This window comes from Xenorhabdus hominickii (assembly GCF_002632725.1).
Classification (GTDB): Bacteria; Pseudomonadota; Gammaproteobacteria; order Enterobacterales; family Enterobacteriaceae; genus Xenorhabdus; species Xenorhabdus hominickii.
In genome coordinates, this window is sequence record NZ_NJAI01000001.1 from 1,410,415 (window position 1) to 1,468,085 (window position 57,671).

Below are 57,671 nucleotides of genomic sequence, written 5' to 3' on the forward strand. Positions count from 1 at the left end.
TTTATGAGTGAAGATCTTGCCTCACTGGGTAGTTTTACTAAACACGGTACTTTTACAAAACAAGATGTTGAAGTGATCTCCCAAAAAACGCTCTATCGGGGTTTTTTCAAAATGACGGAGTATCAGTTCAGGCACCGCTTATTCCGGGGTGGCTGGAGTGAAATCATTAGACGTGAAGTGTTTGAACGGGGTCATGCGGGTGTTTTGTTGCCTTACGATCCAGTGCGCGATGAAGTGGTTTTGATTGAACAAATCCGTATTCCGGCACTTGAAACCAGTGAAACACCGTGGTTACTGGAAGTGATTGCCGGCATGATCGAAGAAGGTGAGGAAGTTGAACAGGTGGTTCGCCGCGAGGCAACGGAAGAGGCAGGTATTGAGATTAAACGCTGCCAGCCGGCATTGAGTTACCTTTCCAGTCCGGGCGGAACAACAGAACGCATGAATATTTTTATCGGTGAAGTTGATGCTTCCAGCGCGTCAGGTGTTCATGGCTTGGAAACTGAACATGAAGATATTCGCGTTCTTACGGTTAGCCGCGCACAGGCTTACCAGTGGGTAGAAGAAGGGATCATCGATAATGCGGCTTCAGTGATAGCAATACAGTGGCTGGAGTTGCACCATGAAAAAATAAAGAAAGATTGGCTGTAATATTACGCTGGAAAACGGGAAGTGTGCCCCAGTCAGCAGATCTTTTGTCTCAAGACACGTTAGAATAATTCTCATGATTGACAGTAAAAGGAAACCATTTGGAAAGCCTGCTCGAAATCGCTGTGGCAGAAGGAGCCACAGCCAGAATATTGCAAATTACTGATACGCACCTGTTTGCGAATAAAGGTGACTCACTGCTGGGCATTAATACTTACAGCAGTTATCATGCCGTACTGGATATGATCCTTGAACAGAATCTTGATATTGATTTGATTGTCGCAACGGGTGATTTGGTACAGGATCAGACAATCGTGGCCTATCAGAATTTTGCTGAGGGAATTGCCCGTTTATCTGGGCCTTGTGTTTGGTTGCCCGGCAACCATGATTATCAGCCAGCGATGGTTGACACATTGGCAGCAGCAGGGATTTCACCTTCCAAGCAAATATTCATCGGGCAGCATTGGCAATTGATTATGCTGGATAGTCAGGTGCAGGGCGTTCCTCATGGTGAATTGACAGAATACCAGCTCGAGTGGATGACAAAATGTTTAGATGAGCACAGCGATCGCCATACGATTATCATGCTCCACCATCATCCTTTACCATCGGGTTGTACTTGGCTGGATCAACACAGTTTGCGTAATGCTCCCGAATTGTCAGAAATCCTGAAAGGCAAAACACAGGTAAAAGCGATTCTGTGTGGGCATATTCACCAAGTCATTGATGAAATGTGGAATGGTATCCGTGTTATGGCAACGCCATCAACATGCGTGCAATTTAAACCACATTGTACTAATTTTATGCTTGATGCAGTGGCTCCGGGATGGCGTTATCTCGAACTGTCTGTGGCTGGCAATGAAGAAGCGAGACTGCAAACGCAGGTTCACAGGCTTAAGAGTAGCGAATTTTGCCCGGATTTAGATTCGGACGGGTATTAATGCCAACGTTACTTTATTTACATGGCTTCAATAGTTCACCTCAATCAGCAAAAGCAAATGAGCTGAAAACGTGGTTGCACCAGCAGCATCCTGAAATTGACATGCTGGCGCCCCAGTTACCCTCTTATCCTGAAGATGCGGCAGCTTTACTGGAAGATTTGGTGATGGAACTCGCTGGTGAAGACATCGGATTGGTAGGCTCTTCACTTGGCGGTTATCTGGCCATCTGGCTCTCCCAATGCTTTGGCCTGCCTGCCGTGGTGGTCAATCCGGCAGTTCGTCCATTCGATCTTCTTCAGAATTATCTTGGGGAAAACGTGAATCCCTACACCGAAGAGCGCTATACTCTCGAACAAAGCCACATTCATGATCTCAAAATCATGCACATTGACCCACTGGAATCACCTGATCTTATCTGGTTATTGCAGCAATCGGGTGATGAAGTGCTCGATTATCGTCAAGCCGTTGCTTACCTGATGCAGTGTCGGCAGACGGTCGAATCTGGTGGGAATCATGCCTTTATTGGTTTCGAATACTATTTTCCTCAAATTATTAACTTCTTGGGGCTAACCAGTGGCAATAGTAAAAAAGTTGCCAAAAATAGGTAAGCGACTGGTATTATAAACAGTATATCAGTATTAATTGGCCCTCTAATAACGAAGCAACCGACAGAATTACAACATGACTCAATCTAGTTACAACGCAGAGGCCATTGAAGTCCTCAGTGGCCTGGAGCCGGTTCGTCGTCGTCCAGGAATGTATACCGATACAACCCGCCCGAACCATTTGGCACAGGAAGTGATCGATAATAGTGTGGACGAAGCTCTGGCTGGTCACGCGAAGCATATTGAAGTGATCCTTCACAGCGATCAGTCTCTGGAAGTGATAGATGATGGCCGTGGTATGCCGGTTGATATCCATCCTGAAGAAAAAGTTTCTGCTGTTGAATTGATCCTCACTCGCTTACATGCGGGAGGAAAATTTTCCAATAAAAATTACCAATTTTCTGGTGGCTTACATGGTGTTGGTATCTCCGTGGTAAACGCCCTGTCCAAACGTGTGGAAGTGACGGTTCGTCGTCACAGCCAAGTCCACCAAATTGCCTTTGAAAATGGCGAAAAAGTCCAAGAATTGGACATTATCGGTAGTTGTGGCAAGCGCAACACCGGAACGAGTGTTCATTTTTGGCCAGATGAAAGTTATTTCGATATCCCTCGTTTTGCAGTCACTCGTCTGACTCATTTGCTGAAAGCCAAGGCTGTATTGTGTCCCGGCGTTGAAATTGTCTTTAAAGACAAACTGAGCGATACCGTACAGAAATGGTGTTATGCCGATGGGCTGACAGATTATTTGCTGGAAGCCGTCAATGGGCTGGTAACCTTGCCGCAATCGCCATTTGTCGGCACATTCAGCGGGGATACTGAAGCCGTTGATTGGGCATTGTTCTGGTTGCCTGAAGGCGGCGAATTACTGGCAGAAAGTTATGTTAACCTGATCCCGACCGTACAGGGAGGAACCCATGTTAACGGCCTGCGCCAAGGTCTTTTGGATGCCATGCGTGAATTCTGTGAGTTCCGCAACATTCTGCCGCGTGGCGTCAAACTCTCTGCGGATGATATCTGGGATCGCTGTGCTTATGTGTTATCCCTCAAAATGCAAGATCCGCAATTTGCCGGGCAGACTAAAGAACGCCTCTCTTCACGCCAATCTGCGGCTTTTGTTTCCGGTGTAGTGAAAGACGCCTTTAGCCTATGGTTAAACCAGCACATTCAGGATGCGGAACAACTCGCTGAAATGGCGATTGCCAGCGCACAGCGCAGAATGCGCGCCGCCAAGAAAGTCGTGCGTAAAAAGCTGACCAACGGCCCAGCGTTGCCGGGCAAACTGGCAGACTGTACTTCACAGGATCTTAATTTCACAGAACTGTTTCTGGTGGAAGGGGACTCCGCAGGCGGCTCCGCAAAACAAGCCCGTGACCGCGAATTTCAGGCTATTATGCCGCTGCGAGGAAAAATCCTGAACACTTGGGAAGTCTCATCGGATGAAGTACTGGCTTCGCAGGAAGTGCATGATATCTCTGTTGCGATTGGTATCGATCCGGACAGTGACGATCTCAGCCAGCTCCGTTACGGTAAAGTTTGCATCCTGGCGGACGCCGATTCTGATGGTTTGCACATTGCAACGTTACTGTGCGCCCTGTTTGTCCGTCATTTCCCGACCTTGGTAAAACGTGGGCATGTCTATATGGCAATGCCACCACTGTATCGCATCGACCTCGGCAAAGAGGTGCATTACGCGCTGGATGAAGGCGAAAAGAGCGCGATATTGGATCGCTTGAGCCGCAAACGGGGTAAACCGAACGTGCAGCGCTTTAAAGGATTGGGTGAAATGAACCCGCTCCAGTTGCGCGAAACCACATTAGACCCCAACACTCGCCGTCTGGTGCAATTGACTATCGACGATGAGAATTATCAGGAAACCCTTGCAGTCATGGATATGCTTCTGGCGAAAAAACGCTCGGAAGATCGCCGTAACTGGTTGCAGGAGAAGGGTGATTCCATCGAAATTGAAGTATAGCGCTCAAATTGAAACATAGAACTTGAAACATAGCGCACAGGTAGTCGAGACAGATTCTGAGGAAATTAATACATGAGTGAGATAACTCACGATGGTGTAGAGCGCCAGCCGCTTCACATGTTCACTGAAAACGCCTATTTGAATTACTCCATGTACGTCATCATGGACAGGGCGCTGCCTTTTATCGGTGATGGTTTAAAACCCGTTCAGCGCCGCATTGTCTATGCGATGTCGGAACTGGGTCTGAGCAACAATGCCAAATTTAAAAAATCCGCTCGTACCGTAGGTGACGTGCTCGGTAAATACCATCCGCATGGTGATGGTGCTTGTTATGAAGCGATGGTCTTGATGGCCCAACCTTTCTCATATCGCTATCCGCTGGTGGATGGTCAAGGGAACTGGGGGGCGCCGGATGATCCGAAATCCTTTGCGGCAATGCGTTATACCGAATCTCGCTTGTCTAAGTATGCTGAATTATTGCTGAGTGAGTTGGGGCAAGGTACTGTGGATTGGGTACCAAACTTTGATGGTACTTTGCAGGAGCCCAAAATGCTGCCTGCACGCCTGCCCAATATCTTGCTGAATGGGACGACGGGCATTGCTGTGGGGATGGCGACTGACATACCGCCTCACAATGCTCGTGAAGTGGCGAATGCGCTGATTGCTATGCTGGATAAGCCTGACCTGTCCCTTGATGAGGCAATGGAGTATGTCAAAGGTCCGGATTATCCAACAGAAGCAGAGATCATCACTTCAAAAGAAGATATCCGCAAGATTTACAAAAATGGCCGTGGTTCGGTTCGTATGCGGGCAGTGTGGTCGAAAGAAGAGGGCAACGTCATTATTACGGCTCTGCCACACCAAGTCTCCGGTGCGAAGATCCTGGAACAAATTGCCAGCCAGATGCGAGCCAAAAAGCTGCCAATGGTGGATGATCTGCGTGATGAGTCTGATCACGAAAATCCAACGCGCTTGGTGATTGTTCCACGCAACAACCGCGTGGATGTTGAGCAAGTGATGAATCACTTGTTTGCCACCACCGATCTGGAAAAAAGTTATCGCGTTAACCTTAATATGATCGGGTTGGATAACCGTCCTACGGTTAAAGGTCTGGTTGAGATCCTCAGTGAGTGGTTGGTATTCCGTCGTGAAACGGTGCGTAACCGTTTGAATTACCGTCTGGAGAAAGTGCTTAAGCGTCTGCACATTCTGGAAGGTTTGCTGGTGGCCTATCTTAACATTGACGAGGTGATCCATATCATCCGCAATGAAGATGAGCCGAAGTCAGTTCTGATGCAGCGTTTTGAGTTAACCGAAACACAAGCTGAAGCCATTTTGGAACTGAAATTGCGCCATTTGGCTAAGCTGGAAGAAGTTAAAATCCGTGGTGAGCAGGATGAACTGGCAAAAGAGCGCGACAAACTCCAAGCGATTTTGGGGTCTGAGCGTAAACTGAACACCTTGCTGAAAAAAGAAATTATTGCCGATGCGCAAAGCTATGGTGATGATCGCCGCTCTCCGTTAAAAGAGCGTACAGAAGCTAAGGCCATGAGTGATCATGACATTTTGCCATCTGAACCAATCACCGTTGTTATGTCCGAAATGGGCTGGGTACGCAGTGCGAAAGGGCATGAAATTGATCCATCGGGATTGAATTACAAGTCAGGTGATAGTTTCCGCAGTGCAGTACGTGGCAAGAGCAATCAACCTGTCGTATTTATTGATACAACAGGGCGCAGTTATTCAGTCGATCCATTGGATTTGCCGTCTGCCAGAGGGCAGGGTGAACCGCTGACAGGTAAACTGGCATTACCGGCAGGTGCATCGGTTGAGCATCTTCTTATGGCAAAAGAAGAGCAAAAACTCTTGATGGCTTCAGATGCGGGTTATGGCTTTATCTGTACTTTCAGCGATTTGATCGCCAAGAATCGTGCGGGTAAGGCGTTAATTACGTTGCCTCAAAACGCCAAGGTGATGCCGCCATTGGAGATCAACAATGAACAGGATGATATGCTACTGGCGATTACTAAAGCGGGTCGCATGTTGATGTTTCCAGTGGCTGATCTTCCACAGCTTTCTAAAGGAAAGGGCAACAAAATTGTTTCTATCCCAGCAGCACAGGCCTCATCAGGGGAAGATATGCTGAGTTGGTTACTGGTACTGGCCCCACAATCCTCAATCACGCTCTATTTTGGTAAGCGCAAGTTACTGCTTCGTCCAGAAGAGTTACAGAAATTCAGGGCCGAGAGAGGGCGCAAGGGAACCGCATTGCCTCGTGGCTTACAGCGTGTTGAACGAGTCGAAGTGGATACGCCATAGGCGTAAATCAATCATCACTGTGGGTCAGTGTCACGCTGGCCTACTTAACAAGAGGTAGCTATGCTAGCAATTATTCGCGGAATTATTGTTATCCTGTATACAATTCTGCTCTGTTTTTTCGGTTGTATCTATTGTTTATTCAGCCCGCGTGATCCTCGCCATGTGATGACCTTCGGTCACGCATTTGGCAGATTGCACAAAGTGTTTGGTATTAAGTTTGTTGAACGCATCCCGGCAGAAGCCCGGCAATATGGGCCAAGTATTTATATCGGTAACCATCAAAATAATTACGATATGATTACAATGTCGAATGCAGTGCAGCCACGTACCGTTACCGTGGGCAAAAAAAATCTGGTTTTTATCCCTTTGTTTGGTCAGCTTTATTGGTTGACGGGGAACATTTTGATCGACAGGGAAAATAGGTCAAAAGCACACGGCACAATTTCACAGGTCGTTAGTCAGATCAAAAAGAATTGCATTTCAGTCTGGATGTTTCCAGAAGGGACTCGCAGCCGTGGCCGTGGGTTGTTGCCCTTTAAAACAGGTGCCTTCCATGCAGCCATTGCGGCAGGTGTACCGATTGTGCCAGTTTGTGCTTCTTCAACACATAAAATAAAGCCGAATCGCTGGAATAATGGCACTGTGATTGTTGAAATGTTGCCTCCGATTGATACCTCGAAATACAGCAAAGAGCAGGTTCGTAAATTGGCTGAACATTGTCAGCAAATGATGCAGGCTAAAATTGAAGAACTGAATAAAGAAGTCGAAGAACTCAATAAGCTATCCTAATTGAATTATGGTACGCTTTTAATCTTTCCAGTTGCCGTTTTGTAGGCGGCAACGCTAAATCAATTGGGTATAATCCCGTCGAAATCACCAAATATCATCTTCCTTATTTTGAATAAATTCTAGGCTTGAATTTAAGATAGTTTTAGAATTTATCCTTTATTCGCGATATGATTGCATTTCATAAATTAACGTTTTTATTAAACGCAATCGATAGAATAATATACCCAATATATTTTGAGTTGTTTCGGGGCGGCAGGGAAATATCTCCCAATAATAATGTTGTGCTTTACATTTAGATAAACGAGCATTGGGGATGGCTATTCCTATCGTAGAGACTATTCTGTCCTAGATATTATTCCTGCTGTGGAGAAAGTATGTCACTGAGTCGGCGCCAATTTATTCAGGCATCTGGTTTGGCTATGTGTTTAGGGGCGCTTCCTTTTGCGGTTCGAGCGAATAAAGGTCAACAAACGAAATTGCCACTCCCTCCCTTACTGGAATCTCGAGGTGGACAACCTTTATTTCTATCCATACAAAAAACCAGTTGGTCATTTAATGGTCAGAATAAAACTCAGGTCTGGGGTATCAATGGACATTATTTAGGGCCAACTATTCGGGTTCGCCGGGGTGATGATGTCAAACTGGTATATAGCAATCGCTTGTCTGAATCTGTTTCAATGACCGTGAGTGGATTGCTTGTGCCGGGGACTCTGATGGGAGGCTCGAGACGTTTGCTGGCTCCGGGTGAAACTTGGTCGCCGGTTATTCCGATAGATCAACCCGAAACGACCTGTTGGTATCATGCCAATACACCGCGCAAAATGGCGAGCCATGTTTATGCTGGGCTGGCGGGTATGTGGCTGGTGGAAGATGAAAGTAGTCGCAGCTTACCCTTGCCCAAACATTATGGTGTTGATGATTTTCCGGTTATTTTGCAGGATAAGCGGCTGGATAATTTTGGTGTACCACAATATAACCCTCCCGCTAATCAAGGTTTCCTTGGTAATATTTTGGTCGTTAACGGTGTCGAAAATCCCTTTGTTGAAGTTGCCAGAGGTTGGATCAGACTGCGTTTACTGAATGCCTCTAATGCACGGCGATATCAATTACAGCTCAGTGATGGGCGTCCTTTCTACATGATCGGTACAGATCAAGGATTGCTACCCGCCCCTGTGGCTGTGCAGCAATTGCCACTTGCGCCCGGAGAACGCCGCGAAGTTTTGGTGGATATGTCGAAAGTGGAAAGTGTGGCCATTACTGCGGGAGAATCCGCGGGTATGATGGATCGCCTAAAAGGGTTATTTGAGCCTTCAAACAAATTGCTGTCAACGACGGTATTGACGCTTAAAGCCAGTGGACTACTTCCTTTGATAACAGATCAATTACCCGCTCAGCTCGTGGTTGATAATCCAAATGTTAACTCCCCCATTCCAAGCCGCCATCTTGTTTTAGGTGATCCGACACAAGGGATTAATGGCACATTGATGAATGACCATATTACTAGCCAGCAAGGGGCATGGGAGCGCTGGATAGTCACAACGTCAATTCCCCAACCTTTCCATATTGAAGGGGCAAGGTTCAAAGTCATCAGCCTGAATGGCAATCGCCCAGAGCCGCAGGATTATGGTTGGAAAGATACAGTCTGGATTGATGATCGAGCAGAACTATTGGTGAATATGATGCAGCCATCTTATGACTCTTTTCCTTTCATGTATTACAGTCAGATATTGGAAATGGCGGATCTTGGTGTCTCTGGGCAGTTGATTGTTAATTCTAGTGGTTTCTAATAGATTTCAATTTGTAGCGTATGCCCCGACAGTTCAGATGGGGCTGTTATTTTGTAGCTAACTTGTAACTAACTGACTGTTTAGCAATTAGTATGCAAACAAACTATTTGTTCTGAATATATTGCTAATCTTATCGACTGTGAGTAGCCCTTTCCGTATAGTGTCCGAACTTTTCATACTACTTGCCTGTAAGGTGGCTTAATGAATATCAGCTTGATTGCTGCAATGGCTATGGATCGAGTTATTGGTATGGAAAACGCCATGCCATGGACTCTGCCAGGTGATTTAGCCTGGTTCAAACGTAATACACTAGGAAAGCCGGTTGTGATGGGGCGGGTTACTTATGAATCAATCGGCCGCCCACTGCCGGGACGCCTGAATATTGTAATCAGCAGTCAACCAGCGAGTGATGATCAGGTCACTTGGGTCAATTCCATTGAAGCTGCTTTGGCTGCCGCTGGTGATGTCGAGGAAATCATGGTGATGGGGGGAGGAAAGATTTATGAACAATTTATCCCTTTAGCCAATCGCATGTATCTGACTCACATTGATGCAGAAGTTATAGGGGACACACATTTCCCTGATTATGAGCCTGACGAGTGGAATTCCGTCTTCACCGAATATTATGATGCAGACGAAAATAACTCACACAGCTACTGCTTTGAAATCTTGGAACGCCGAGAGTAATTGAACTTTCGTTCTGAGTGTCGCATGGAGTGTCCTTTGCGGTGGACGGCTGAAAGGCACTCCGGCGTCGCTGATTCAGGCTTTCGATTTTGTGGTCAATGATGCTTGACTGAAATACTGTTTATCTTCCCAACGTAGCATCGTCAATTTACCTCCCCAACAACAGCCCGTATCTAGTGCATAGATGCCCGCAGGCGCTCCTTGACCGTCCAATGCAGCCCAATGACCAAATGCAATTGAATAATCATCAGGGATCTTGCGTGGTAATGCGAACCAGGGTTTAAGTGAGGCAGGGGCATTTTCGGGTTTGGACTTACAGATCATGTCTAACTGCCCATTTGGGAAACAGTAGCGCATTCGCGTCAGCACATTTGTACTGTAACGCAACCGGGCAAGGCCACTTAATTCGGGACTCCAGTTATTCGGCATATCCCCATACATTTCATTGATAAATAAAGGATAACTGTCACTGCGGAGAATGGCTTCTACTTCACGGGCACATATTCTGGCTGTTTCCAAATCCCACTGTGGCGTAAGCCCGGCATGTGCCATAACCAGTTTCAATTCGTCATCGATCAGTAACATTGGCTGTTTTCTCAGCCAATTAACTAATTCATCAATATCCGGTGCTGTGAGCAATTCATCCAACAAGTCTTTGGGTTTATTACGACTGATTTTGGCGTAAATAGCTAACAGATGCAGATCGTGATTACCCAACACCAATTTAACCGCAGAGCCGAGTTGCTTAAGATAACGAAGCACGGCTAACGAATCAGGGCCACGGGCGACCAGATCGCCCGTCAGCCACAATGTATCTTTGCTGTGATGAAAATTGACTTGTTCTAATAAAGTGTGTAACTCACGATAACAGCCATGAATATCGCCGATAAGGTATGTAGCCATAATTAATTTATCAAGGTTGGGATAGCTAACCGAAACACAGGGATAGCGGTACGAAACGGATTACCTTTGTGGTCAACCATTTCATAATGGCCTTCCATGGTTCCCAGGGGGGTATCCAGAACCGTTCCACTACTGTAACGGTATTCTGTTCCCGGCGGGATCAAAGGCTGCTTTCCAACAACCCCTTCACCCTGAACCTCTGTTCGGTGACCGTCACTGTTGGTAATAAGCCAGTAACGATTAATAAGTTGCACCGGGGAATGCCCAAGATTGCGAATTAATATTGTATAAGAAAACACAAAGCGTTGTTGTTCCGGCTGTGATTGACTTTCTACATAAGTACTTTGTACTTGAATATGAATTCTTGGTTCGTTGAGCATAAGTGCCTCCTATTACTGCAATGGCTGTTTATTGGTTTCAGGCAATGTCAGACTGAGACGATAACCAGTTTGCCATCTTACAATATTGTTCGACAGAGATATTTTCAGCCCGCGTGCTTGGATCGATGCCCAGTTCAGTTAACTGTTCAATGGAAAAAATATTTCCGAGGCTGTTGCGGATAGTTTTTCTCCGCTGGTTAAATGCTTGAGTTGTGATCCGGGCTAACATACGGATGTCCTGAACCGGATAAGGCATATTTTTGTGTGGGATCAAACGTACTACCGCTGAATCCACTTTCGGTGCTGGCGTAAATGAGGTAGGCGGTACTTCAAGAACAGGGATGACCTGACAGTAGTATTGTGCCATTACACTTAAACGCCCGTAGGTTTTATTGCCAGGCCCCGCGACAAGACGATTAACGACTTCTTTTTGCAACATAAAACTCATATCAGCGATAGCATCAGTATAGCTGAAAAGATGAAACATCAACGGCGTAGAGATGTTATAAGGTAAATTACCAAATACACGCAGGGATTGCCCACGCTCTTTGGCAATCTGACCAAAATCAACCGTCATTGCATCTTGCTGAATAATGGTTAGCTTATCTTTCAGCTTCGGATGAACGTGCAGACGAGCCGCCAGATCACGGTCAAGTTCGACAACGGTCATTTTATCCATGCGCTCACCAACAGGTTCTGTCAGAGCACCCAGACCCGGGCCAATTTCCACGACAGCCTGACCGACCTGTGGGTTCATCGCATCGACGATGCTATCAATAATAAACTGATCGGTTAAAAAGTTTTGCCCGAAACGTTTACGGGCATGATGCCCTTGGTGGACTTTATTATTCATTACTATTTTGTATCATTTTAATTGCTAGATTTAATGCGGTAATAAAACTACCCACATCTGCTTGACCTGTCCCCGCTAGCTCCAATGCTGTGCCATGATCGACAGACGTTCGAATAAATGGCAGACCTAGCGTGATATTCACTGCCCTGCCAAAACCTTGGTATTTTAGCACGGGTAGCCCCTGATCGTGATACATCGCAAGCACGGCATCGGCATTGTCTAAATACTTGGGCTGGAACAACGTATCAGCAGGCAATGGCCCTTCCAACCATATTCCTTCCGCTCTCAGGCTATCCAGTGCTGGAATGATTACGTCTATTTCTTCGCGCCCCATATGCCCACCTTCACCGGCATGAGGATTCAGGCCACAAACATAAATGTGGGGGCGATGGATACCAAATTGGGTTTTCAGATCATGGTTAAGGATGGTGACAACTTCCCGCAAGGAATCAAACGTAATTGCTTTGGGGACGTCCAGAATAGGCAAGTGCGTTGTTGCTAGCGCGACTCGTAGCTCTTCTGTTGCCAGCATCATAACGACTCTTGAGCATTGGCTGTGGTCTGCAAAAAACTCAGTATGTCCGGTAAAAGGTACTCCGGCATCATTAATGACGCCCTTATTTACAGGGCCTGTCACTAGCGCTGAAAACTCTCCATTTATGCAACCATCGCAGGCTTTCGCCAGTGTGTCCGTGACATAAGTACCGTTTTTTCGGTTCAACTCACCTGCTATGGCAGGAGCTTGGAGATAAACGGGCAGGATACTCAGGGTTCCCGCAGTCTGTGATGGGAGAATATGCTCGGGAGAATAAGTTTGCAGTTGCAGGGGCAAATTCAGTTGCTTGGCTCGTGAAAGCATCAGCTCAGGATCGGCACAGACAACTAATTGGACAGGCCACTCTTTTTGGGCGAGGGCAATGACTAAATCAGGACCAACCCCGGCTGGTTCGCCGGGGGTGATAATGATGGGCTTATTGTTGTGCATCGCTACCATCTAAAATTTTCACATAAGCGGAAGCACGTAATTCCTGCATCCAGCTTTGTGCCTCTTCATTGAACTTACGGTTAAACAGAAGACGGTAGGCTTGATCTTTCTGTGCTACATCAGTTCTATCGACTTTACGGCTATCAAGTAGTTGGATTAAATGCCAGCCGAAAGAGGAATGAACAGGTTGGCTAATTTCGCCTTTTTTCAGCTTCGTTAGCGCATCCCGGAAAGCCGGATCATAAGCACTCGGCAAGTTCCAGCCTAACTCTCCACCACGCATGGCTGAACCAGGATCGTCAGAATGTTCTTTTGCAGCTTCTTCGAATTTGGTTTTGCCATTTAAGATTTCTTCTCTGAGTTTCATCAACGTGCTGCGAGCTTCTTCGTCGCTCATAACAGGTGTTGTTTTCAATAGAATATGGCGGGCATTCACTTCAGTCAACGCAACCGACATATTGCCACCACGGGTATCATTTAATTTCAGAATGTGAAAACCGACACCGGAGCGAATTGGGCCAATAATTTGTCCTTTGTGCGCATCCTGAAGTTGCTCAGCAAACAAGGATGGCAGCTCCTGTAGTTTGCTCCAGCCCATGTTGCCGCCTTTCAGGGCTTGAGTATCCCCAGAATAGGCGATAGCCAGTTTAGCGAATTCTGTACCACTCTTGAGTTCAGACAAAATCTTTTTGGCTGTCATTTCGGCCTTTTCTACCTGACCCTGATTTGGATTTTCTGGCAGAGGGATCAAGATATGGCTGATATTTAACTCCGTACTCTGATTATTCTGGCTGCTGAGCTGATTTGCCAGAGAATCAATTTCCTGTGGCAGTATACTAATACGACGTCGTACTTCATTGTTGCGTACTTCCGCAATGGTCATTTCCTTGCGGATCTGATTACGGTAAGTCTCAAAATTAATACCATCGGCAGTCAGATTTTGTTTCAATTGAACCAAGCTCAAATGGTTTTGAGCTGCGATATTTTCGATAGCTGAATCCAAGGCCTGATCAGGGATAGTAATCTGCATACGCTTTGCCATTTGCAGAATGATGTCATCCATAATCAAGCGCTCAAGGATCTGGTGATGCAATGCTTTTTCATCAGGTATTTGCTGGCCTGCATGTTTTGCATTGAGTTTAACGGATTGTAAGAGGCTGTTGACATCACTTTCCAGTACGACGTCATTATTAACGACAGCAGCCACTCTATTGATTTCCTGCGGTGCCGCCACGGCGACAGTATTTACTGAAAACATCAATCCGAGAACAAGCGATCTCCAGTTCTTCATACGTTTCCCATCATATCAATCCCGCCTTAGCGGGGTTATTGTGTTTACATTGCGTTTATCGGTATCAGAATGCACGCTGGTATGGAAGAATACCTTGCTGCAACATTTTCTGACTACCCAAACTGTGATTGTTACTTAAGCCACGAAGTTCAACATTGAATGACCATTTATTGTCATATTGACTGCTGCCGAACCTCCAGTTGACGATCTTGCGCTCATAACCCACATTGACCGCCCAGCAACAAGTGTTGTATTGAATACCTACCATTTGGTTTGCCGGCTGTTTCTCTTTGGTATCGTAGTAATACGCTCCCACAAAGGCCCAACGATCAGCCAACGGCCAGCTCGCCACCAGACCAACCTGTGAAATGCCTTGCTGATAAGCGGGTAAGCTCCCGAGCGTAGCCTGAATATAATCACGGTCGACAAAACGATAATTCAACTGCAACAGGCGATTAGCATCATGGCGGTATTCCATTACTGCATTGCCCATGGTCAGGCTGCCTACACGGTTATCATATTGCAGCCCGCCTTTGAGGCCCCAAGAATCATTGATTCTCCAATTGGCATCCCCGGCCCATGTCGCAGCACCTGTTCCCTTTTTATTTCTGACGATATCTTTACCGCTAAAATTAGGAATGGAATCATCGGTACGTGGACGTTCAAAGTAGTAGATTTGACCTACGGACAGACTAAAACGTTCAACTAAATCTTCATCATAAATGCGGGTAGTAACACCAGTAGTAAACTGATTGGCTGATGAAACACGGTCTAACCCACTGTAAAAGCGGTCACGGAACAGGCCGGTATAGTCAGCTCGCAATAAGGAAGAATCAAAATTGTTAATGTTACTTTGATCCTTATAAGGCACATAGAGATACTGAACGCGGGGTTCCAAAGTTTGAGTGTAATCCTTATTCAGGTACATGGAGCGTTCAAACACCATCTTAGCATCTGATTTAAATACTGGCAGGACACGATTTACTGACCTTTCCAATGAAGCTGTATCGGAATTGGTTTTGACTGCATCAGAAATATCCTGTTGGTAATGGGTAGCCATTAATTTAAATTCATTATTGATGCTGGCCCAACCATTGGAAAGAGGTAAGCTAACAGTTGGTTCCAGATGCCAGCGTGTTGCATCTGGCCACTGATTACCTACACTGGTGAATTTAGCTGCTTGAATATAGGTATGGAAATCAAATGGCCCTAAATCGTTTTTATAGTAATTCAGATCCAATTGCGGGGCTGCTCGGTAGGCTCTTCTTCTATCATTGATGGTAAAGATCTGGAACTGTTTGGTTGTTAGCGTGGCATTCCAGTTTGATTGGGCATAGCCAATACTGAATTTCTGGGTCGCATAGCTGTCAGTACTCGAACCATACTGAGAAGAGAAATCACTAAAATAGTTCGGGTCACTGATCTTGGTATAATCAACATTAAATCGCCAGGATTGATCCATCACGCCACTGTGGTTCCAGTAGAGTAACCAACGGCTGTTGCTATCCCGCTTAGGCCTGATATTGAGTCTTTTGTCTTCCGCATACAGGCGGTCACTACCAATCCAGTCCAGCGCAACTGTACCGGTACCTGCCTTGGTTAAATAACGAAACTCGTTATCCAGCTTCATGCCGCGCATCGTAATGAGATGCGGAGTAATCGTGGCATCATAATTGGGGGCAATATTCCAATAATACGGCAGCAGGAATTGGAAGCCATCTTTATTGGAAAAACTGGCATTCGGGATCAAGAAACCAGAACGGCGTTTATCACCAATCGGTAACTGCAAGTAAGGGCTGTAAAATACAGGAACATTGGCAATGCGGAAACGGGCATTCCAAATCTCAGCTACTTCTTCTTGACGGTCAAGGATGACTTCGGAGCCGACAACACTCCAGCTATCATTACCCGGCAAACAGGAGGTAAATAACCCGCTATTCATAATGGTATAGCGATTTTCATCACGCAGCATCATCTTAGCTGCGTTGCCGCGCCCCTGGCGACCAACCATTTGGTATTTACCTTGTTCAACGTCTGTATCTTTATTGTTCAGATTTGACCAGACGCGCGGCCCTTTCAAAATAATCTGAGGGTCATCATAGCTGACATTACCTGTTGCAGTGACAGTACGAACGGGCACTTTATCCTGTGTTTGTTCGAGTCGTACTTTATCCGCTGTCAGGGTTTTATTTCCCTGCTGGATATCAACATTGCCAATGAATTCAACCGCATTGGGATATTGGCCGTGAGTATCATCGGATTTAATGTGAATAGGTATTTTATTGGGATCGCCTGTGATGATCGGCTTATCATAGACAGGTACGCCCAGCATACATTGTGCTGCAAGGTCAGCGTGTGCCTGCTGACTATAAAGTGCTGCCCATACCATTGTGGCCAGCAGAGTGGGATAACATTTATTCATAGATATTTATGCGGTTCCGTCATCAGTGGCAACATGCCGGCGAACGCTCAGAGACTGATGCTGTTAATAAATATATCCTTTGTCTCTCAAGTTACTGCTCTGTTGGTCGCGCTATAACTTGGAATTTATTGGATATAAGCGTCAGAGTAAAGTTTAGCTTTGCTAATCTTGCTGTTAGGCACAGAGCTTAATGGATAGTATGATAATGCAAAATTGCGCTCAGGGCATTGGGGAATTGAAGACTATATGCAGTATTGGGGAAAATTATTCGGATTAATATTTGGTATCGCGTCTGGTGCTGGCTTTTGGGGGATAGTGATTGGCTTGTTGCTTGGTCATCTACTTGACAAAGTCAGAGCACGAAATCAGGGAGCTACCACTAAAGCGCCAACCAGACAGGCACTGTTTTTTCGTAGTACTTTTCAAGTCTTGGGACACTTAACCAAGGCGAAAGGTCGGGTAACTGAAACAGATATTCAACTCGCCAGCCAATTGATGGACAGAATGCAATTGCATGGTGGGGCACGGCTTTCCGCACAACAAGCGTTTCGTGAAGGTAAACAGCCCCAATTCCCTCTGCGTGAAACATTACGACAATTACGGCGTGCCTGTTTCGGCCGTTTCGATCTGGTTAGGATGTTTTTGGAAATTCAGTTACAAGCGGCATTTGCTGACGGTGAACTTCATCCCAATGAAAGAAAAGTTCTGTTCGTCATCGCCGAAGAATTAGGAATTTCCCGCGTTCAATTTGAACAATTCCTTGCCATGATGGAAGGGGGACGTCATTTTGGCGGCCAGTATCAGCAGCAAGGGCATTACCACGGTCATGGACAGCCACGTGCGACATTGGCGGATGCTTGTAAGGTGCTGGGTGTCAATGAACATGATGACGCCACAACCATTAAGCGGGCTTATCGAAAACTGATGAGTGAGCATCACCCGGATAAACTGGTGGCAAAAGGTTTACCACCAGAAATGATGGAACTTGCGAAACAAAAAGCGCAGTCCATTCAAGCTGCTTATGATTTGGTTAAAAAAGAAAAAGGTTTCAAATAACCTTTAGCCATTAGCCAAAATAGCATTTGCAAAAATAGCACTCATTAAAAATCAGCTTTGCATTCAAAATGCATGGGAGTGCCATAAGCCGGATGGGTAATGAATAGCTCTTGTGCATGTAATTGCAGGCGAGGTGCCAGTTCCCTTGCCTGCGTATGGGCATAGAATCGATCGCCCAAAATAGGATTACCGAGTGCCAGCATGTGTACACGGAGCTGATGAGAGCGTCCGGTGATGGGAGCTAGTCTGACGCGTGTTGCTTGGGCTTCATATTCCAGCACTTTATATTCAGTTTGTGCGGATTTTCCCGTTTCGAAGCAGACTTTCTGTTTTGGGCGATTAGGCCAATCGCAGATCAACGGTAAATCCACCAATCCTTTTTCCTGCTCCATTTTTCCCCACACTCGCGCGATATAGACTTTTTTCGGCTCGCGTTCACGGAATTGACGTTTCAACTCCCGTTCGGCGGCTTTATTCAGGGCAACGACCATAATACCGCTGGTGGCCATATCTAATCGATGTACTGACTCGGCGGCTGGGAATTCAGCTTGTATCCGCGTCATGATACTGTCCTTGTGATCCTCGGCTTTACCCGGCACAGAAAGTAATTCACTGGGTTTATTGACAACCATAATGTGCTCATCCTGATAAAGCACATGCAGCCAAGGATCAGTCGGGGGATTATAAGACTCCAGCATAGCGGCTCCCATTGCGTTGGAAAAATAATAGCATCGAAAAATAATTGAGTCGGAAAAATGACGGGGCGCATTCTATCAGCATATGGCTGACGGTGTGAGATTAATATGAGGAGCATAAAACTCAGGGGCATCTCGTGGAGATAACCCCTGAATTTACGACTGATTAGCGATAATTAGCTATTTATTGATAGCTATTCACATTAATTGCTATTTATTGGTGAGAAACGACCACCAAACGAATGGCATCCAGTCGCCAGTTAGCCTGATCAAGATTGAGCAGCAGATGCTTATGCTCAGATGCAATCGCTTCCAGTTCATCATCACGGATATTCGGATTAACCGCTCTCAGGGCTTCCAGACGTGACAACTCTGCTGACAGTGCTTCATCAGCCTCTTTCTTCGACTTCTCAATCAATTCACGTGCTTGCTCTTCAACCAAAGGCTCTGATTGTTGCAAAATAGCATGAATTTCTTTCTGCACCGCATTCACCAGCTTACTGGCATTGTGGCGATTGATGGCATTGAGCTGACGGTTGAAACTTTCAAACTCCACCTGAGGAGCCAGATTAGTCCCTTTCAGATCCAACAAGAGACGCAATGGTGTTGGTGGCAAGAAACGGGTCAATTGCAGGTGTTTCGGCGCTTGAGCTTCAACGACATAAATTAACTCGACCAACAGCGTACCGACTGGCAGTGCCTTGTTTTTCAGGATAGAAACTGCACAGCTTCCGGTATCCCCTGACAGGATCAAATCCAGGCCATTGCGAATGATGGGATGTTCCCAGCTCAGGAACTGAGTATCCTCGCGGGAGAGTGCTCTTTCACGGTCAAACGTAATGGAGCAGCCGTCTTTTGGCAATCCGGGGAAATCAGGTACCAGCATATGGTCGGATGGATGCAGGGCAATAATATTGTCACTGTGATCTTCCTGATTAATGCCGATGATATCGAACAGATTCAGGGCAAAACTCACCAAATCGGTATCGTTATCTTGCGCTGCAATCTTTTCAGCCAGTTGTTGACCTTGCTCGCCACCGTTGGAATTCATCTCCAGCAAACGGTCACGGCCTTGCTCCAATTGCTGTTTAAGTTGCTCATGATGTACGCGACATTCGGCAATAAACTCATTGAAGCCAGTTTGCTCATTCGGTTTGGCAAGGAAATTCAGCAGAACTTCATAGTATTTGTCATAGATGGGGCGGCCTGTTGGGCAGGTATGTTCAAAGGCATCCAGACTTTCGTGATACCAACGCAAGAGAATGGATTGCGCAGTATTTTCCAGATAAGGCACGCTGATCTTAATATCGCGGCTTTGACCGATACGGTCCAAACGGCCGATACGCTGTTCCAGCAAATCAGGGTTAAATGGCAAGTCAAACATGACAAGCTGATTAGCGAACTGGAAGTTACGTCCTTCAGAGCCAATTTCAGAACAAAGCAGCACTTGTGCCCCTTCTTCTTCGGAGGCGAAGTAAGCGGCGGCACGGTCGCGGTCCAGCAGGGATAAACCTTCGTGGAATACGGCACTGCGAATACCTTCGCGTTCACGCAGAACTTGTTCCAGTTGCAGAGCGGTTTCTGCTTTGGCGCAGATCACTAGCACTTTCTCGTCACGGTTTGCTGTCAAGAAACCCAGCAGCCATTCTACGCGGGGATCGAAGTTCCACCATGTGGCATTTTCCCCTTCGAACTCCTGATAGATCCGCTCTGGATAGAGCATATCTTTGGCGCGCGCTTCCACGGATTTTTTGGCCCCCATGATTTCAGAAACCTTGATTGCCGTTTGGTATTGAGCTGGCAATGGTAACTTGATTTCATGCAGTTCACGGTGTGGGAAGCCCTTAACACCACCACGGGTATTACGGAACAGCAGTCGGCTGGTACCGTGACGATCCATCAGCATGGCAATCAGTTCACGGCGAGCATTTTCGCTCTCTTCATCCTGATGACTGTTGGCGGCTTTCAGCAGCGGTTCAATATCCTGCTCGCTGATCAGTTCGACAATCAGATTTTGCTGTTCATCACTCAGGGTTTTACCGGACAGCAATAACGTGACGGCATCCGCAACGGGACGATAATTCTGCTGTTCATCAATGAATGCCTGATAATCGTGAAAACGATTTGGGTCTAGCAGGCGCAGACGGGCAAAGTGACTTTCTTGGCCTAACTGCTCAGGTGTCGCTGTCAGTAGCAGAACAGAAGGGATCTGCTCGGCTAATTGTTCGATAACCTGATATTCGCGACTTGGTGCTTTTTCGCTCCATTCCAGATGGTGAGCTTCATCCACCACCATCAAATCCCAACTCGCTTCCAGCAGAAGTTCAAAGCGTTGCTTATTGCGGCGCACAAAATCCAGAGAACAGATAACCAGTTGCTCTGTTTCAAATGGATTATCGCTGTCGTGAAGCGCTTCGGTATATCGGCCATCATCAAACAGCGAAAAGCGCAGATTGAATCGGCGCAGCATTTCTACTAACCATTGGTGTTGCAGACTATCAGGTACGATGATCAGCACACGCTCAGCCCGACCTGCCATCAATTGCTGATGAATAATCATGCCGGCTTCAATGGTTTTACCCAGACCAACTTCATCAGCCAGCAACACACGAGGTGCATGGCGTTTACCCACTTCATTGGCAATATGGAGCTGATGAGGGATTAAACTGGCACGGATGCCCCGCAGCCCACTTTCTGCCAGACCAAATTGTTCGCTCTGGTGTTTACGGGCGCGAAAACGCAGTGCAAAGCGATCCATGCGGTCAATTTGACCGGCAAACAGACGATCCTGCGGCTTATTAAACGTCAGTTTGCTATCCAGAAAAACTTCCCGCAGGCAGGTATTTTCTTCTTCAGTGTCCAGACGAGTACCGACGTAGATCAGCAGGCCATTATCTTGCTGAACGTCATCGATCTTGAGTTTCCAGCCCTCGTGACTGGTCACGGTATCACCCACATTAAACATCACTCGGGTAATGGGGGAGTCATTGCGTGCGTAAAGGCGGTTTTCTCCGCTGGCAGGGAAAAGCAACGTCACCATGCGCGCATCAAGCGCCACGACCGTTCCTAATCCAAGTTCGCTTTCTGTATCGCTTATCCAGCGTTGACCAAGAGTAAATGGCATAAATTTTGGCTCAGTTTTCTGTTAGACAATATTATTTATGGTTGCAGGATGGCTGCTTTTGTTGGATATCGATCATCATTGGTTATCGATAGGAATAGTTTTCAATAGCACTTTACAGCTCCCGTTTTTTAATAACGGGGGTCACAAAAGTACCGTTGCCCATTAGAGGGGCGATATGTTAATTGATGCTGAGCAAGTCGTCACCTGCAAAAATGTCCATTATTCAAAAGAGATGCTCATTTGCCCTGTTAGCAAGGTCATAAAATCGTCTTGAATAAATGGCAGAATCGCATCGGCAATCGGCATCAATTGCTTATTGATATAATGCTCATAATCTGGCGGAGAAGTCTGATTTTCTAACGGTTCGGGTCCGGATTGGGTGATTATGTAGTTGATCCAACCACCATTTTGGTATTGTAGTGGACGATTATGCTGTTGATTATATTCATCCGCTAAACGCGCAGCTTTGACATGGGGAGGAACATTGCGTTGATAATCAGATAACTTGCGACGCAGTCGTTTACGATAAACAAGACGGTCATCAAATTTACCTGCTTGTGTTTGGGCGATATACTCGCGGATGTAATTTTGATAGGGTTGCTGATGAAAAATCAGGCTATACAGCGTCTTCTGAAATATTTGTGCAAGTGGCGTCCAGTCAGTTCTCACCGTTTCCAATCCTTTGAAAATGACCTTATCACCACTTAATCCGGCATAGCGTTTTTTGCTGCCTTGTTCCGTACCTCGCACCGTTGGCATCAAAAAGCGCCGATAGTGCGTTTCAAATTCCAACTCAAGTGTGCTTGCAAGATTAAATTCAGTTTTGAGATGGTTTTTCCACCACTGGTTGACAAATTGTGTCAGAAAATGACCGATTTTACTGGCTTCTTCTTCAGAGTGAGGTTGTTTCAGCCAGACAAATGTTGAATCCGTATCGCCATAAATCACTTGATAGCCCTGTGATTCGATTAACTCACGGGTTTGGTGCATGATTTTGTGCCCACGCATCGTAATTGATGAGGTTAGGCGTGAATCAAAAAAGTGGCAGCCAGAAGCACCGAGCACACCATAAAACGCATTCATAATAATTTTCAGAGCTTGGGAAAGTGGTGCGTTTTGTTGCTTTTTAGCTTTGTCTCTTTCAAGCCAAATTTGAGTGACAATATCCGGCAGACAATGCTGTGTACGGGAGAAAAATGCCTGACGAAAACCGGGTATGGCGTGTTCACTGTCGGGATGCGCGAGTCCCTCGACCATCCCTACGGGGTCAATCAGAAACGTGCGGATAATGGACGGGTAGAGACTCTTATAATCCAGCACCAGCACAGAATCATATAGCCCGGGAAAAGAATCCATCACGAAACCGCCGGGACTACTATCATCAACATAAGTAGGCAAAACGGGCGCGACATAGCCAATACGGTGCATTCTCGGCATATAAAGATGAGTGAATGCTGCTACTGACCCTCCACTGCGATCTACGGCCAATCCGGTGACTGTGGCACGCTCTAATAAGAACGCCATCAAATCCACTTTCTCAAAAATACGGTTGACCAGAATACAGTCCTGCAAATTATAGCGGGCAAGGGCGGGTTTATCCTCCTGAAAACGGCGATTGATTTCATCCATCCGGTCATAAGGATTATCAAGGGCTTTTCCTTCTCCCAATAATTCCTGTGCCACATATTCAAGGCTGAATGAAGGGAAATTCCACGTTGCGGTTTTCAGCGCTTCAATACCGTCAATAATCAAACGGCCTTCAACCGAGGCAAAAAAGTGCCCCGGCTTAAAGCCGTGTTCACGCCATTCGAGCACACCATTATTGCGGCCGAATCTCAATGGCACGTTATAGCGTTCGGCATGGGTCTGTAGCACTCTTAAATCAAACTGAATCAGATTCCAACCAATAATGGCATCAGGGTCGTAGTGTGCCAGCCATTCATTGAGCTTTTCCAACATCAGTGGGCGGCTGGCGACATATTCCAGTTTGAAATTGAGATCCTGTCGGTTACCATTTTCAGGGCCTAACATAAATACGGTTTTCTCGCCGCATCCGGCTAAGCCAATGGAATATAGCTCCCCATTCTGGCTGGTTTCGATATCCAGCGACACCCATTTCAGATTAGGGCGATAAGTAGGATTGGGTTTCATCTGATAACTTCCATCCGGTTTTTGGTTAAACCAAACGGGCGCTGTAATAAAACGTTCCATCATAAATCGATCAGGTGGACGGATATCAGTTTCGTAAAGTGGGATACCTTGTTCTTTGAGCGTTTTTTCCAGGTGTTGTAATTGGCGATACTGCAAGCAATATAAAGCAATCACGGTTTGGCGATTGAAATCTTTCAATGGCAGCGGCTTTAATTCACAATTCCGCTCTTGGTCGATGAGATGCCTTACCTTTTGTAAACTATGCTGAGGGATAAAAGCCACTGCTTTTTGATAGGGAATGGTAATACGACGTGTACCCGTCTCCGCCGCTAACCAATACACTAATTCAATACCAGATGGGGTATCTTTCCAGTGGCGAGTGAGAATAAAACCTTGTTCAGCGTAATTTTCTTGCATGATCTTCTTGAATAGTATTTCTGCAACATTTTTGTTTTAAGGCCAAAAAAACATATGCCCAATGGATTTCAAGATGCAGCACCGTGACAAGGGAACGAATCGCCAGGAGCATAGCAATCTATGTGACTGGGGTGAGTGAGCGTAGCCAACAAAACGGCAACTTGAAAGACGACGGGTATATCAACATAGTGGCGAATAATGACCTTAATCATAGCAGTAATAATGGTTATTTATACAGTTATTTTTTGGAAAAGCCAGAACATGAGGTATCATGATGAAAAATGAATTGACAAAAAAACAATCTGAATTACTCGAGAGTTTTAATAAAGAAGAATTGCTTGAAATTATTCATGCATTAATCAGAAATAACCCTCTGGCTAAGACCACGCTTGTCAGTGGGTATCTGCTGGAACCGAAAGATATTCTGAAACTGATTGATAAAGAATATAAAAAACGTACCAAGAGCAAACGATTTTTTGATTATTACGAAACGGATATCTTTTTCAAAGAGCTGCATAACTATATGTCCGTACTTTTGGACCGGGTTATTTCGCTAGAGCCTGTTGAATCAGAAGCATTACTAGCCCATATGCTACAAGATTTTGAACGCTTGAGTGAAACCAAAGACACATCCAGTGGCGGTTGGCAGGATTATTATTACTACCTTGTCGAATCTTGGATTAAGGCATTATCTCTGCAAAAGGAGAGTGATAATGCCATACTGGCAAACAAGATTTTCAAATTTTTACAGGGCGAGTATTATTTTCCCATCTCTTTATTGGGTGATTATAAATCTGTTTTGGGCCTTGAAATCCTTCGTCAGGTAAGGGATCTCTTCTCTCAGCACGAAAAAGATTATGAAGCATTGGAATTGAGTTACGCCCTCAAAGATACTGATTTCTTTAAAATGTATCTTGAGAAGAAAAAAGAATTTTTATATCCCCAATATTATCTTGGCTATGCCGAATTGTTGATTGAAGATATCAGGTCGGATGAAGCTATTGTATTGCTGGAAAACCTCAAGAAAAAAGAAAAAAAACTGCCAACTGAATTCAGTAATATGATGATGGAGTTATTGATTAAAGCCAATCTTGAAGAAGGCAAAAAAGAAGAGGCTAAACAACATTGTATTGAGGCATTCAAGAATAACTATCACCATAAATTTTATGAGTTATATGCAAGTACTCTTGATAAGAGTGAACAAAATGATGCAATGACTTTGTTTTTGGATATAGCCAAGCAAGATAAGGAAAATGAATTATATTACTTATTATTTTTAATCTCTGTGGAAAGGTTTGATCTAATCAATAATTATGTTTTGAACTTGGGAAAAGATAGCGCCATAAAAATGACTGAGCTTCCGCCTAAAGTGATGAGGGATGCTTCACATTCACTGTATCAAAAAGATTTTCCTCTTGCTGCAACGCTCTTAAGGCGTGAACTTGTTGAAGATGTGCTTAGTCGTGCCGTGAGTAAATATTATAAGTACGCTGTTTCAGATCTTAAGAAAAGTTTGGATTATGGAGAAAAGATACAAAGTGCAGAAGGCATTGCTTCTAATCAAGCTTATTTGACCACCCTCTATGAGAACCATAAAAGAAAAAGCGCATTCTGGTCTTTAGTGGAAGAAAAAATTAAAGGTATTTCCATTGGAAAAGAGGGAATTGATTATGGTAATTAATCTGCTGGATTGTGAATAAATTCAAAATTGCCTTTTTCGATTGATGTGGATTGATAAGCGGGAGAGGCAGTTTTTTACCGAGCATGATATTCAATTCATTTATAACCTGATGAAAATTACCTTTCCACGATAATTTCAGCTAGCATTTCTTCATACTTTTCACAATAACCGGTTTCTATAAAACCAAAGCGTTGATAGAATAATTTGTGACGTTCGCTAGTTTCGTCATAACAAACAGAAATCTTGTAGCAATCAGTTTGTTGCTTCATTTCATCCAGTAATAATGTCATCGCAGTACTTCCAATACCCTGATTTTGGAACGATTTATCAATCATCATCCGATATAGATTATATTCATTGGGTTTTCCTTCACTCACACAACGCTCATACATTGCAAAACCGACTATCTCTTCACCAAAACAGATTACTCTCGGTTTACAATATTCATTAAAATGTGATTCGGCAATCGACTCTGAGTTTGGGGCGACGAAATTCTCTTGTCCAGGCTCAACTTCAAGAGACATTACATCTTTATAATTGTTCTTATCAACATCAATTAAATATACATTCATTATTAGCCTATTTGTTTTTTAAGATGTATTATTTTTAATCTATATAATTAAGGTGCGGAAGATACTTTGATAAAAATCATTTTCGTTCATTAATTCAAAAAGTCTATCTAAAATTAGCCAGTTTTGATACAAGTTTCCACGTAGCAACAAAAGTAAGTTGTGATATCCGGTAAAAATAAAAAAACACTCTGTTGTAGGGTATCTAACGTACAAGAAGGGAAACTCACGAACGGATTGGCAAAAATCATGGACTTGATCTATTATTTTTATCCGTTATTTGTAAATTACAGAAAGAGAGTGGGATTTATTGAGTCAATTATTATTTATAATGTATTTAGTTATACCTTGGTAATGTTAACCGATTTAAATTACTTCAAATAAATTTAAATTATTATGAATTAAGTATTATCCTCATTGTATTTAATTGCCTTTTTCTATAGTTTTTATGGAGTGATATGTTTACTGAAGTTTTTATGGAAAAATGAGTGTTAATTGCAAATGGTAAATCGCGATGAATAATTCCTATAAATTGGCTCAATCAGATATAAAATCTTTAATTTTATTTATATCTTTCATATTACTGTATCTGTTACCTGGTATTTATGGGCATACTCCCTGGAAACAAGATGAAAATTATAGTTTTGGCATTATTCAAACTATGTATGAGACAGGAAATTGGTTGGTAACCATGAATGCGGGGCAACCTTTCATGGAAAAACCCCCCTTGTATTATTGGACAGCCACTTCATTCATACATCTCTTATCCCCTTGGTTGCCGATGCACGATGCCGCCAGAACCGCTTCTCTACTGTTTTCAGTGATCAACTTTTCCTTTTTTATCCTATTGTCCTGCCGTGTCTTTAATGTTAAAAATTTCACAGATAGTCGGATCTGGATTGCTTTCGCCCTGTATGCTAGTGCTCCTGGGTTGGTTCGCCACAGCCATGACATGTTTACTGATACCTCATTGATAGCAGGAACAACTATTGGTCTATATGGTTTATTAGGATTAATTAGAAACGAAAAAAGAGGTTATTCCTGTTTATGGCTGATCATAGGTACAGCCATGACACTGTTATCGAAAGGGGTTTTTATCCCCGGGCTATTATGGCTTTGCCTTCTTTTGGCACCTGTTTTTCTTAAACGTTGTCGGACTAAACAATATTGGCTGAGTACCTTATTGTCAGGCTTTATTGCGCTGGCCTTAATCCTGCCGTGGCCAATCATGTTACTTATTGAACATCCTGATTTATTTAAAGTTTGGTTATGGGATAATAACATAGGCCGTTTTTTGGGTTTTTCTGTAGAAGATCTTGGGGCCAGAGGTAACCTGACGACGATCCCTGAAGCCGTGTTATTTTTCTCTCTGCCATCAGGTATATTGGCTTTTATCTTTATTTTAAAGTATCCGATTAAAACTTTATTGGATGAACATTATTTTCTTTGTGCGGCCTTTGTTGTATTAGGCGTTATTCTATTACAAATATCTGCTTCTGGCCGTGCCTTATATCTCTTGCCTTTTATTGCACCAATGGCAATTTTGGGAACGGAAATTTTCATTAAATTTCCTGAAGTAATCTATAAATATTTAAGCAGATGTTTTTCTATCATTTGGTTTATTCTGATTGTCTTTTTATGGGCTTGTTATTTTTTGGCGTTTTCCAGCGATTATAAACACTGGTTAACACCACTTGGTCGATGGCTGCCAATGAGTTATCAGATGCACTTTTCGTGGTTTATATTTATTGTTGCTGTTTTGATTACGGTTATATGGGCAGCTAAACGTTGGCTAATCTCTAAATCTCCTGCATTGCAAGCCGCTCAGAATTGGGTTCTCGGTATTGCTACTGTTTGGGGACTTGTATTTACATTATTTATTGGCTGGATTGATTACTCTAAAGGTTATCAAGAGGTATTTCTTGACCTAAAGCAGAAGTTGGCAGATGAATATCAAGATAATCACTGTATGGCATCATATAACATTGGAGAGTCCGAAGCCCCAATGCTTTATTACTATGTACATATTTTACATCAACAACAGAATAGGTTTGATGCTCCTCAAAAATGTGATTGGTTGCTTGTTTTATCCGAAGAGATAGAGCCGGCTCCCAAGGGTATGGTGTTATTTTGGCATGGTCACAGGCCAGATGAAGATCGTGAAAATTTGGTTGTTTATAAGAAAGTGGAATTGGGTTATACAAAAAGCAATGAGTAGAGCGTATTGGACGAGTGGCCGTTTAAACGGCCACTTTTAAATAAAATAGTGATTGCACAAAATCGTAGACAGGATCTTTATTGGCTGCTTCTTGATAATACTGATTGGCGCCGATACGGCAATCACCGAGAAAATTTTATCTATTTATTACCTCATCAGCATGATTTCTTTTTGGTATCCACACTATTTTGGGTATCCAAACTAAGTGATTTTTGGCTTTAAATAACGGTTACTCCCAAAATCGCTGCCTCAGGTGCTTCTCCATTTATTAATTTTTCTGTTGCACCATCATAATGAATCTTCCCATCGACAATCAGCAAAGAGCGCGGGGCAATTTTCGCTGCATCATCAAGATTATGGGATACCATCAATAAAGTTAGCTGACGTTCATTACAAACCTGATCTAACAGCCCCAACATTTCATTACGCAAAGCAGGATCAAGTGCCGAAAACGGTTCATCCAACAATAGAATAGGTTGATGGCGGACTAAACAGCGTGCCAATGCTGCCCGTTGGCGCTGTCCGCCTGAAAGTTGGGAAGGGAGTCGAGGCAAATATTCTTCCAGCGAGACCTGCATGACAATTTGCTGGAGTGTGTTTTTTTGCTCGGTATTCAATCGCAGACCGGGGTGTAACCCTAAGCCAATATTTTGTTCGATAGTCAAATGGGAAAACAGATTATTTTCCTGAAACAGCATCGAAACTGGTCGTTTGGAAGGTGGGGTCTTTGTATGATTTTCACCATCTAACCAGATATCGCCTTGTTTTGGAAATTGAAAACCGGCCATTAAACTTAATAATGTGCTTTTACCTGCTCCGCTTGGGCCGAGGATTGCTATACGTTCGCCAACCTTAACGGTCACATCAAACTGCATGGCAAGATGTTCATAAGTATAAGTAACATTTTCAAGTTTAATCATAGCGTCGGCTCGGCAGGTGTTCAATAACAGTGAACAGAATGAAACAGAGAAGGAGTAGCAGAAATGCGGTTACTGCACCGTCCTGACTACGATATGCCCCAATTTGCTGATAAAGATAGAAGGGCAGGGTACGGAAATTTTCGTTGCCAAATAATGCGACAACACCAAAATCCCCGATAGATAAAACACAGGCGAAAGCCAATGCTTGTGCCAGTGGAACTCTCAGTGCCTTGAGCTCAATCCAACGCAGGCGATGAATACCCTGAATATTAAGGGAGCGACACAGTGGATTATAGCGCTCAGCCAGATCACGCATAGGATTATCTAATACTTTCAGGGCGTAGGGGATAGCTATCAGTGCATTGGTTAAGATAACCAATATATAAGGTGATTTAGGTATGCCAATGGTGGTGTTGAGCAGAATGAAAAAGCCAGTGGCAAGGACAATTCCCGGCATGGCAAGGATCAACAATCCACTGATTTCCATTGCTTGTCCCCAGCGAGGCGAATGACGTAAACGCAGTTCGCGGCTGCTCCAGAGTAGCATCATGGTGAGAACAATACACAGAACCCCTGCCCCCAACGCAATAATGATGGATGTGGTAAAGGCTTGCCATAAAGCTGGCTGGTGTAATACGGTAAAAGTACCGCTATTCAGTCCATCTGCAATAACGGCTAACAAAGGAGGGAGCAAAATCAGTAACGCAGTGCTAATAAGTAAGCCATCAATTAATTTTTGCAGCCATGAATCTTGTGGATTATGCCACTGCTGCTGATGACCATATCCTACAGAAAGCACACCTTTAAGCTTTTGACTCATTAGCACCAGACCAAGACAGCAAAGTAGCTGAATAAGTGCAAGCAGGGCAGCATGAGCGGGATCATAGTCGTAACTGAGTGCCTGATAGATAGCCAATTCAATTGTGGTTGCAGCAGGGCCACCTCCCAGAGCAAGCACGGTGGCGAAGCTGGCAAAACACAGCATGAAAATCAACGCCCCTGTCGGCAAAATTTGGCGGCGCAGATAAGGCCACTCCACAAAACGAAAATGTTGCCATTCACTCATGCCTAGTTGCGCTGCGAGTTGCCGCTGCTCGATTGCGATATTTTCCAGAGATTGCAGCAGTAACCGCGTTGCCATCGGCATATTGAAGAAAATATGCGCTAGTAAAATTCCTTGTAGGCCGTAAGGTGTAAAACGGTATTCAATGCCTATCCATTGGGCGATATTGGCCAGCCAGCCAGTTTGACCATAAACGGTAAGGATACCAAACAGAGCGACCAAAACAGGCAGGATCAACGTCATGGCACATAGGCGCAGAAAAAGTGCCTTTCCTGGAAAATGGCGACGGTAAAGTGCCCGTGCCAGAAAAATGGCAGGGGTTACCGAGAAAATAGCAGATAGAAATGCCTGCCAGAAAGTGAATCGAATGACATGCCAAAGATAGCTGTCATTCAAGAACTCCTGCCAATCACTTTCAGGTGCATTGGACCACAGCGCTCCGAATGCTGATAGGGCAACAATAAATAATAGGCCGGAGGCAATGATCCCCGGCAATAACCAACCCGCAATTAACGGCTGACAGCGCTTTGCCATGTACGGATCCATTTTGTACGGTGTTTCGCTACATCATCTGCATTGAATTGCAGGGATTTATGAGGCACTGGAAGTTGCTTAAAAACGTCAGGTAGAGGAATGTCAATCACAGGATACATCCACTGAGTTGTTGGGATCTCTTGCTGAAATGCTGGTGAGATCATGAACTCCATGAATTTTTGTGCTAATTCAGGTTGCTTACTGGTGGCTAACTGAGCAGCCACTTCAATCTGCAAATAGTGCCCTTCTTTGAAGATAGCCGCCGCATAATTATCTTTTTTTTCTGACATAATGTGATAGCCCGGTGATGTGGTATAGCTCAGCACCATATCGCCTTCGCCTTTCAGAAACAGACCATAGGCTTCACTCCATCCCTTAGTGACAGTCAGTGTCTTTTTTGCCATTTTTTGCCATTCCTGTGCTACTTTGTCTCCGTAGAGTTCCTGCATCCAGAGCAGCAGCCCCAAGCCCGGGGTGCTGGTACGTGGATCTTGATAAATAATTTTCCAATTCTGGTGGCTATTAATTAATTCATCCATACTTTTGGGAGGATGAGGTAAAGTATTTTTGTTGTAAATGAAAGCGAAGTAACCGTAATCGTAAGGAATAAACGTCTTGTTATTCCAGGTAACGGGTAATTTCAATTTTGCGACATCGACATGACTTGGTGTGAACAATCCGGTTTGCTGTGCAGCCTGAATCAGATTGTTATCTAATCCTAATACGATATCAGCCGATGTTTTTTTGCCTTCCATCCTCAGACGGTTTAACAGTGATACTCCGTCTTCTAGAGCAACGAGTTTCAGCTCACAGTTACATTCTGCTTCAAAGTTTTTTTTAATGGCAGGCCCTGAACCCCATTCAGATGCAAATGAGTCATAAGTGTAAACTGTTAATGTGGGTTTTTCCTGAGTCGCCTGAGCAAAGACACAGGCAGAAATCAATAGTGTACTGAAGGCAATCAAGCCGGAAAATAATTTCTTAAACACTTTGCTCTCCTGTAGTAATTAATTGTAGTAATTAACATGAGTTATTAGAAGATTGGCAAAGGATCTGAGATGGTGATAAATGAAAATTATTCATTTATATCAATTGGTAGCGACTCAAATCCCTACGCCGGCACTAACCGGTTCAGGTTCGACGGGTTTGTTCTCAGCAGCATTGTTTCACAACATCAGCACCCCGTTGAGATGGCGGTATTGTAGAGACTTCGGTTACGTCTGCAAAGTCCAATCATATAGGTTTACCGCTTGAGGTGAGTGTGAAACAATTAGCTATCTTTTCAAATTTGTTTTATCGAGAGGTAGTCTGGTGATCGATGATGATGGCTACCGCCTGAATGTAGGAATTGTAATTTGTAATCGCCAAGGTCAGGTTTTATGGGCCCGTCGTTATGGTCAGCATTCCTGGCAGTTTCCTCAAGGGGGTATCAATCCAGGGGAATCACCGGAACAAGCGATGTATCGCGAATTGTTTGAAGAAGTTGGTTTAAATCGCAAAGATGTACGGGTTCTCGCATCGACCCGTAATTGGTTGCGTTACAAATTACCCAAGCGTTTGGTGCGTTGGGATACAAAGCCCGTTTGTATTGGGCAAAAGCAACGTTGGTTTTTATTGCAGTTGCTTTGCAATGAAGCAGATATTAATGTGCAGCGCAGTAATACGCCAGAATTTGATGGTTGGCGTTGGGTCAGTTATTGGTATCCAGTCCGGCAAGTGGTTTCTTTTAAACGGGATGTGTATCGCCGTGTGATGAAAGAATTTTCTTCCATTGTAATGCCAGTACAAGAGTCCGTTTCACAGCTACACTCACCTTATTTACATCGTCGTAGAAGAAGCTAGGTAACTTGTTATGCTCATGCGCTTACGGGAAATTGTCGAAAAGGTTGCCATGGCAGCCAGTTTATCTGAAGCGCTTGAACTCTTGGTCAATGAAACTTGCCTGGCAATGGATACAGACGTTTGCTCTATCTATTTGGCGGATCATCAGCGGCAGTGTTATTACTTGATGGCGACCAGAGGTTTGAATAAACCCAAAGGGCGAGCAATCAGTTTGGCCTTTGATGAAGGCGTTGTAGGAGAAGTCGGGCGTTTATCTGAATTGATCAATTTAGCTGATGTCCGTGACCATCCGAGTTTTAAATATATTCCCCAAGTGAAAGAAGAGAGCTTACGGGCTTTTTTAGGAGTACCGATTGTTTATCGTCGCCAGTTGCAGGGAATATTGATCGTTCAACAACGTGAACGACGGCTGTTCAATGAAAGTGAAGAATCTTTCATGGTTACACTGGCGATGCAGCTTGCTGTTATCCTTGCTCAGGCACAAACAAAAGGGATATTTGGTCAATATCGTCAGACCCGTATTAAGGCTCTCCCCATTTCGAATGGCATCGTGATGGCGCAGGGATGGCAAGACCGTTCTCAACCATTGCTGGAGCAGGTGTCTGAGGCATCAACCTTGGATTATCAGGCTGAACGCTCAAGGCTGACTCAAGCTCTCGAACAAGCAACAGCGGAATGCCGTCGTATCAGTAAGCGTTTTACGGCGAGTTCACAAAAAGAAAGTGCTGCCATTTTTGACCTCTATTCTCATTTATTAAATGACCCACAACTTAAGCAGGATCTGTTTTATTCCGTCGATAATGGCTTTGTGGCGGAATGGGCAATCAAAACCGTCATTGAAAAATACGCAGCTCAGTTTGCCAGTTTGCAAGATCCTTATATGCGAGAGAGAGCTTCTGACCTGAGAGCACTTGGGCAGCGGGTATTGTTCCATCTGAGTGATTCGTTCACGGATGCTGCTCAGTGGCCGGAGCGTTTTATTTTAGTTTCCGATGAGCTTAGTGCCAATTTGCTGGCCGAAATCCCTCAGGAACAACTGGTTGGCGTAATTGTGCGGGATGGTGCAACTCACTCCCATTCTGCAATCTTGGTTCGTGCAATGGGAATTCCCGCTATCATGGGAGCGGACATCCAGCCGGAGCTTTTACATAACCGGACATTAATCCTTGATGGTTATCGCGGTGAGATCTTTATTGAACCAGAGCCACTGATTGTTAAGGAATATCAGCAAATTATTGAGGAAGAGCAAGTTCTCAGTAAGTTGGCGGAATGCGAACAACAGCAGAAAGCAGAGCTTAAGAATGGGGAGCGGGTGCGGGTGCAACTCAACGCTGGCTTAAGCTTGAAAGATGAACAGCAGATAGCGGACAGTATTGATGGTGTTGGGCTTTATCGCACAGAGATTCCCTTTATGCTGCATAGCGGCTTCCCATCAGAAGATGAGCAAAAGAACCGTTATCAAGAAATATTGTCCCTTTTTCCTGATAAGCCTGTAGTGCTGCGAACACTGGATATAGGTGCTGACAAACAGCTGCCTTATATGCCCATAAGTGAAGACAATCCTTGTCTTGGCTGGAGGGGGATTCGTATCACGTTGGATCAACCGGAAATATTTCTGATCCAGCTCCGGGCAATGCTAAAAGCCAATGCTCTCACTGGTAACCTTAAAATACTCTTACCGATGGTGACGAGTATTGAAGAAATTGATGAAGCTCTCAAACTGATTGATAGGGCGAAAGCTGAGGTTGAACAAGCCATTGACAGTTCAGTTATCATGCCTAAGATTGGCGTTATGATTGAAGTACCGTCTACCATTTTTTTGCTGCCACAGTTAAAAAAACGGGTTGATTTTGTCTCTATTGGTACCAATGACCTAACCCAGTATTTGCTTGCGGTGGATCGCAATAATACACATGTAGCTTCGCTATATGATAATTTACACCCTGCGGTAATTAGAGCCCTGAAACTGATTTTTGATGAATGCCAACGTCTTGATCTGCCTATTAGCATATGTGGTGAAATGGCGGGTTTACCGCTGGGAGCATTAATATTGTTGGGTTTGGGTTACCGATATTTGAGTATGAGTGGCCGAAGTGTTCCTAGAATCAAATACTTACTGAGAAATTTAGATGTTAATGATCTTGATTATCTTATCGAAGAGGTGCTTCAAGCCGAAACCAGCCAGCAGATAAAAATATTATCATCTGAATTTATGGAAACCAATGGGTTAGGGGGCTTGATTCGAGGAGGTATTTAGTCTTAACCCGATGAATACCCTGCTGAGAAGGCCCTTTATCCGGTTGGTGCTTAATCCATCTAGTTGCCTGTGCTATCATCCGCGATTATTTGTTTTAAGTTATTCAAGCAATATAATTTTAATCGCATAAGATAACTTATACTCAATAGATTTATGCCCATTAGATTTCAAGTTATAGCGCAGCCAACAAAACGACAGCTTGAAAGATGAAGGGTATATTCAGACAATAAATATCATTCATTCACACAACATTATTTTTTTAGTGGGGAACGATGAGCACTAGCTATCTGGCATTTCCTAATATTGACCCTGTCATATTTTCTATCGGACCCGTATCTCTCCATTGGTACGGTTTTATGTATCTGGTTGGCTTTGTTTTTGCTATGTGGTTGGCAAATCGCCGTGCAGCAAAACCAAACAGTGGCTGGAATAAAAATGAAGTAGAGAACCTGCTATATGCAGGATTTGTCGGAGTCTTCGTCGGTGGACGTCTGGGTTATATCCTGTTCTATAACCTTCCAATGTTTCTTGATAATCCGCTGTATTTGTTCAAGGTTTGGGATGGCGGTATGTCCTTCCACGGTGGATTGATCGGTGTTATTTGTGCTATGTGGTGGTTTGCGCGTCGTACTAAGCGTCACTTCTTGCAGGTTGCTGATTTCATCGCTCCATTGGTTCCCTTTGGTTTGGGGATGGGACGTATCGGTAACTTTATCAATGGTGAATTGTGGGGGAGAGTTACGCTTGATACACCGTGGGCGATGTTGTTCCCGGGTTCCCGCAGCGAAGATATTGCACTAGCCACAGCCAATTCTTCTTTATGGCCGATTCTGGAAAAATACGGTGTCTTGCCTCGCCATCCATCACAGCTCTATGAGATGGTACTTGAAGGTATTGTCCTGTTTATTATTCTCAATTTATTTATCCGCAAATCTCGTCCGATGGGGAGCGTTTCAGGGTTATTCCTGATTGGTTACGGTATATTCCGCATCATCGTCGAATTTTTCCGCCAGCCTGATGCACAGCTCGGATTGTTTGAAGGGATCAGTATGGGGCAAATCCTTTCAGTTCCAATGATTTTAGTGGGAATTTTTATGATGATCTGGGCATATAAATGCCCGCGCAACAAGACTCGAAACAACAAGGTACAAGAGGCAAAATGAAACAGTATCTGGATTTAATGAAAAAAGTGCTGGAAGAAGGCACAGCAAAAGATGACCGTACAGGGACGGGAACTCTCTCGATCTTTGGTCATCAGATGCGTTTCAATTTGCAAGAAGGTTTTCCATTGGTAACCACCAAGCGTTGTCATCTCCGCTCGATCATTCACGAACTGCTCTGGTTCTTAAATGGCGATACCAATATCAAATATTTGCATGATAATGGCGTGAGCATCTGGGATGAATGGGCTGACGAAAACGGAGATTTGGGGCCTGTTTATGGTAAACAATGGCGCGCTTGGGGCTCACCTGATGGTCGTCAAATCGATCAATTAACGCAAGTTATTGAACAATTGAAGAGCGACCCGGATTCACGCCGAATTATTGTTTCCGCATGGAACGTTGGAGAGCTGGATAAAATGGCATTAGCGCCATGCCATGCTTTCTTCCAGTTCTATGTGGCAGATGGCAAACTTTCCTGCCAACTTTACCAGCGCTCCTGTGATGTGTTTTTAGGATTGCCATTCAATATTGCAAGCTACGCCCTGTTGGTATACATGATGGCGCAGCAGTGCAATCTGGAAGTAGGTGATTTTGTTTGGACAGGTGGAGATACCCATCTTTATAGCAACCACTTGGAGCAAACCAAACTTCAGTTGAGTCGTGAACCACGTGCGTTGCCTAAATTGGTGATTAAGCGTAAGCCTGCTTCACTGTTCGATTATCAATTCGAAGACTTTGAAGTCGTGGATTATGATCCACATCCTGGTATCAAAGCGCCAGTCGCGATTTAAGAACTTATACCTTTCATCATACAAGTTGCAGCTTTGTTGGCTGCAACTCGAAATCCATAGGGTATGCCAAATTGTTAAAGAGCGGGTTTTGCCTGCTCTTTTTACCTTTATCGTTAGCACTTCTCAATACGAAAAATTAGCCATCAATTAATTTTGCGTGTCGTTTCGCAAATAAAATGAAAAAGTCATTTTGTCATTATTTTTCTCTGAAAGCTCTTCGCATAACTCCTTAAATTAACTTTCTGTATTTCAATAAATAAAAGATATTCCCCACAAGAAAAAATACGCCTGAAATAGAAGAAAGGCGGATTGGTATGACAATGATGTTTTATGAAAATAAAGAAGAGAGTAGCAAAGAAGAAAATAGTAATGAGCAATCAGGATTTACGTTAGTGGAGTTACTGATAGCGATGTTTATCATTTCTATCACTCTTTTTTGGGGGATGTATCATTGGGGGCAATATCAAAATCATCTGCGTTTACAATCGGCAATGCAAAATGTGTTGTCTTTTATGGAAAGGCAGCAAGCTCTGGCAAGTTATCTCAATCAGGATCGTACATTATGGTTAGTCATGGGGCAGTCATGGTGTTTGGTGTCTTCTATGACCAAGATATCGGATTGCAATCAAGGTGATGAAGAGAGGGTCAAATCTCCGCATGATGATGTTCGTTTGATATCATCTACGACTGAACGCATTGATTTTTATGGTATCAGAAATACGGCTATGCCCAACAGTTTTATGCTGTCAAATTCTGCTGGTGAAATTAGCGTAGTGATTTCTGGACGTGGGCGGATCAGAACTTGCAGTAATACTATTAAGCAGCTTCCTAATTGTGAGGGAATAAAAAATCCATGATGTCGACTATTTTCTGTTTTAAACAAAAACAGGCCGGGTTTTCTTTGCTGGAAGTTGTGGTGGCTATGCTGATCAGCAGTGTGATTTTTGTTGCTATGACGAAAACCTATCCGGTTTTATCAGGCCAGATTCTCGATCTTTACCGGAAATATCGGCTTCATTATTTGGTGAGCAGAACGGTTTATTTGATGGAGAAAGATATTCGGCGAGCTGGTTATTGTCAGGATAGAAAACAGTGTAAGGGGGAGTCATTAGTCATTAAAAATAAGAATGCAGAATCAGTTAATTCTTGTTTTATTGTCGCTTTTGATCTCAATTTAAATAATAGGTGGGAAAAACCCGAACATATTGATTCCGAATTTTTTGGTTATCGTTTAAATAACCGATCGCTTGAATGGAAAAGAGGAGTAAATAATTGTCAGGAAAATGGTTGGGAAAGGTTATTTGATCCAAAAGAAATCGTGATTGATACCTTTCATCTTGAAAAATCACGGGTAAAGGGAGGGATAATTTTTATCACTTTATCCATTAAGGCTCATTGGCTGAAATCTCCATCTATTGTACATCGTTATCAAACGACAATTCGGTTGCGTAATATCAGGGAATAAGGATGGAAAGACAGAAGGAAAATAAGCAACAGGGAAATATTCTATTGATATCAATACTGATGTTATTGGCATTGAGCTTAATGATGTTGAAAGCACTTCATTATCAGCGGGAAAATGCGATGCTCATGATGATGGATGAACAAAATTATATGCATGCTTTTCTACGGGCTGAGTCGTCGTCACTGACATGGGGAAAAGTGCAAGCATGGCAGGTTAATCAGCAAGAGATGGAAGGCTGGCTTTGTTTGCAGCAAACTGAATTTCATTTAAAAAGCTGCCTTAAGCACTATTCGGGTAATCATTTTCTATTAAAAGGCGTCGCTCAATTTACAACAGGGGAAAATCTTGAACTTTATCAATGGATGGAACAGATGAAATACCCAAATCAAGATACACTTATTCCTATTAAACTCATTCCCGTTGCAAGTGGTTGGTTGGATTTTTGCCCTGTTCCTCAGGCCGAATTTTGTTTATGAAAATATTCCATCAGGTTGGGCGACAAGAAGGTATGAGCTTGCCGGAGGTTATGGTGGCATCTGTCGTATTCGCGATCTCTGTATTGGGTTTGATGCGTTACCATCAGGCATTGTCAACGAGTTTTCAGCAATATTGGGTACAGCTTAAGGTGGTCAGAGATGTCTATAACCAATTGGAACAATATGAGCAGTTGGACGGACATCCAGAATTTGGAAAGGCAACGGGGAAAATGGCCTCACCGCTGGGATGGAAGGCTGAATTTCAGCGAGAGTTTCACTTTTCGGGATGCTATCAATTAACGGTTAAGTTGACATTACATTACAATAAACCAAGTAAATTAGAGCGCTGGATTTGTGCAAGTGGGGGCAGTGATGTTTAGAGTTTATCATTCAAATCAACTCGATATTCTCAAAGAGTTGATGGCGATATTGATCGGGGAAAACCCACTTTCTGACCCATTTGGCAAAGACGTTATTCTGGTTCAAAGCCCTGGAATGTCTCAGTGGTTGCAGATTCAACTGGCAGAGAAACTCGGCATTGCAGCCAACATGGAATTTCCACTACCGGCGACCTTTATCTGGCAAATGTTTACGCAAATATTGGCTGATGTTCCCAAAGAGGGAGCCTTCAGCAAAGATGCCATGAAATGGAAGTTGATGAGGCTGTTGCCGACTCTGTTAACAGAAACGGAATTTTCGGCGCTCAGCCATTATCTAGACCAAGATATTGATAAACGCAAGATCCATCAACTTGCTGGCCGAATTGCCGATCTATTTGACCAATATCTGGTTTATCGTCCGCAATGGCTGGAAAGTTGGGAAAACGGTCAATTAGTTGATGGGTTGAACAGCAATCAATTGTGGCAAAAAAGATTATGGTCTGAACTGACAGAATATACCCGCGAGTTACAGCAACCCTTGTGGCACCGAGCCAATTTATACCGTCGATTTGTTTCAACGTTGGAAGAAGGCAGCTTTCGATTGGAAAGTTTACCTTCACGTATCTTTATCTGCGGAATATCAGCATTGCCGCCAGCTTATTTGCAGGTTTTTAAAGCATTAGGGCAACATATTGATATTCATCTGATGTTTACTAACCCGTGCCAATATTATTGGGGGGATATCCAAAGCTATGCGTTTCTTTCCAAGTTAAATAGCCGGAAACCAAAACATTATAAAAGTAATCAGCTTCTGGAGAGATTTAAAGAGCCAGAAAATGCAACGTCACTTTTTAATGAAGAGGGCGAGCAAAACCTGAATAACCCACTACTTGCCTCTTGGGGAAAATTGGGGAGAGATAACCTTTACCTGCTGTCACAGTTGGAGCCAGATTCTGATGTACATGCTTTTGTTGAATTGGAACCCGATTGTATCCTGCATCAAATCCAGCGAGATATCCTGAATCTTGAAGATTATGCCCAGATTGGCTCTACGGAAAACACCTTTCAAAATAGTCTGAAAAAGCGGCCATTTGATGATGCAGATCGTTCATTGACTTTTCATTCATGTCATAGTCCACAGCGAGAGGTGGAAGTGTTGCAGGATCAGATCCTTCATTTATTGGATGATGATCCCTCACTGAAACCGAGGGATATCATAGTGATGATGGCTGATATAGACAGTTATGCACCCTATATTCAGGCTGTTTTTGGCAACGCTCCGGATGAGCGTTATATCCCTTTTGCTATTTCTGATCGTAAAGTTCGTCAAGCTCATCCTGTCTTACAGGCTTTCATTACCCTGTTGGATTTACCACAGAGTCGATTTACCGCTGAGCAAGTACTGGCATTATTGGAAGTACCAGCTTTAGCCAATAAATTTGCTATTCAGGAAGAAGGGCTGCGTTTGCTGCGGCGTTGGGTGAAAGAATCCGGGATTTGCTGGGGATTGGATGATGACAATATTGAAGCATTATCTTTGCCTGCAACTGGGCAAAATACTTGGCGTTTTGGTTTGACTCGAATGTTATTGGGTTATGCGATGGACAGCCACGCTGGTCCGTGGAATGGTGTTTTGCCATATGATGAATCCAGCGGTCTTGCTGCCGAGTTAGCGGGTCAACTGGCTGAATTTTTAATGGAACTAAACCTTTGGCGTAAGGTTTTAAGTGAAGAGCAGCGGTTGGTTGATTGGATGGCAGTGTGCCCGCAATTGCTGGAAACTTTTTTCGAATCGGATGATGAAATTGAATTGGTGCTGGCACTCATTACTCAGCAATGGCAAAAAATCATTGATAATGGCCTTAACGCTCATTATGACGAAAGTGTTCCTTTAGTGCTACTGCGTGATGAATTAGCATTGCGTTTTGATGATGAAAAGATAAGCCAGCGTTTTCTGGCGGGGTCACTTAATTTTTGTACCTTGATGCCAATGCGTTCCATTCCTTTTAAGGTCGTTTGCTTGTTGGGAATGAATGACGGGGTTTATCCGCGCACAATACCGCCGCTTGGGTTTGATCTTATGACAGACAAAGCTCAGAGAGGGGATAGAAAACGACGCGATGATGATCGCTATCTTTTTTTAGAAGCATTGGTATCGGCTGAGCAGTCTCTTTATATCAGTTATATCGGTAAATCGATTCGAGATGATACTGAGTGTAACCCATCCGTGTTGGTCAATGAGTTACTGGATTATGTTTGTCAAAGTTTTTGCCAATCCGGTGATGAAATGTTGAATGTTGATGACAGCGCAAAGAGGGTCAAAGAACACCTGATTTCACAGCATACGCGTGTTCCTTTTGCAGCGGAAAATTTCCTGCCTGATCACTATCCACAAAGTTATGCCTCAGAATGGTTGCCAGCGGCGACGCAGCAAGGGATATCAGTTACGGATTTCTGCCAGCCGATTGCGTTTGACCGTAGTGAAATAAAAGAAATTGCACTAGATGAATTGATCCGTTTTTATCGCCATCCTGTCCGGGCGTTTTTCCAGCAACGGCTAAAAGTGCATTTTGTTATTGAAGAGATGGAGCTGCCTGAAGAAGAACCTTTTGTACTGGATAATTTGCAGCGCTATCAGTTTAACCAGCTTCTGTTAAGTATTTTAATAGAAGAGGGGTCACCTGAATCGTTGTTCCATCACCTCCGGGCATCGGGTGGGTTGCCATATGGGGCGTTTGGTGAAGCGTATTGGATGGATCAATTGGAATCCATACAACCATTGGCGAATAAAGTGCGTGAAGAAAGAACTGACTCCTATCCCATCGATTTACACGAGCAAATTGGCGATGTGATATTGACGAGCAAAATCAATCAGGTTCAGCCCGATGGAATTTTACGTTGGCGTCCAGCGAACTTAACGGCCAATGATGGTATCCAACTATGGATTGAACATCTTGCCTATTGCTTTTCAGGTGGTACGAGTGAAAGCCGCATGTATGGAACGATAAAAGGGGGGAAAAAAGAGGGTAACAAGCTGACAGAGTGTCGTTTTTTGCCACTGGAACAGGATGAGGCGGAAAAATACCTAAGTCGGATGATAGAAGGCTATTTTCAAGGAATGTCTGTCCCTCTTCCCCTGTTTTGTCGAAGTGGCTGGGCATGGTTAGTGGAATGCTTTGACAAGGAAAGTCAGGAAATTGATTTCAGTGAGGAGGCTCAACACAAAGCTGAAAGCAAGTTGATGGAGCAATGGCTAGGAGTACATGACAGAACAGGAGAAAGCAGCGATCACTATGCACAGCGAGCTTTCCGGCAAGTTGATCAATCACTTTTGGAGCGTATGAAGCGCGAGGTCCAGAGCTATTTGTTGCCTATGGCTCGCTATTCAAATGGCTCGTTATTCAAATAAATAGGGAGAATATTAGGTTATGCCTAAATATATTATCCGCATCATAACGATGCTCTTTCTGCTACTTTGTGGGGTAACAGCATACGCGCAGTCGCCGTGGCAGCTGTTACCGGATACGATTCATAAAAGTGATCGGGATCCTCGTCAATATAAAGCCATCCAGTTGCAAAATGGCATGACAGTTCTGCTGGTGTCTGATGAGAAAGCGATTAAATCCTTGGCTGCTGTTTCGATTCCTGTTGGCCATATGGAAAATCCAGATAACCAGCTTGGTTTGGCTCATTATCTGGAACACATGGTATTAATGGGGTCCAAACGCTACCCTCAGCCGGGGGGATTTGCTGAATTTTTGCAAAAACATGGAGGCAGCCGTAACGCCAGTACGACGGCCGATCGCACATCATTCTACCTGGAAGTTGAAAATGATTCGTTGACCGGAGCGGTAGATCGTCTTGCTGATGCGCTTACTGAGCCGTTGTTTGATCCACTTAATGCCGATCGTGAACGTAATGCTGTCGATAACGAAATGACCATTGCCCGCGCGGGTGAAGGGCATCGTATATGGCAAATCCGTGCTGAGACTATCAACCCAGCCCATCCTAATGCTCGTTTTACTGGTGGAAATCTGGAAACATTAAAAGATAAGCCCGACAGTAAATTACAGACGGCACTGGTTGATTTTTATCAGCGCTATTACTCCGCTAACTTGATGAAAGGCGTAGTGTACAGTAATAAATCAATAGACAAACTGGCACAGCTTGCGGCAGAAACCTTTGGCCGAATTCCAAACCGACATGCTTCAGTGTCATCCATTATAGTGCCGGCAGTGACGGAGAAAGAAAAAGGGATCATCATTCATTATATTCCTGCACAGCCACATAAGGCATTGCGTCTGGAATTCAGTATCTTGGATAACAGTGCAGAATTTCGCAGCAAAACAGATGAATATATCGGGTATTTGCTTGGTAATCGTAGCCAAAATACGTTGTCTGATTGGTTGCAGAAACAGGGGCTAATAGAAGGGATCAGTGCATCTGCTAGTCCTAAAATTGATGGTAACTCGGGAACTTTTGGTATTTATGTTTCTTTAACGGATAAAGGGCTTGAACAGCGGGATCAAGTTATTGCGGCTATTTTTTCTTACATCAATCTGTTAAAGCAAAAGGGTATTCAAAAGAGTTATTTTGATGAAATGACCAAAGTGCTCAATCTGTCATTCCAATACGCATCAATCGTACGAAATATGAACTACATTGAGGGGCTATCCGACGCTATGCTGGAATTACCTATTTCCCATGTGTTGGATGCTGGTTATATTGCAGATGACTTTAATCCGAAAGCGATAGCCAGCCGCTTGAAGGAGTTAACGCCTGACAATGCACGCATTTGGTTTATCAGTCCAACAGAGCCACATAACAAAGAAGCTTACTTTGTTCAGGCACCCTATCAGGTCAATAAAATTACCCAGAAACAGCTCACTGAATGGAAAAACCTCGAACAAGGCGTTTCGTTCTCCTTACCAGAATTGAACCCGTATATTCCTGATGATTTATCTCTGATTAAAACATCGGGTAGCCAGAAACATCCTGAAATGATTTTGGAAAAACCTAATGTTCGTTTGCTTTATATGCCAAGTCAATATTTTGCGGATGAACCTAAAGGCAGTATTACATTGGAGATGCGCAATCCTAACAGATTGACGGATATTAAAGATCAGCTTGCGGACACATTGTTAGCTTATTTGTCTGAACTTAAACTTGATCAACTGGGTTATCAGGCTTCAGTCGGAGGAATGGGCATCTCCACAGGTTATGCTGATGGTTTGAAAATTGACGTTAGGGGTTATACGCAACATTTACCGGAGTTACTGACTTCAGTTATTAATCAATATATCTCGTTTACACCGACTCAGGCGGAGCTGGAACAGGCGAAATCATGGTATCGGGAACAACTTGAAGTTGCCAACAATGGTAAAGCTTTCCAAATGGCCATACAGCCGGTTTCGCGCCTTTCTAGTGTGCCTTACTTCGAACAGACCGAAAAATTGAAGACGCTGGATATCATCACCATTGACGATATCGTGAAATATCGCCAAAAGATGATCCAATACTCAGCTTTACAGGCGTTTATCTTCGGTAATTTAACTAAGCAGCAAAGTATCGATATTGTTCAATCCGCTCAGAAGCAGCTCGCCAATCAGGGTAACGTGTGGTGGACTGGTACTCGTATTGTAGTCGACCATAATTATGCGGTTGATTTTAAAGGTACTGCCAACAGTACTGATAATGCATTGGCGGAGATCTATATTCCAACAGGGTATGATCGTATTAATGGTTATGTTAATTCCAGTGTGCTGGATAGCATTTTGTCACAGTGGTTCTATGATCAATTGAGGACTGTGGAACAACTGGGTTATGCCGTTTTTACTTTTAATCAAGGTGTGGGGCAGCAGTGGGGACTAGGTTTTCTATTACAGAGCAACAGTAAACAACCTGATTACCTGCATCAACGTTACCAAAACTTCTATCAACAGGCTGAGAAAAAATTGAAAGCGATGCCTGAGGCTGAATTTGAACAGTATAAAAAAGCACTGCTGACGGAGATGCAACTGCCGCCTCAGACTTTCTATTCAGAAGCGTCTCGCTATGATTTGGACTTTGCACGCAATAATTTCAAATTTGATTCACGGGAGAAAGTGATTGCGGCAATGGAGAAAGTGACCAAAGCACAATTGATTGAGTTTTATGAAAAAGCAGTTATCAAACGTCAGGGATTGGCACTGATTTCCCAAATTACAGGGAAAAAAGGTATGGCTCATCAATATGCAGAGCTGAAAGGCTGGAAAACTTACTCTCACTTGTCTGATTTCCAGAAACAATTACCGGTTAAGGTGAATGCTCAGTGAGCAAAGAAATACTGAGCCATAAAGTAATTGGCCATCAGATACAATCGAATAAGCTTAACCCGTTAACACTGCCGCTGTATGGTCAGCGGTTGATTGAAGCCTCAGCAGGCACGGGGAAAACCTACACAATAGGTTTGCTTTACCTTCGTCTGTTACTGGGATTAGGCGGCTTTGCCGCCTTTTCCCGGCCACTGAATGTTGAAGAGATCCTGGTGGTTACTTTCACGAAAGCGGCTACGGCTGAATTACGTGGACGTATCCGTGAGAATATCCATCAACTTCGCTTGGCGTGTATTCGGCAAGGCACAAACGTGGTTGATCCCATCTATCAAAAACTACTGGATGAAATTCCTGATAAGGAGAGTGCGGCTAATTGGTTATTGGCTGCTGAACGCCAAATGGATGAAGCGGCAATCTATACCATCCACGGTTTTTGCCAGCGAATGCTGATAAACAATGCGTTTGAGTCGGGTGTGTTGTTTGACCAAACGATGATTCAGGATGAGAGCCAGCTACGCAAACAAGGGTGTGCCGATTTTTGGCGGCGCCATTGCTATCCTTTGCCATTGTCTATCGCAATGGAAATTAGCCGGACATGGAAAGGGCCGGAAGCATTGCTGAACGATATTTCAGGCTATTTGCAAGGGGATATACCGTATATCGTCAATGCACCTGATAGCGATGAAACGCTGTTTAGCCGCCATCAAAAAATTATTGAACTGATTGATTCGGCAAAACATCAGTGGAATGAAACGGCAGCCGATTTACACGATCTTATCGCGAATTCCGATGTTGATAAGCGCAGTTACTCTAAAAAACATCTTCCCAATTGGCTGAGTAAAGTATCTGAATGGGCGAAATTACCAACCCAAGACTACCTGCTTCCCAAAGAATTGGAGAGATTTTGCCAGTCACATTTAGTGGAGAAGACTAAAAAAGGAGAAGCTCCTAAACATCCGCTGTTTGAGGTTATCGAAGAGTTATATCAGCAACCGCTGACATTAAAAGATATCATCATAGCTAAGGCGATTATTGAAGTTCGCCAGTCTGTTAATCAAGAAAAGCTAATGCGTGGTCATATGGCGTTTGATGATTTGCTGACCCGTCTGGACAGTGCTTTGCAACATGTAGGGGGAGAGTTGCTTGCGGAGGCAATTCGGCAGCGTTATCCCGTCGCTATGATTGATGAATTTCAGGATACTGACCCTCAACAATATCGTATTTTTCAAGCCATATATCGCCATCAGGCAGAAAATGCTCCGTCTGAAAACGAAAGGTCAGATAATGGGTTGTTGTTCATTGGTGACCCTAAGCAAGCGATTTATGCTTTTCGTGGTGCGGATATCTTCACCTATATTCGTGCGCGTTCTCACGTGAATGCTCACTATACGTTAGAGACTAATTGGCGTTCTTCTCCTCCAATGGTGCAGGCGGTTAATAAACTGTTTTCCCGTACAGAAAACCCATTCATGTTTAAACAGATCCCCTTCACTAATGTGAATGCAGCAGAGAAAAATCATGGGCTGAAATTCTCTTTGTATAATGAGGAGCAGTCTGCTTTGCGGTTTTGGGTACAATCTGGTCAGGGTTGCTCTCAACGAGAGTATGAACAGAACATGGCACGTTTGTGTGCTGCCCAAATTCGTGACTGGCTGAAAGCAGGGCAAGAGGGGCAGGCACTTCTGTATCAGGCAGAAAAAAGTCGTTCAGTTATAGCAGCAGATATTACGGTGCTGGTTCGTGATCATCGAGAAGCCACATTAATTCGCCATGAATTAAATGCATTCAAAATACCATCGGTATTTCTTTCCAATCGTGAAAGCGTGTTTGATACACCAGAAGCTAAAGATTTGCTTTGGTTGTTACAGGCAGTTTTAGCGCCGGAAAAGGCGCGAGAGCTAAGGAGTGCGTTAGCCAGTTGTTTATTTGGCATGAATGCGCAGCAAATCGATCAATTGAATAACGATGAAGCGGCGTGGGATCGTCTGGTTGATGAGTTTGATGGTTATGCCCGGCTATGGCGCTCCCGTGGTGTTCTACCGATGTTACGGGCGGTGATGTCGAAATATCAGATAGCAGAAAATCTACTGGCAGGGGATGACGGAGAACGCCGGCTGACTGATGTTATGCACATTGGGGAGTTGTTGCAGGAGGCATCGCTGCAATTGGATAGTGAACATGCCGTTGCTCGCTGGTTGGCCCAACAAATTTCCAACCCTAATCCACAATCTGAAACTCAGCAGATGCGACTGGAGAGTGATCGACATTTGGTACAGATTTGTACCATCCATAAATCAAAAGGGCTGGAATATCCATTGGTTTATTTGCCTTTCATTTGTGGTTACAGGAAGCAGAAGCGGGCGGTTTATCATGATCGCCATAATTTTGAGACTCACCTTAATCTTTCTCATGACGATGAAAAGCTGAAAGAAGCGCTGGAATTGGCTGATGAAGAACGCCTAGCGGAAGATTTACGTTTGCTCTATGTTGCATTAACACGTTCAATTTATCACTGCAGTGTTGGGGTTGCGCCCCTTATCAAAGGGAACAGAAGTAAAGAGGGGGATACTGATTTACACTTGTCTGCCATCGGGTATCTGCTGCAAAAGGGGCAGAAAGGTGACGCTGAACTGCTGGCAAGTAGTTTATATGAGCTAAGCGGTTTACATGAACCTTGTGATAACAGCATAGAGATCAAATCGGTGAAAGACGCCGTCGATTCACAATGGTATTTGCCACGTGAAAACCCCTTACTGTTGGAGGCGAAAAGGTTTCAACGCTCCATTCGTGATGACTGGCGAGTGACGAGCTATTCAGGTTTGCAACATTCTGCTTCGCGCGCCATTTCATTCAGCTTTGCCAGTGCATTGGGAGAGTCAGTGGATGTCATTGTTCAATCCATCTCACCGAAGCTAGATGTTGATGCCCGCGGTGAAAAGCAGGGAAAAATGTCGTTACAGATGTCTCCTCATTCTTTTCCACGTGGGGCATCAGCGGGTACGTTCTTGCACGGCATTTTGGAGGAACTGGATTTTGATAATCTCCCGGAACAGGCGTGGCTGGTGGAGAAACTGACAGCATCAGGATTTGATGAAAGTTGGGCTCCCGTATTGGAACAGTGGATGGCTGATATTGTGAACGCAGATCTGAACGGGCAAGGAATGAAGTTAGCCGATATTCCCCGTCATCTCCAGCAAAGTGAAATGCAGTTTTATCTGCCGGTGGATAACTTATTGCATTCAAAGGTACTGGATGAGTTGACCCGTCGTTATGATCCACTGTCTGCGCAATGTGCTCTGTTGGGCTTTCATCAAGTCAAGGGAATGTTAAAAGGGTTTATCGATTTGGTTTTTTGCTGGCAGGGTAAGTATTACTTGGTGGATTACAAATCAAACTGGTTGGGTGAAAGTAGTCAGTCATATACGCAGGAGGTGATGGCGAAAGCCATGATAGAGCATCGTTATGATTTACAGTATCAACTCTATACCTTAGCTCTGCATCGTTATTTGCGTCATCGGTTAGCCGACTATGATTATCGGCACCATTTTGGTGGAGTGCTCTACTTGTTTCTACGGGGCATTGATAAAGATAATCCCGGGCATGGTCTTTATCATTATTTGCCGCCCTTTGAGTTTATTGACGAACTGGATACGCTTTTCAGCGCTGTTGGTGAGGAGTAAAGTGCATGAATTCCATGATGTCATTATTACAACAAGCGGTGAGTCAAAAGTTATTGCGTCCACTCGATATGCAGTTCGCTTATGCGATGATTGAAGATGAAAATCCCTTGTTATTGCTGATTGCAGCCTTATTGAGTGCTGAATCTGGTGCAGGACATGTCTGCTTACCACTGGAACGGATATCGCCAAAATATTTATTTGAAGGCCGGCAGCCTGAGTTAGCCGCTTCACTTTGGTCTTTGGCCGGTGAACCGAAACAATCGCAAATTATTACTGCCTTGCAGTCATGTCCGGCAGTCAGTATGGGGGAGTTACCCACCCCGATAATCCTTTCTCATCGGAGTGCTTCTGGTTACCGTTTGTATCTACAACGAATGTGGCAAAGTGAACGGCGCGTGGCGGATTTTTTTGCCACAGTGGAATTGACTGACGATCATGAGCAGGCTGAACTTGATGAAACACATCTACGCCACATTTTGGATGAGCTTTTTGGTGTCACAGCCGAAGAGGAAATAGATTGGCAAAAAGTGGCGGCGGCGGTCGCTGTGACGAGCCGTATTTCTGTTATCTCTGGTGGGCCGGGAACTGGGAAAACAACGACGGTCGCCAAGCTGTTGGTCGCTCTAATTAAATTGCATGAAGGTCAGCGTTTAAGTATTCAACTGGCTGCACCAACAGGCAAAGCAGCAGCGAGATTGACGGAATCGCTCCGAGAAGCAGTCAATAAACTCGCTTTGACGCAAGAACAGTGGAAGAGCATTCCGGAACAAGCTAAAACTATTCACCGTTTATTGGGAGCACAGCCAGATAGCCAGAAACTGCGCTACAGCCGCGATAATCCTCTCTCACTGGATATTTTGATCATTGATGAAGCATCAATGGTGGATTTGCCGATGATGGCACACTTGATTGCAGCTTTGCCGTCGCAGGCGAAAGTGATTTTTTTAGGGGATAAAGACCAACTGGCTTCGGTTGAAGCCGGAGCGGTGTTGGGGGATATTTGTCTGTTCGCTGAACAGGGGTATAGCGCCAAACGTGCTGAACAATTGAAGAGATTGACTGGATGTCAGTTAATATTTAATGCCATGCAAAATCCTGGAGAAAATATTTCGGCAGTTCGAGATAGTCTGTGCTTGCTGCGTAAAAGTTATCGTTTCAATTCATCTTCAGGTATCGGGCAATTAGCATCAGCGGTTAATCAGGGAGATCGTGCGGCGGTATCTTCGGTGCTGAGCCAGTCTTTTCCAGATGTTGACTTCAATCCACTTTCAACTGATGAAGATTACCAGCGATTATTGGTTGAAACGGCCTCGGGTTACTATCAATATTTGGCAATGGTGAATGATCAGGCACCAGAAGAAGCGATTTTGGCGGAATTTAACCGTTTTCGATTGTTATGTGCGTTAAGGGAAGGGCCGTTTGGTGTCACTGGCCTGAATCAACGAGTGGAACAATTGTTGTACAGGAAAGGGATCATTACCCTGCCCAGAAATGTGGAGAGCCGAAGCTATGCTGGCCGTCCGATCATGATATTACGTAATGACAGCACCCTTGGGCTGTTCAACGGAGATATCGGAATTATGCTCAGAAATCAGGATAATGAATTGAAAGCCTATTTTCAGTTATCTGATGGGCAGATTAAAGGGTTTCAGCCAAATCGATTGCCTCTGCATGAAACGGCTTACGTGATGACGGTGCATAAATCTCAAGGTTCAGAGTTTGAACATACCGTATTGGTATTACCGACCCAATTTTCGCCAATCGTCAGCCGGGAGCTGGTATATACGGCACTGACTCGGGCCAAGGAGAAATTGACTCTTTATGCCCACAAGCCTGTTTTGGACAAGGCCGTAGCTACAGCAACACAGAGGCGAAGCGGGTTGGCTGAATGGTTCAACCCGCAGTGAAAAAGCGCTGTGTTCAATAAAAAACTATATGCTTAGTAAAAAAACATGTGATTAATGATTCTGTAAATTCATCATCAAAATTTTGGAACGGCGCTGATAGTTATACAGCGCTTGTTTTTCCACTGGCAATGTGTCGATCTCTGCGGGTTTAAAACCCTTCTCCTGAAACCAGTGAATACTGCGGGTTGTAAGCACGAAAAGTTTCTCTAACCCGATCTGTTTGGCTTGATTGGCAATTGAATTCAGCAAAGTTTCACCTCGGGAGGAGCAACGATAATCTGGATGTACAGCAACACAGGCCATTTCCCCGATTTTTTCATCAGGATAAGAATACAGCGCGGCACAGGCAATGGTGAGGTTGTCGTGTTCTATCAGGGTAAACTTATCAATTTCCATTTCTAATTGTTCCCGTGAACGCCGAACTAAAATACCTTCTTGTTCCAATGGGCGAATAAGCTCAAGAATGCCACCGATATCATTGATGTTGGCACGGCGGATCTGTTCGGAGCGTTCCATTACAATTTGGGTGCCGATACCTTCGCGCGAGAATAGTTCCTGAATCAGAGAACCATTCTCCTGATAGCTGATTAAATGACTGCGGCGAACTCCACGGCGGCAGGCTTTGATCGCTCCTCTTAAAAAACGGCTGGATTCTGAATAGTGTTCACCCGCATTTTCCAGTTCATGTAGGCGCATTACGCCTTCATCAGGGAACAGTTCTGATAGAGTATTACCCTCAGTATCAAGTACGCCCTGTGATGAGCAAAATCCGATCAACTTTTCCGCTTTTAATTTAATCGCCAACTTTGTCGCAATTTCTTCAGAGGTTAGATTAAAACTTTCCCCTGTGACGGAAACGGCAACCGGCCCAATCAACACGATGGCGTTATTGTCTAATTGCTGGCTGATTGCGTCTTCATCAATGCGACGGATCCTGCCACTATGGTAATAATCGACGCCATCATCGACTCCCAAGGGTTGGGCGATAATAAAGTTACCGCTGACAACATTAATATGGGCACCCTGTAATGGTGTATTGCTCAGGCTCATGGAAAGACGGGCCGTAATATCCAGTTGCAACAGACCTGCTGATTGTTTAACTAGATCCAGTGTCTTGGCATCTGTAACTCGGGTATGTTTGTGATAAATAGGTTGGCAATTGTGTGCAGCAATATTTTGTTCAATTTGTGGGCGAGCACCATACACGACGATTAAGCGAATTCCCAGGTTATGCAGTAAACCAATGTCGTTAATAATATTTGGAAAATTTTCATGGGCGATAGCTTCACCCCCTAGCATAATGACAAAAGTTTTACCCCGATGCGCATTGACATACGGAACCGAGTGCCGGAAGACTTCAACCAATTCGGTATTGCGTTCTTTCATGAAACCCTCTCTGACTGAATACTTATTCTAATTTTGTGTATTTTTATTCTTTTTGATTGAAAATGGCAAGAGGAAATATGGATAAAAATAATGTTATTATTTATATTGGTATAAACAAACTGGGAGAGGCATAAAATGCTTTTTTTGATGACAGCCATCAGCTAATTAATTAGAGTTTCCTGCTTAATGATTATTTTTGGCAAAGATTACTGAGTTTGGTTGTTTTTAAATGGAATAAACGATGAGTCATTCAGACCATAATTCTTCACGTCGCCGTTTGTTGAAAGGCGCAGCCGCTGTATGGTTGCTAAGTATTAGCCCAATAGGTTATGCAGCAAATTCAAAAGTTATCGCTGTGCGTATTTGGCCTGCATCAAGTTACACCAGAGTGACGCTGGAGTCTAATATTCCGCTTAAGTACCGCCAATTTTCACTTTCCAATCCCAATCGGATTGTGATTGATTTGCAGGGTATCCAACTTAATAGTGTCTTGAGCAGTATGGGAACACAGATTCAGAAACGTGATCCTTACCTGAAATTGGTGCGAGCCGGGCAATTTAATCCGAAAACGGTACGTCTGGTATTTGAAGTCAAACAGCCCGTCTCTCCGCATATTTTTATTTTGCCACCGATAGCAAAATTCAGACATCGTTTGGTGTTAGATCTTTATCCAAATCACTCGGCGAATGTAGATGATGACCCTTTAACGGCTCTGCTTGAAGAGTACAACAGCGGGAGCTTGGAACAAAATTTGCCGACTGAAGCACGTAAACCCGGAAAAGCAGGGCAAAACAGGCCGATTGTCATTATGCTTGATCCCGGTCATGGTGGCGAGGATTCGGGAGCTATTGGGAAATATAAAACTCGTGAAAAAGATATCGTGTTGCAAATTGCCCGTCGTTTACAGGCGCTTATTAGACGTGAGCCTGGCATGAAAGTTTACATGACTCGTAATGAAGATGTGTTCATCCCTTTGAAAGTCAGGGTGGCGAAAGCTCGTAAGATGCAGGCGGATTTGTTTGTTTCTATTCACGCGGATGCTTTTACCAATCGGGCTGCACACGGTTCATCTGTATTTGCGCTGTCAACTAAGGGCGCGACCAGCAATACTGCCCGTTTTCTGGCTCAGACTCAGAACGAGGCTGATATGATCGGGGGAGTCAGTAAAAGCGGTGATAAATATTTGGATCATACTATGCTGGATTTGATTCAGACCGCGACTATCAATGATAGCTTGAAATTTGGTGATGAAGTGCTCAAGCGGATAGGCAAGGTCAATAAATTGCATAAAAATAGCGTTGATCAGGCGGGTTTTGCTGTATTGAAAGCGCCAGATATTCCTTCTATTTTGGTTGAAACTGCATTTATCAGTAATTTGGAAGAAGAACGCAAATTGAAAACAGCGAAGTTCCAGCAACAAGTAGCGGAGTCTATTTTTGCTGGCATTAAGGCTTATTTCAAAAATGGTGCTGAACTAGCGCGGCGGTAATGGGTTTAGAAGTAGCCAATAGTTTTAGAAACGTACACAGGGATAGATGCTTAAACAGGGACGTAATGAAATTTGAAAATGAATTTGAAAATAAAGCGAAGATAGGGAATAAGAGATAAGCTGAAAATTGAAAAGTTGGGTTCAGACAGAAGAAAATTAGTTAGATAATAACTAGAAGTTGGTTGCGGGGGCCGGATTTGAACCGACGACCTTCGGGTTATGAGCCCGACGAGCTACCAGGCTGCTCCACCCCGCGTCCGTCTATTTACAAACTTTGATAATAAACTATCTATTATCAAAAAATAATGCAAATAATGAGCAATGACATCATACAAAATTGGTTGCGGGGGCCGGATTTGAACCGACGACCTTCGGGTTATGAGCCCGACGAGCTACCAAGCTGCTCCACCCCGCGTCCGTCTATCTGCAAATGTTGATTATAAGTAATTGTTCATCAACAATGAACGCAAATACTGAATGATGACATTCTTTACTACTAAATTGTGTTTATGCTGCATCATATCATTAATGATATCAGTATAAAATTGGTTGCGGGGGCCGGATTTGAACCGACGACCTTCGGGTTATGAGCCCGACGAGCTACCAAGCTGCTCCACCCCGCGTCCGATGTGGGCTCACTATACGCTTGAACTGAATCGTTGCAAGTTTTTTTATTGATATTTACCAAATTTGTTTGTTTTTAGGTTAAAAATGCGCCAATTGTTTTGTTTTTGTTCTAATTCCAATTGTCAGCTAATAAGTTATTTTTTTCTAACTACATTTTATTATTTATTGGTGTTTGATATCGTTCACCGTCGGCTCATCATGGTAGGAGATAAGGCATGAATATGAAACTCTGGGGCAAATATCTTTTATGCGGGTTGGTCATTTCGTTGTTATCGGGATGCCATACAAGACCGACAGATCAAGCACAGCAATACAATGATGGTCGAATTAACCAGGATTTCCAGCTGGTTAATTCACCTAATGCCCAAGGTTTTCCGGTTAATATCAAAGATTTTTCCAAGCAGGTAAAGTTTATCAGTGAATCTTCTCCTCGCCTTTATAACAATAATAGCGAGATATTTAATGCGATCGAAAGTTGGGTAACGTCTGGCGGTGATACCCGTAATTTAAATCAGTTTGGTTTACTCGCTTATCAAATGGATGGTGACGATAATTACGGGAACGTAAAATTTACCGGTTATTACACTCCTGTTTTGCAGGCTCGGCATGTCAAACAGGGAGAGTTTAAATATCCACTATATCGCATGCCAACTAAATCGCGTTCTCGATTGCCAAATCGCGCAGCGATATACAATGGTACATTGAACAAAAAATTCATTATTGGATACAGTAATTCGTTAATGGATAATTTTTTGATGGAAGTACAAGGAAGTGGTTATGTTGATTTTGGTGATGGTCGTCCATTGACCTTTTTTGGCTATGGTGGAAAGAATGGACATGTTTATCGCAGTATTGGCAAAGTTCTGATCGACCGTAGCGAAGTGTCCAGTGACAAAATGTCGATGAAAGCGATCCGCCAGTGGGCAGAGCAGCACAGTGAATCTGAAGTAAGAGAATTATTGGAACAGAATCCTTCATTTGTTTTCTTTAAACCTGAACCTTATACTTTTGTTAGAGGAGCCAGTGCCGTTCCTCTTGTCGCCAACGCATCAGTTGCGTCTGATAAATCATTAATCCCGCCCGGAACAGCACTGTTGGCAGAAGTTCCTGTGTTGGATAAAACGGGTAAATTTACTGGGCAGTACCGGGTGCGCCTGATGGTGGCACTGGATGTCGGTGGCGCCATCAAAGGGAATCATTTCGACATTTATCACGGTGTTGGTGAAGAAGCGGGTGAAGCGGCCGGTTTTTATAATCACTATGGGCGGGTTTGGGTATTGAAGAAAGCACCATCTGGTTTTTTGACTGCAAACCAGTAAGATCCCTTTAATTCAAATAATCGATGGCCCATCTCAATAGAGATGGGTGTTATGTAGGATTTATTTTGTGATGCAAGTTTTTCTCTCTGATGCTTATCTCCAGCGTTTTGCTGGTACGGCTCGATTATATGGCCAGAAAGCGCTTTCATTATTTGCAGGTTCACATGTTTGTGTGGTAGGCATCGGTGGTGTTGGTTCATGGGCAGCAGAAGCTCTGGCGCGTACCGGTATTGGTGCGATTACACTGATTGACATGGATGATGTTTGCATCACCAATACTAACCGCCAACTGCATACGTTGGTACAGAATGTGGGATTACCAAAAACTGAGGTCATTGCCGAAAGGATACGGGGGATCAATCCAGAGTGCCAAGTGACTTGCATTGATGATTTTGTCACACCTGATAATGTAGCTGAATTGATGTCCACAGGGTTCAGTTATGTGATTGATGCGATTGACAGTATACGGCCAAAAGCGGCATTACTGGCTTATTGTCGCCGTTATAAAATTCCGGTTGTGACAACGGGGGGAGCAGGTGGACAACTTGATCCGACCCAAATTCAAGTCGTAGATTTGGCGAAAACAGTACAAGATCCGCTGGCTGCTAAATTAAAAGAACGCCTGAAATCAGATTATCGCGTCGTAAAAAACGGTAAGGGTAAATTGGGCATTGACTGCGTATTTTCAACGGAACAGTTAGTGTACCCGCAAGCTGATGGTACGGTTTGCGCAGCGAAAAGCACGGCGGATGGTTCCAAACGGATGGATTGTGCATCTGGTTTTGGTGCCGCAACGATGGTTACGGCGACTTTTGGCTTTGTTGCCGTTTCTCATGCATTGAAGAAAATGGTGGCAAAGGCCGAGCGAGAAAGCGCACTTTAACGTTGATTTTCCGCTAAATGTGTGTGGGCAATTTCCTGAATTGTATTGATTAGGGATTTTATGCCATTGAGCCTTGAACCACTTAATTGCTGTTCAAGGCCAATTTTCTGAAATAACTCAAATAAAGACGCCTGTAAAACTTGCTCTGGCGTTTTTCCTTCCACGGCGGTCAGAATAATCGCCAATAGCCCTTTGACGATGCGGCCTTCGCTATCCCCGTAAAAGTGCAGACTGCCATCGGAACGCAACTGGTGTCCCAACCAGACACGGTTTTCACAGCCGGACATTTCAATCTTTTGTTGTTTCAACTCATCGGCCAATGGCGGCAGTTTTCTGGCCAGCCCGATAAGCTGCCGATAGCGATCTTCCCACAATTGGCATTGCTCAAATTTTTCAATGAGTTGTTGCTCCGTAATTTCTGTGCCAAACGGATGTGGAGCAAGGATGGTGTCTGAAAGTTGTGTCATTGGTTATTTATCTTGCTGTGTTTTTGATCTCTGATTGCCTCTCAAAGAGGTTTCAGGATCATAACATCTATATTCAGAAACCACCTTATACTACTTCTTCTTTTTATACCGATCTACGGCTGACCAATTTGCACTAGCATCAACCTTTTTAAACAACAGACTTCTTTTACTATTAATTTTAAGAGATTCAGGAAGAGGTACGATATCAGATAAAC

At 44.0% G+C, this 57,671-nt stretch carries 42 protein-coding genes, 3 tRNA genes and 1 riboswitch (1 of these 46 running past the window's edge); of the genes, 26 read left to right on the forward strand and 19 right to left on the reverse strand.

Going from position 1 to position 57,671, the window contains the following annotated elements:
* Window positions 1-3 precede the first annotated feature (3 nt).
* From nudF to folA, 8 genes are all read left to right on the forward strand, one after another.
* Window positions 4-651 (forward strand): ADP-ribose diphosphatase, encoded by a 648-nt coding sequence (gene nudF / locus Xhom_RS06430; protein WP_069317903.1) that lies wholly within the window; start codon window positions 4-6, stop codon window positions 649-651.
* Between the two features lie 98 nt (window positions 652-749).
* Complete coding sequence (cpdA, locus tag Xhom_RS06435) at window positions 750-1,589, forward strand: 3',5'-cyclic-AMP phosphodiesterase (protein WP_069317904.1); 840 nt, start codon at window positions 750-752, stop codon at window positions 1,587-1,589.
* A complete protein-coding gene (gene yqiA / locus Xhom_RS06440) occupies window positions 1,589-2,197 on the forward strand; it encodes an esterase YqiA (RefSeq protein ID WP_069317905.1) in 609 nt (202 codons plus the stop codon). Before cpdA ends, yqiA begins: the two co-directional genes overlap by 1 nt.
* 73 nt (window positions 2,198-2,270) lie before the next feature.
* Window positions 2,271-4,166 carry a DNA topoisomerase IV subunit B gene (gene parE / locus Xhom_RS06445; RefSeq protein WP_069317906.1) on the forward strand — a complete coding sequence of 632 codons (1,896 nt, stop codon included), beginning with the start codon at window positions 2,271-2,273 and terminating at the stop codon, window positions 4,164-4,166.
* A gap of 72 nt (window positions 4,167-4,238) precedes the next feature.
* A complete protein-coding gene (parC, locus tag Xhom_RS06450; RefSeq protein ID WP_069317907.1) occupies window positions 4,239-6,485 on the forward strand; it encodes a DNA topoisomerase IV subunit A in 2,247 nt (748 codons plus the stop codon).
* A gap of 60 nt (window positions 6,486-6,545) precedes the next feature.
* Window positions 6,546-7,274: a 1-acylglycerol-3-phosphate O-acyltransferase gene (locus Xhom_RS06455; RefSeq protein ID WP_069317908.1), complete on the forward strand. Its 729-nt coding sequence runs from the start codon at window positions 6,546-6,548 to the stop codon at window positions 7,272-7,274.
* 374 nt (window positions 7,275-7,648) lie between these two features.
* Window positions 7,649-9,061 carry a cell division protein FtsP gene (gene ftsP, locus Xhom_RS06460; protein WP_069317909.1) on the forward strand — a complete coding sequence of 471 codons (1,413 nt, stop codon included), beginning with the start codon at window positions 7,649-7,651 and terminating at the stop codon, window positions 9,059-9,061.
* A 201-nt stretch (window positions 9,062-9,262) separates the two neighbouring features.
* Window positions 9,263-9,748 (forward strand): type 3 dihydrofolate reductase, encoded by a 486-nt coding sequence (gene folA / locus Xhom_RS06465; protein ID WP_069317910.1) that lies wholly within the window; start codon window positions 9,263-9,265, stop codon window positions 9,746-9,748.
* Between the two features lie 75 nt (window positions 9,749-9,823).
* Here the strand turns inward: folA and apaH are convergent, their stop codons facing one another.
* From apaH to lptD, 6 genes are all read right to left on the reverse strand, one after another.
* On the reverse strand, window positions 9,824-10,651 hold the full coding sequence (apaH, locus tag Xhom_RS06470; RefSeq protein ID WP_069317911.1) for a bis(5'-nucleosyl)-tetraphosphatase (symmetrical) ApaH: 828 nt from the start codon (window positions 10,649-10,651) through the stop codon (window positions 9,824-9,826).
* A gap of 2 nt (window positions 10,652-10,653) precedes the next feature.
* Window positions 10,654-11,031, reverse strand: coding sequence for a Co2+/Mg2+ efflux protein ApaG (gene apaG, locus Xhom_RS06475; RefSeq protein ID WP_069317912.1), 378 nt, complete (start codon window positions 11,029-11,031; stop codon window positions 10,654-10,656).
* Window positions 11,032-11,068: 37 nt separating this feature from the next.
* Entirely contained in the window at window positions 11,069-11,884 is an 816-nt protein-coding gene (gene rsmA, locus Xhom_RS06480; protein WP_069317913.1) for a 16S rRNA (adenine(1518)-N(6)/adenine(1519)-N(6))-dimethyltransferase RsmA, read from the reverse strand.
* Complete coding sequence (gene pdxA / locus Xhom_RS06485) at window positions 11,877-12,869, reverse strand: 4-hydroxythreonine-4-phosphate dehydrogenase PdxA (RefSeq protein ID WP_198148724.1); 993 nt, start codon at window positions 12,867-12,869, stop codon at window positions 11,877-11,879. Before pdxA ends, rsmA begins: the two co-directional genes overlap by 8 nt.
* Complete coding sequence (surA, locus tag Xhom_RS06490) at window positions 12,856-14,160, reverse strand: peptidylprolyl isomerase SurA (protein ID WP_069317915.1); 1,305 nt, start codon at window positions 14,158-14,160, stop codon at window positions 12,856-12,858. Before surA ends, pdxA begins: the two co-directional genes overlap by 14 nt.
* A gap of 64 nt (window positions 14,161-14,224) precedes the next feature.
* Complete coding sequence (gene lptD / locus Xhom_RS06495) at window positions 14,225-16,582, reverse strand: LPS assembly protein LptD (protein WP_069317916.1); 2,358 nt, start codon at window positions 16,580-16,582, stop codon at window positions 14,225-14,227.
* 246 nt (window positions 16,583-16,828) lie between these two features.
* Between lptD and djlA the strand changes: the two genes are divergently transcribed.
* The gene (gene djlA, locus Xhom_RS06500) at window positions 16,829-17,638 is read left to right on the forward strand and encodes a co-chaperone DjlA (RefSeq protein ID WP_069317917.1); all 810 of its coding nucleotides are present in this window, start codon (window positions 16,829-16,831) and stop codon (window positions 17,636-17,638) included.
* A 44-nt stretch (window positions 17,639-17,682) separates the two neighbouring features.
* On the opposite strand, the gene rluA is transcribed toward djlA, so the two are convergent.
* The 3 genes from rluA to Xhom_RS06515 all read right to left on the reverse strand — a co-directional run bounded on the left by rluA (window position 17,683) and on the right by Xhom_RS06515 (window position 24,025).
* On the reverse strand, window positions 17,683-18,336 hold the full coding sequence (gene rluA, locus Xhom_RS06505; RefSeq protein WP_069317918.1) for a bifunctional tRNA pseudouridine(32) synthase/23S rRNA pseudouridine(746) synthase RluA: 654 nt from the start codon (window positions 18,334-18,336) through the stop codon (window positions 17,683-17,685).
* Between the two features lie 211 nt (window positions 18,337-18,547).
* Window positions 18,548-21,457, reverse strand: a complete 2,910-nt coding sequence (gene rapA / locus Xhom_RS06510) for an RNA polymerase-associated protein RapA (protein WP_069317919.1) — start codon at window positions 21,455-21,457, stop codon at window positions 18,548-18,550.
* Between the two features lie 219 nt (window positions 21,458-21,676).
* Complete coding sequence (locus Xhom_RS06515) at window positions 21,677-24,025, reverse strand: DNA polymerase II (protein ID WP_069317920.1); 2,349 nt, start codon at window positions 24,023-24,025, stop codon at window positions 21,677-21,679.
* 271 nt (window positions 24,026-24,296) lie between these two features.
* Here Xhom_RS06515 and Xhom_RS06520 point away from each other — a divergent pair, with 271 nt between their 5' ends.
* Window positions 24,297-25,706 (forward strand): DUF6880 family protein, encoded by a 1,410-nt coding sequence (locus tag Xhom_RS06520; protein ID WP_069317921.1) that lies wholly within the window; start codon window positions 24,297-24,299, stop codon window positions 25,704-25,706.
* Between the two features lie 116 nt (window positions 25,707-25,822).
* Here Xhom_RS06520 and Xhom_RS06525 read toward each other — a convergent pair whose 3' ends face one another.
* Window positions 25,823-26,278 (reverse strand): GNAT family N-acetyltransferase, encoded by a 456-nt coding sequence (locus Xhom_RS06525; protein ID WP_069317922.1) that lies wholly within the window; start codon window positions 26,276-26,278, stop codon window positions 25,823-25,825.
* Window positions 26,279-27,458: 1,180 nt separating this feature from the next.
* Between Xhom_RS06525 and Xhom_RS42710 the strand changes: the two genes are divergently transcribed.
* The gene (locus Xhom_RS42710; protein ID WP_338063729.1) at window positions 27,459-28,493 is read left to right on the forward strand and encodes a hypothetical protein; all 1,035 of its coding nucleotides are present in this window, start codon (window positions 27,459-27,461) and stop codon (window positions 28,491-28,493) included.
* A 218-nt stretch (window positions 28,494-28,711) separates the two neighbouring features.
* Here Xhom_RS42710 and thiQ read toward each other — a convergent pair whose 3' ends face one another.
* From thiQ to thiB, 3 genes are read right to left on the reverse strand one after another with little or no spacing between them, the layout of a single operon-like run.
* A complete protein-coding gene (thiQ, locus tag Xhom_RS06540; protein WP_069317924.1) occupies window positions 28,712-29,413 on the reverse strand; it encodes a thiamine ABC transporter ATP-binding protein ThiQ in 702 nt (233 codons plus the stop codon).
* Window positions 29,406-31,010, reverse strand: a complete 1,605-nt coding sequence (thiP, locus tag Xhom_RS06545) for a thiamine/thiamine pyrophosphate ABC transporter permease ThiP (RefSeq protein ID WP_069317925.1) — start codon at window positions 31,008-31,010, stop codon at window positions 29,406-29,408. The genes thiQ and thiP overlap by 8 nt, the downstream gene beginning before the upstream one ends.
* Complete coding sequence (gene thiB, locus Xhom_RS06550) at window positions 30,986-31,999, reverse strand: thiamine ABC transporter substrate binding subunit (protein ID WP_069317926.1); 1,014 nt, start codon at window positions 31,997-31,999, stop codon at window positions 30,986-30,988. The genes thiP and thiB overlap by 25 nt, the downstream gene beginning before the upstream one ends.
* A gap of 101 nt (window positions 32,000-32,100) precedes the next feature.
* Window positions 32,101-32,205: riboswitch (TPP riboswitch) on the reverse strand.
* Window positions 32,206-32,321: 116 nt separating this feature from the next.
* Between thiB and rppH the strand changes: the two genes are divergently transcribed.
* The 12 genes from rppH to recD all read left to right on the forward strand — a co-directional run bounded on the left by rppH (window position 32,322) and on the right by recD (window position 51,285).
* On the forward strand, window positions 32,322-32,852 hold the full coding sequence (rppH, locus tag Xhom_RS06555; protein WP_069317927.1) for an RNA pyrophosphohydrolase: 531 nt from the start codon (window positions 32,322-32,324) through the stop codon (window positions 32,850-32,852).
* Between the two features lie 10 nt (window positions 32,853-32,862).
* The gene (gene ptsP / locus Xhom_RS06560) at window positions 32,863-35,109 is read left to right on the forward strand and encodes a phosphoenolpyruvate--protein phosphotransferase (RefSeq protein ID WP_069317928.1); all 2,247 of its coding nucleotides are present in this window, start codon (window positions 32,863-32,865) and stop codon (window positions 35,107-35,109) included.
* Window positions 35,110-35,381: 272 nt separating this feature from the next.
* A complete protein-coding gene (gene lgt, locus Xhom_RS06565) occupies window positions 35,382-36,272 on the forward strand; it encodes a prolipoprotein diacylglyceryl transferase (RefSeq protein WP_069317929.1) in 891 nt (296 codons plus the stop codon).
* On the forward strand, window positions 36,269-37,063 hold the full coding sequence (gene thyA / locus Xhom_RS06570; protein ID WP_069317930.1) for a thymidylate synthase: 795 nt from the start codon (window positions 36,269-36,271) through the stop codon (window positions 37,061-37,063). Before lgt ends, thyA begins: the two co-directional genes overlap by 4 nt.
* Window positions 37,064-37,377: 314 nt before the next feature.
* Window positions 37,378-37,920, forward strand: a complete 543-nt coding sequence (locus Xhom_RS06575; RefSeq protein WP_232326174.1) for a prepilin peptidase-dependent protein — start codon at window positions 37,378-37,380, stop codon at window positions 37,918-37,920.
* Window positions 37,917-38,528: a prepilin peptidase-dependent protein gene (locus Xhom_RS06580; protein ID WP_069317931.1), complete on the forward strand. Its 612-nt coding sequence runs from the start codon at window positions 37,917-37,919 to the stop codon at window positions 38,526-38,528. Before Xhom_RS06575 ends, Xhom_RS06580 begins: the two co-directional genes overlap by 4 nt.
* 2 nt (window positions 38,529-38,530) lie before the next feature.
* Window positions 38,531-39,004 (forward strand): YgdB family protein, encoded by a 474-nt coding sequence (locus tag Xhom_RS06585; protein WP_069317932.1) that lies wholly within the window; start codon window positions 38,531-38,533, stop codon window positions 39,002-39,004.
* Entirely contained in the window at window positions 39,001-39,384 is a 384-nt protein-coding gene (locus Xhom_RS06590) for a prepilin-type N-terminal cleavage/methylation domain-containing protein (protein WP_069317933.1), read from the forward strand. Before Xhom_RS06585 ends, Xhom_RS06590 begins: the two co-directional genes overlap by 4 nt.
* Window positions 39,377-42,793, forward strand: coding sequence for an exodeoxyribonuclease V subunit gamma (recC, locus tag Xhom_RS06595; RefSeq protein ID WP_069317934.1), 3,417 nt, complete (start codon window positions 39,377-39,379; stop codon window positions 42,791-42,793). The genes Xhom_RS06590 and recC overlap by 8 nt, the downstream gene beginning before the upstream one ends.
* A gap of 19 nt (window positions 42,794-42,812) precedes the next feature.
* On the forward strand, window positions 42,813-45,698 hold the full coding sequence (gene ptrA, locus Xhom_RS06600; protein WP_069317935.1) for a pitrilysin: 2,886 nt from the start codon (window positions 42,813-42,815) through the stop codon (window positions 45,696-45,698).
* Complete coding sequence (gene recB / locus Xhom_RS06605; protein ID WP_069317936.1) at window positions 45,695-49,378, forward strand: exodeoxyribonuclease V subunit beta; 3,684 nt, start codon at window positions 45,695-45,697, stop codon at window positions 49,376-49,378. The genes ptrA and recB overlap by 4 nt, the downstream gene beginning before the upstream one ends.
* A gap of 14 nt (window positions 49,379-49,392) precedes the next feature.
* Window positions 49,393-51,285 carry an exodeoxyribonuclease V subunit alpha gene (gene recD / locus Xhom_RS06610; RefSeq protein ID WP_198148791.1) on the forward strand — a complete coding sequence of 631 codons (1,893 nt, stop codon included), beginning with the start codon at window positions 49,393-49,395 and terminating at the stop codon, window positions 51,283-51,285.
* 51 nt (window positions 51,286-51,336) lie between these two features.
* Here recD and argA read toward each other — a convergent pair whose 3' ends face one another.
* Window positions 51,337-52,671 carry an amino-acid N-acetyltransferase gene (gene argA, locus Xhom_RS06615; protein WP_069317938.1) on the reverse strand — a complete coding sequence of 445 codons (1,335 nt, stop codon included), beginning with the start codon at window positions 52,669-52,671 and terminating at the stop codon, window positions 51,337-51,339.
* A 241-nt stretch (window positions 52,672-52,912) separates the two neighbouring features.
* Between argA and amiC the strand changes: the two genes are divergently transcribed.
* On the forward strand, window positions 52,913-54,160 hold the full coding sequence (gene amiC, locus Xhom_RS06620) for an N-acetylmuramoyl-L-alanine amidase AmiC (RefSeq protein ID WP_069317939.1): 1,248 nt from the start codon (window positions 52,913-52,915) through the stop codon (window positions 54,158-54,160).
* A 179-nt stretch (window positions 54,161-54,339) separates the two neighbouring features.
* Here amiC and Xhom_RS06625 read toward each other — a convergent pair.
* From Xhom_RS06625 to Xhom_RS06635, 3 genes are all read right to left on the reverse strand, one after another.
* Window positions 54,340-54,416, reverse strand: a tRNA-Met gene (locus Xhom_RS06625).
* An 82-nt stretch (window positions 54,417-54,498) separates the two neighbouring features.
* Window positions 54,499-54,575: transfer RNA gene (locus Xhom_RS06630), tRNA-Met, on the reverse strand.
* 131 nt (window positions 54,576-54,706) lie between these two features.
* Window positions 54,707-54,783, reverse strand: a tRNA-Met gene (locus Xhom_RS06635).
* Between the two features lie 225 nt (window positions 54,784-55,008).
* Between Xhom_RS06635 and mltA the strand changes: the two genes are divergently transcribed.
* Window positions 55,009-56,106, forward strand: coding sequence for a murein transglycosylase A (gene mltA, locus Xhom_RS06640; protein WP_069318560.1), 1,098 nt, complete (start codon window positions 55,009-55,011; stop codon window positions 56,104-56,106).
* 70 nt (window positions 56,107-56,176) lie between these two features.
* Window positions 56,177-56,989, forward strand: coding sequence for a tRNA cyclic N6-threonylcarbamoyladenosine(37) synthase TcdA (gene tcdA, locus Xhom_RS06645; protein ID WP_069317940.1), 813 nt, complete (start codon window positions 56,177-56,179; stop codon window positions 56,987-56,989).
* Here tcdA and csdE read toward each other — a convergent pair.
* Both csdE and Xhom_RS06655 read right to left on the reverse strand, forming a co-directional pair.
* On the reverse strand, window positions 56,986-57,456 hold the full coding sequence (gene csdE, locus Xhom_RS06650) for a cysteine desulfurase sulfur acceptor subunit CsdE (RefSeq protein WP_069317941.1): 471 nt from the start codon (window positions 57,454-57,456) through the stop codon (window positions 56,986-56,988). The two genes, tcdA and csdE, sit on opposite strands and share 4 nt — an antisense overlap.
* Before the next feature lie 90 nt (window positions 57,457-57,546).
* Window positions 57,547-57,671 carry the end of a glycosyltransferase gene (locus Xhom_RS06655; RefSeq protein WP_069317942.1) on the reverse strand. 1,171 nt of this gene lie beyond the right edge of the window, so the window shows 125 of its 1,296 coding nt (coding positions 1,172-1,296); its start codon lies off the right edge, out of view; it ends in the stop codon at window positions 57,547-57,549.

Bases quoted from the DNA above. Each gene is read 5' to 3' on its own strand.
- Xhom_RS06455 (WP_069317908.1), top strand. From the start codon at position 6,546: ATGCTAGCAATTATTCGCGGAATTATTGTTATCCTGTATACAATTCTG.
- Xhom_RS06575 (WP_232326174.1), top strand. From the start codon at position 37,378: ATGACAATGATGTTTTATGAAAATAAAGAAGAGAGTAGCAAAGAAGAA.
- amiC (WP_069317939.1), top strand. From the start codon at position 52,913: ATGAGTCATTCAGACCATAATTCTTCACGTCGCCGTTTGTTGAAAGGC.
- djlA (WP_069317917.1), top strand. From the start codon at position 16,829: ATGCAGTATTGGGGAAAATTATTCGGATTAATATTTGGTATCGCGTCT.
- rluA (WP_069317918.1), bottom strand. From the start codon at position 18,336: ATGCTGGAGTCTTATAATCCCCCGACTGATCCTTGGCTGCATGTGCTT.
- ftsP (WP_069317909.1), top strand. From the start codon at position 7,649: ATGTCACTGAGTCGGCGCCAATTTATTCAGGCATCTGGTTTGGCTATG.
- parC (WP_069317907.1), top strand. From the start codon at position 4,239: ATGAGTGAGATAACTCACGATGGTGTAGAGCGCCAGCCGCTTCACATG.
- recD (WP_198148791.1), top strand. From the start codon at position 49,393: ATGATGTCATTATTACAACAAGCGGTGAGTCAAAAGTTATTGCGTCCA.
- Xhom_RS06515 (WP_069317920.1), bottom strand. From the start codon at position 24,025: ATGCAAGAAAATTACGCTGAACAAGGTTTTATTCTCACTCGCCACTGG.
- apaG (WP_069317912.1), bottom strand. From the start codon at position 11,031: ATGCTCAACGAACCAAGAATTCATATTCAAGTACAAAGTACTTATGTA.
- apaH (WP_069317911.1), bottom strand. From the start codon at position 10,651: ATGGCTACATACCTTATCGGCGATATTCATGGCTGTTATCGTGAGTTA.
- thyA (WP_069317930.1), top strand. From the start codon at position 36,269: ATGAAACAGTATCTGGATTTAATGAAAAAAGTGCTGGAAGAAGGCACA.
- csdE (WP_069317941.1), bottom strand. From the start codon at position 57,456: ATGACACAACTTTCAGACACCATCCTTGCTCCACATCCGTTTGGCACA.
- thiP (WP_069317925.1), bottom strand. From the start codon at position 31,010: ATGGCAAAGCGCTGTCAGCCGTTAATTGCGGGTTGGTTATTGCCGGGG.
- parE (WP_069317906.1), top strand. From the start codon at position 2,271: ATGACTCAATCTAGTTACAACGCAGAGGCCATTGAAGTCCTCAGTGGC.
- Xhom_RS06520 (WP_069317921.1), top strand. From the start codon at position 24,297: ATGATGAAAAATGAATTGACAAAAAAACAATCTGAATTACTCGAGAGT.
- rsmA (WP_069317913.1), bottom strand. From the start codon at position 11,884: ATGAATAATAAAGTCCACCAAGGGCATCATGCCCGTAAACGTTTCGGG.
- Xhom_RS06580 (WP_069317931.1), top strand. From the start codon at position 37,917: ATGATGTCGACTATTTTCTGTTTTAAACAAAAACAGGCCGGGTTTTCT.
- Xhom_RS06590 (WP_069317933.1), top strand. From the start codon at position 39,001: ATGAAAATATTCCATCAGGTTGGGCGACAAGAAGGTATGAGCTTGCCG.
- lptD (WP_069317916.1), bottom strand. From the start codon at position 16,582: ATGAATAAATGTTATCCCACTCTGCTGGCCACAATGGTATGGGCAGCA.
- argA (WP_069317938.1), bottom strand. From the start codon at position 52,671: ATGAAAGAACGCAATACCGAATTGGTTGAAGTCTTCCGGCACTCGGTT.
- surA (WP_069317915.1), bottom strand. From the start codon at position 14,160: ATGAAGAACTGGAGATCGCTTGTTCTCGGATTGATGTTTTCAGTAAAT.
- yqiA (WP_069317905.1), top strand. From the start codon at position 1,589: ATGCCAACGTTACTTTATTTACATGGCTTCAATAGTTCACCTCAATCA.
- nudF (WP_069317903.1), top strand. From the start codon at position 4: ATGAGTGAAGATCTTGCCTCACTGGGTAGTTTTACTAAACACGGTACT.
- mltA (WP_069318560.1), top strand. From the start codon at position 55,009: ATGAAACTCTGGGGCAAATATCTTTTATGCGGGTTGGTCATTTCGTTG.
- lgt (WP_069317929.1), top strand. From the start codon at position 35,382: ATGAGCACTAGCTATCTGGCATTTCCTAATATTGACCCTGTCATATTT.
- pdxA (WP_198148724.1), bottom strand. From the start codon at position 12,869: ATGCACAACAATAAGCCCATCATTATCACCCCCGGCGAACCAGCCGGG.
- folA (WP_069317910.1), top strand. From the start codon at position 9,263: ATGAATATCAGCTTGATTGCTGCAATGGCTATGGATCGAGTTATTGGT.
- tcdA (WP_069317940.1), top strand. From the start codon at position 56,177: ATGCAAGTTTTTCTCTCTGATGCTTATCTCCAGCGTTTTGCTGGTACG.
- recC (WP_069317934.1), top strand. From the start codon at position 39,377: ATGTTTAGAGTTTATCATTCAAATCAACTCGATATTCTCAAAGAGTTG.
- rapA (WP_069317919.1), bottom strand. From the start codon at position 21,457: ATGCCATTTACTCTTGGTCAACGCTGGATAAGCGATACAGAAAGCGAA.
- Xhom_RS06585 (WP_069317932.1), top strand. From the start codon at position 38,531: ATGGAAAGACAGAAGGAAAATAAGCAACAGGGAAATATTCTATTGATA.
- Xhom_RS06525 (WP_069317922.1), bottom strand. From the start codon at position 26,278: ATGAATGTATATTTAATTGATGTTGATAAGAACAATTATAAAGATGTA.
- thiQ (WP_069317924.1), bottom strand. From the start codon at position 29,413: ATGATTAAACTTGAAAATGTTACTTATACTTATGAACATCTTGCCATG.
- ptsP (WP_069317928.1), top strand. From the start codon at position 32,863: ATGCTCATGCGCTTACGGGAAATTGTCGAAAAGGTTGCCATGGCAGCC.
- ptrA (WP_069317935.1), top strand. From the start codon at position 42,813: ATGCCTAAATATATTATCCGCATCATAACGATGCTCTTTCTGCTACTT.